Below are 54,813 nucleotides of genomic sequence, written 5' to 3'. Positions count from 1 at the left end.
TGAAACCAAAGAGGTCCGAACCCACACCTCATGGGTTCGGACCTCCGGGATGTCCTGAGACATCACACCGTGGAGCTGGCGGGAATCGAACCCGCGTCCTCGAGCGTCGATCCAGGTCTTCTCCGGGTGCAGTCCGTGCTGGCGCCTTTCTCGGCCCCGGGGCTCGCACGGACACGTCCCCGACAGGCTCAGTCACGGAAGAGTCCCGCTCACCCTCCGCGACACGGAGTGAGCAGCAAGTCTCCTAGATGACGCCAGGGTCCGGGACGGAGACGGATGCCCGGTCTGACGCTTCGATCACCGCTCAGGCGGCGAGAGCGAAGGAACTGCGCTTAGCGTTGGCAGTTATAGGTTTCCAGCGAACGTTTACGAGATGACGCTGGCTTCTCGACCCGCTTCCCCTGGAACTAACGTCCCAAGTCGAAACCGATCAGCCCCTCTTGAGTTGTGCCTCCAGTCTACGGGTGGCAGCCCAACAGGGCATCAGGGATTCCCGAGCCAGGACCGCAGCGCCGCCACGCCCTCCCCCTCGAGCCGGTCCAGGAGGGCGGGGCGGCCACAGGCGGCGGTCGCCACCGCGGCCGGAGGCCCGGTCACCGCCGGTCCCTCTCCCGCGGTCCAGCCGAGCCCGGTCGCCGACCACGTCACCGAGGGCCGACCCCTCGGCACGAACGCCCGCCGGGCGGTGGGCGAGACGAGGAAGTCGAGGACCGGGCGCCACGGCTCGGCCCGGACACCGGCGTCCAGCCCGAGGGGTACGACGATGTCCTGGGTGTGGACGCGGAGGTCGGTGAAGGGCGCCCGCCAGTCCATCCCCGGCGGGGTGAACCGATGCTCGGCGTACTCCCGCAGCCACGCCGACACCTGCGCCGGGTCCGCGCCGGAGCGCCGGTCGACCAGGAGCTCGTTGGCGTGGTCGAAGCTGCCGCGTCCGCGCAGCATCGCGCCGAGGAAGACGGGGATCGAGGTCGACGGGCCGACGGTGAGGTGCACGGCGACCTCCTTGACCGTCCAGGCGCCGCACAGGCTCGGGGCCGCCCACTGCTCGGGCGTGAGTGTGTCGAGGAGGTCGGCGAGGGAGCGTCGCTCGGCTGCCAGCTGCGCCCAGTGGTCCATGGGAGGAGTATGACCGAGGAGTCAGTCCTCGCCGGGGATCGCGGCCAAGGTCAGATCAGTCGCGCATGCCCTTGAGCCGGCGGCCGATCGCCTGCTCGGTCTCGCGGTCGGCCTGCCGCTCGGCGAGGGCGTGGCGCTTGTCCCACGACTTCTTGCCCTTGGCGAGCGCGATCTCGACCTTCGCCCGGCCGTCCTTGAAGTACAGCGACAGGGGTACGACGGTCAGGCCCTTCTCGTTGACGCGGCGCTCGATCTTGTCGATCTCCTCGCGGTTGAGGAGGAGCTTGCGCTTGCGGCGGGCGGCATGGTTGGTCCAGGTGCCCTGGGAGTACTCGGGGATGTGCACGCCGTGCAGCCAGGCCTCGTGGCCCTCGATGTCGACGAACCCGTCGACGAGCGACGCACGACCCTGGCGCAGCGACTTCACCTCGGTGCCCTGGAGGACCAGGCCGGCCTCGTAGGTGTCCTCGATGTGGTAGTCGTGCCGCGCCTTCTTGTTCTGCGCGATCAGCTTGCGCCCCTGCTCCCTGGCCATCTCGCCATTCTCCCAGTTCCCGGCAAGCCGTTAACGCCGAGTCGGCGCAGTCTCAGCTGAGACTGCGCCGTCTCGGCGTACGGGGGTGTGAGACTGCGCCGAGTCGGCGTCAGGACAGCCAGTTCATCGGGTCGACCTCCGTGCCGTCGACCATGACGATGAAGTGGAGGTGGCAGCCGGTGGACCAGCCGGTGTTGCCGACGTAGCCGACGACGTCGCCCTGCTGGACGCGGTCGCCGACGTTCACCCGGTAGCCGGCGGCGTGGTTGTAGACGACGGTGACGTTCTTGCCGTTGATCTGGCCGAGGCTGACGAAGAGCCGGTTGCCGTAGACCGAGGAGTAGTACTTCGCGATCACGGTGCCGGTCCCGGCGGCGCGCAGTCCCTCGCCGCAGGAGACCCCGAAGTCGGTGCCGTTGTGGAGGCCCCAGTACTTGTAGATCGGGTGGATGCGATAGCCGAACGGCGAGGTGACGTACCCGGGCACCGGCGGCGTCAGCAGGCCGTTCGTGGGGCCGCGGTAGCCGCCCTTGGCGCGCTGGGACGCCGCCAGGATCTGCTGCTTGATGCGGTTCTCGCGGGCCTTCGCGGCGGCCAGCTCGCGCTGGTCGTCCTGGCGGGCCTGCACCGCCTTCGCGCGGGCGTCGCGCTTCTGACCGACCGAGGCGCGCACCCGCTCCTTGGCGTCCTCGGTCTCCCGGAGCAGCGCCTGCATGGTGGCCAGGTTCTCGGCCGCGGACCGGCGCTGGGCCGCGACGTCGTCGCGCGCGCTCTGCACCTCGTTCTCGCGGACCTGCAGCAGCACCTCGGCGGCCCGGAGGTCGTCGTAGGCCCGGGCCTCGCGCCCGACGATCACGTCGTTGAGCGCCTGCTGCCGGGTCAGGTCGGTGGTGGTCTCCGACTCGAGCAGGGTGGCGAAGGCGAGGAGGGACGGGTCGCCGCCCTCGTAGATGTCGGTGACCGTGTCGGTGAGGAACTGCCGCTGCGCCTCGAGGTCGGCCTGGCCCTGCGCGAGGTCGTCCTGCGCCCGGGTGAGGCGCTCCTCGGCGGCGTCGAGCTTCGCCTGCATCTGCCGGTCGCGGACCCGCGCCGCCGCGAGCCGGGTGCTGGCCGAGCGGTAGTCGGCGCGCGCGGCGTCGAGCTGCCGCACCGACCGCTCGACGGCGGCCTGCGCGCGGCGTACCCGCGAGCTGGACTCGTCGAGGTCGCGCTGGGCCCGGCGCACCTGCTGCTGCGCCTGCTGCTGACGGTCCTCGAGCTTGTCGTCGCGAGGGTCCGCGTTCGCGAGGGGTACGGCGAGCCCGCCCGCCGCCAGCGCGCAGACCAGAGTGGTCGCCGCAAGGCGAGGGCGTGCGGCACGGGGGAAGAGACGCACCGGTCAGCCTTCGTGTTCGGGGAAGTGAACGCGACGACGGTAACCCGCGCGAGTCAGACTTTGAGGTATTTGCGCGTCAACACGAGTGTCGGCAGCAGCGTGAGGACCGGCGCAAGCACCGCGACCACCACCAGCGAGCTCATGAAGTTGGGCCAGTCGATCCACGGGATGAAGCCCAGCGACTCCCGCAGCCGCTGCTCGACGCCGAAGTACATCGCCGCCGTCAGGGCCCCGCCGGAGAGCACGGCCGCCACCGCCGCGGTCACCAGGGCCTCCATGAGGAACGGCAGCGCGATGTAGAGGGTCGAGGCGCCGACCAGGCGCATGATGCCGATCTCGCGACGGCGGGCGAACGCCGCCAGCCGGATCGTGTTCCCGACCAGCAGCAGCGCCGCGACGATGAGCACGATGGCGACGTAGAAGGAGCCCTTCTGGAGGAAGTCCATGCTCCGCAGGAGCGGCCCGACCACGTCGCGCTGGTCGCGGATGCTGGAGACGCCGTCCAACCCCACGATCGCGCTGGTGATGCCCTGGTACTCGTCGGGGTTCTCGAGCGTGATCCACACCGACTCGGGCATGTCGTCGACGGTCGCGGCTGGGTTCGAGCCCTCGAACTTCTCGGGCCCGAGGAGCTCCTTGACCTTCTCGAACGCCTCCGCCTTGGTCTCGAACCGGTAGCCCGCGACCTCGGGGCTGTCCTCGATGACCGTGGCCAGCGCGTCCTTCTGCGCCTGGGTGACCTCGCCGGTGCAGGCGGGGTTGTCGTCGCGGTCCTTGCAGAGGAAGGCGGTGATCTGGAGCTCGGAGCCCCACTGATCGCTGGCCTTGATCGACTGCTCGCGCAGGAGTACGCCGAAGCCGACCAGCGTCAGGGAGACGAAGAGCGTCAGGACGACCGCGAGGTGCATCGACAGGTTGCGGCGCAGGCCCTGGCCGAGCTCGGAGAAGACGTAGCGAAGCTGCATGGGTGCGTGGGAGTCCTTGTTCTCGGTGGCGGGTCAGTGGCCGTAGATGCCCTGGGCCTGGTCGCGCACGACCCGGCCGTCCTCGAGCTCGATGACGCGCTTGCGCATCTGGTCGACGACCCCGGCGTCGTGGGTGGCCATCACGACGGTGGTGCCGGTGCGGTTGATGCGGTCCAGCAGCTTCATGATCCCGACCGAGGTGGTCGGGTCGAGGTTGCCGGTCGGCTCGTCCGCGATGAGGATCATCGGCCGGTTCACGTACGCCCGGGCGATCCCGACCCGCTGCTGCTCGCCACCGGAGAGCTCGTCGGGCATCCGGTCGCCCTTCCCCTCCAGGCCGACCAGCTCGAGCGTCTCGGGGACCAGCCGGGCGATCTCGCCGCGGGAGCGGCCGATCACCTGGAGCGCGAACCCGACGTTCTCGCCGACGGTCTTGTTCGGCAGCAGCCGGAAGTCCTGGAACACGGTGCCGATCTGGCGCCGCAGCCGCGGGACCTTCCAGCCGGCGAGCCGGTTGACCTCCTTGCCGGCGACGTAGACGCGGCCGGAGCTGGGGCGGTACTCGCGGAGCACCAGCCGCAGGAAGGTGGACTTGCCCGACCCCGACGTACCGACGAGGAAGACGAACTCGCCCTTCTCCACGTCGACGGACACCTGGTCGAGCGCGGCGTGCGCCTGGCCGGGGTACGTCTTGACGACCTTCTCGAACCGGATCACGGGAGTCGAGCCTAGACGCCCTACCTGAGAGGATCGGGGACGTGAGGTCTCCCGGGTCTGGCCCGCGTGGCGGTCGCCCAGGCGGCGACGGCCTGACCTCCGGGCTCAGCCACCGACCTGCTCCCCGTGCCGGACCGGGCAGCCGTGCTGCCCCGGCACCGGCCAGGTGCCGAGCCGCTCGACCTCGTAGCCGTCGGGGTAGCTGCGGATCTGGGGCAGGTCCTCGATCAGCTTCGGGTTCCGGCGCGCCGGGAAGAGCCGCAGCAGCCGGCCGCGCGCCCTCAGCGCCCCGCGCGAGGCCCTCTCGACGAGAGCCGGCGGATCGTCGTACCGGAAGGCACGGCGCAGCGGCGGGTCCATCAGCGACCGGCTGAAGACGCCCATCACCGGCCGGGCGATCCGCGGCTGGAAGCCGACCATGAGCGCGAGCGTGGCGTCGGCGACCCGCCGGCCGCCCTCGTCGTACCCGAAGTGCTCAGCCTCGTAGGAGTCCATCAGCTCCGCGAAGCCTGCGTAGGTCTCCGGGACGTCCCTGATGCCCATGTGGCGGCCGAGGGTGCGGTAGTACTGCACGCTCGCCTCGAGCTCGATGGGCGTCAGCGGGCGCTTGCCGAACTCATCGAGCCAGCGCTTGGGTACGACGACGAACGTGCTCAGCACGTAGCGGAACTCGTGGTCGGGGATGCCGTAGGCCCGGTGCATCTGGTTGATCCGCCGGATCGCGGCCCTGGCCTCGGGGTCCTCGAACCCGAGCCGGTTCGGCGGCTCGAGCAGCAGCGCGGTGTCGTCGTACCGCTTCTGGGGACGCTGGGTGAACTCCCCGGTCTGGTCGAGGAGGCGCCCGATGCCGGGCACGGCGTAGGTGCGGAACAGCGCGAACCCGAGCGCCTGGTTCATGTCCCAGGGGAACTCGTGGCCGACGACCTTCGCGTAGATCTCGACGAAGTCCTTCTGGGGATCGAGCCGGTCGTTGTACCGCCTCCAGTGGTCGCGCCGCATGCCCCGACCCTAGAACACGTTCTGGGTGCCCATCGAGGCGCGACTCGGCGCGTCTTGCCCGCCCACAAGGCGCGACTCGGCGCATCTTGCCCACGCCCTGGGCAACTTACGCCGACTCGACGCCTCCCGGCGGGCAACTTGCGCCGACTCAGCGCCCCTGCGCGGGCAACTTGCGCCGAGTCGGCGTCGCTGATCAGTGGGGGTCGGCGGACTTCTCGGCGCCGCGGCGCCAGCGGATGCCGGCCTCGATGAAGTCGTCGACGTCGCCGTCGAAGACCGCCTGCGGGTTGCCGACCTCGAAGCCGGTCCGCAGGTCCTTGACCATCTGGTACGGGTTCAGCACGTAGTTGCGCATCTGGTCGCCCCAGGCCGCGGCGACGTCGCCCTTGAGGTCCTTCTTCAGCGCGGCCTCCTCGGCCTTCGCCTTCGCGAGCAGCTTGGCCTTGAGGACGACCATCGCCGAGGCCTTGTTCTGCAGCTGCGACTTCTCGTTCTGGCAGCTGACCACGATGCCGGTCGGGAGGTGGGTCAGGCGGACGGCGGAGTCCGTGGTGTTGACCGACTGGCCGCCCGGGCCGCCGGATCGGAAGACGTCGACGCGGACGTCGTTCTCGTCGACCTCGATCTCGTCGGTCTGCTCGAGCACCGGCACGACCTCGACGGCGGCGAACGACGTCTGCCGGCGGCCCTGGTTGTCGAACGGCGAGATGCGGACCAGGCGGTGGGTGCCGGCCTCGACCGACAGTGTGCCGTAGGCGTACGGCGCGTGGATCGCGAACTCGGCCGACTTGATGCCGGCCTCCTCGGCGTAGGAGACGTCGAAGACCTCGACGGAGTACTTGTGCTGCTCGGCCCAGCGCGTGTACATCCGCATCAGCATCTCGGCGAAGTCGGCCGCGTCCACGCCGCCGGCGCCGGAGCGGATGGTCACGATCGCCTCGCGCTCGTCGTACTCACCCGAGAGCAGCGTGCGGACCTCGAGCGCCTCGACCGACTTCTTCAGGCGGGCCAGCTCGGCCTCTGCCTCGGTGAGCGAGTCGGGGTCGCTCTCCTCCTGGGCGAGCTCGACGAGGACGCCGAGGTCCTCGACCCGGCCCTGCAGGTCGGTGAACCGCTCGAGCTCGCCCTGGAGGGCCGAGAGCCGGCCGGTCACGCGGGTGGCGTTGGCCTGGTCGTCCCAGAGGTCGGGCGCGGCGACCTGCTCGCCGAGGTCGGCGATCTCGGCGCGCATCGCGTCCAGGTCGAGCACCTGCTCGATGGTGCGCATCGTCGCCTGGAGCTGCTTGAGCTCTACGTCGTAGTCCGGTCCTGCCACAAGGACCAAGGTTACGGGTCAGCCGGGAGGGGACCTACTCGGCGGCCGCGACGACCGGCAGCGCCAGCTCCGCCCAGACCCGCTTGCCGCCGCTCACGGCGGACTCCATGCCCCACGACACGGCCAGCGCGTCGACCAGGTGCAGCCCGCGGCCGTGCTCGCCGTCGTCGGTCAGCGGCTGCGGCTCGGGGGTGCCGGCACCGGCGTCGTCGACCTCGATCCGCAGCACCCGCGAGGTCGCCGAGAGCCGGATGGAGTACGACGAGTGCGCGTGGGTGAGCGCGTTGGCGGCCAGCTCGCTGACCACCAGCAGCGCGTCGTCGACCGGCTCGCCGATGCCCCACTCGCGCAGTCGCTGCCTCACGAACCGCCGGGCGTCCGCGACGCTGCTGAGGTCGTCCGGCAACTCGATCTCGGCCCGGACGTCGCTGCGGCGACCGACCGACTCCAGCAGGTCGACGAGGCAGCCGAGGTCGGAGTCCTTGAGGACGAAGCCCTCGGAGTGGTCCCTGATCCACGCGCGGTCGGCGGTCTCGAGGCCGGAGAACACCACGACCTTCGACCGCGGTGCGTGCTCGCGCAGGCGGGAGAGCACCTCCCGCCCGGCGAGGTCGGGCAGGCCGAGGTCCAGCACGACGACGTCGGGACGCAACTGCTCGGCCAGCCGAACGGCGTCAGCACCGTCGGCGGCCTCGCCCACGACCTCGAACCCGCCCCGGAAACGGAGCGAGGTGCGGACCAGCCGGCGTACCTCGACGACGTCGTCCACCAGGAGGACGCGGACGGGCACGGTCGCCAGCCTATTGGCTCGCAGCCGTGATCGGCAGCGACACCACGAGGCGACCACTCCCCGGATCCCCGGGCGTGGGCGGGCAGTACGACGCCTCGGCGCCGCTAGCGGCGCCCGAACACCTGGACGGCGTACCAGGTGCCGTCCGCGCTCCGCGCCGCGCCGGTGCCGAGCAGCCGGAAGTCGCGGTTGAGGATGTTGCGGCGGTGCCCGGCGGACCTCATCCAGCCCTGGTTCACCAGCACCCGGCCGCTCGGGTAGCCGTAGGCGACGTTCTCGCCGGCCCTGCTCAGCCCGCACTCGCGCAGGACGCGGCCGAGGTCCTGGTGGAACATCCGCTGCTGCCGCGCCATCCGCTTGGCCTGGCGGACGGCGTACCTCTGCACGCACGCCTGGTGGCGGAACCCCACCCGGTCGCGCTTCTCGCGCTGCTGGTTGGTCGAGGCGAAGATCTGCTGCTGGTACGTCGCCTCGGGGGTCTGGGCCTGCGCGGGCACCAGCCAGAGCGCTGCCGTCGCGACCAGCGTCGCGAGGATCGCCAGGGTCTTCACGTCTCCTCCAAGGTGGGGCGGATTGGGCTAGACCGTCGGACCTTCTCCCACCGTAACGCCCCGCGGCCGCTCCTCCCGGTTCTACGGTCCTGAGCCATGTCCCCCCGACTGTCGATCCTCGCCGCCGTCCTCCTCGCGCTCGCCCTCGGCACCGGCGCCTCCAGCGCCGTCGCGATGGCGCCCGAGCGCCCCGCCGCGGAGCGGAGCGGGAACCCGCCGTCGGTCTTCCTCGAGCAGCTGCCCGAGAGCTCCGTGGTCGGCGACGGCGCGGTCCTCGACGTGGAGCAGGCAGGCGACACCGTCTACGCCTACGGCGCGTTCACCGAGATCGGCCGCTACAGCGGGCCCGGCCGGATCCTCGACGGCGCGACCGGCGCGGACCGCCCGGCGCCGGTGTTCGGCGACGGCCAGGTGTCGGTGGCGCTCGCGGACGGCAGCGGGGGCTGGTACGTCGCCGGCGACGCCCGCGGCGGGGTCGTGCACGTGCTCGCGGACGGCTCGGTCGACCCGGCGTTCGAGGTCGGCGTCGGCGCCGACGGCCTGGTGAGCGCGATCGTCCGCGACGGCGACACCCTCTACATCGGCGGCCTGTTCGACGACGTCAACGGCGCCGCCCGCACGAACCTCGCCGCCGTCTCGGCGACCAGCGGCGCCGTGCTCGCCTTCACCGCCGACGTCCCCCGGCGGGTCGCCGAGCTCGCGGTCGACGCGGACAGCCTGTGGGTCGCCTCGGCGGACACCGTGAGCGCGCTCGACAAGGGCACCGGGGCGGCGCGCATCTCGACCGCGTTCGGCCAGGACGTGCGCGCCCTGGCGCTGGGCGACGGGGTCGTCTACGTCGGCGAGGACGGGCTCAGGGCCATCGACGCGGAGAGCGGCGAGCCGGTCGACGGGTTCGCGGACGCGGTCGTCGACGGCACCGTGCACGCGCTGCTGCTGGCCGGCGGCCGGCTCTACGTCGGCACCGACGGCACCGACGGGTCGAGCAAGCTGATCGCGGTCGACCCCGAGACCGGCGCGAAGGTCGCGTCGTTCGACGCGCGGGTCTCCGGAGGCACCGGGTCCTTCGGCGCGCCGGGTGGCGTGTACGACCTCGCCCTCGACGGCGACCGGCTCTGGGTGGGTGGTGCGTTCGCGTCCGCCGGCGGCGAGCGGGGCAACCTGGCGGTGCTCGACGCCGCGACCGGTGCGGCGCTCGACGTCGACGTACCCTCCTTCCACGAGCAGGTGAACACCGTCGAGGTCTCCGGCGGGGCGGTCTACGTCGGCGGCCACTTCTATCTCCGCGACCCGCAGCGCACCCGCGGCCTCGCGGCGCTCGACGCCGAGACCCTGGAGCCGGTGCGGGGCTTCCGGGCGCAGGCGCAGCGGGCCTACGGGGAGCTGACGGTCGCGCCGAACGCGCTCTACGTCGCCCCGAGGCACTTCCTGGGCTACGACTCCCGGATGCCGTACTACCGGCCCAGCACGGACACCATCCGCGCCTTCGACCCGAAGACCGGGGCGGCGGACCCGAAGCGCACCCTCACGAAGGTCGAGGACCTCACCGGCCTGACGGTGCTGGGCAGCCGGCTGGTCGTCGCGCAGCGGCTCCGGGACGACGTGAGGTTCCCGTCGAACCGGATCACCGTCTACCGGCCGAACGGCGCGAAGGCCTGGTCCTTCAAGGTCCCGCTCCGGGGCTACATCACCAACCTGGACGTCGTGGACGGCGACCTGCTGGTCGCGGGCAGCTTCAAGCGGACCGCGCCGAACGGCGGCCCGCGCAACACCGCCCTGCTCCGGCTCGACCCGCGGACCGGTCAGCGCCGGGCGTACTTCGACCCGCGCATCGACGGCCCGGTCAACGACGTCTCGGTGTGGGGCGACGCGATCTACGCCAGCGGCCTGTTCACGAAGGTCCACCAGGGCCTCGACCAGGACCGCCCCGGCCTGGTGAGGCTGGACGGGCGGTCGACCAAGAGCGAGCGGTTCGACCCGGTGGTCATGGGCGGCACCGACTGGCGGCAGCGCGCCGTCGCGATCGGCCCCGACCTGGTCTGGGCGGACGCCTCCCCGAAGAACTTCCTCGACGCCACCACCGGCGAGCGGGTCGACCTCGACGGCATGATCGCCGACCCCTGGCTCTACGACGTCGACGGCGACGCCGACACCGTCGTCCTCGGCGGCCGCGACTGGAAGAGCCTCGCCGGCCAGGGCTACGCGGACATCGGGTTCGTGATGGGGCTGGGCTACTGACGGCGCTCGGGTCGTCCGCCTCTCGCGGGGCAATGCGCCGCCCTCAGGCGGACGACCCGAGCGGTCAGCGCTCTGCGACCACGACCGCCGACCCGGTCGCACCGATGGTGGCGACGCCGGGCGACCCCGGCACGGTGAGCGGCAGGTCGAGGGGCGCCTCGACGCGCACGGTCACGGTGTCGGCGGCGGGGTCGACGTCGACGGCGAAGGTGAGGCCGGGGTACGCCGCATAGGCGCCGGTCGCGACCAGGTGCTCCCGCACCGCCCGCCGGACCGTGTCGACGGTCAGGTCGAGCCGGTCCTCGGGCACGCCGCCGGTGTAGACCTCGCGGCCGCTCGCGCCGAGGTCGGCCCCGCGCAGGGCGGCCCCGTCGGCGACGGTGGCGAGTCCCTGCCGCTGGAGGTACGCCGCGGACGCGTCGACCACCAGCGCGATCGCCATCAGCAGCACGAACGCGAAGCCGACGATGAGGATCGTCGCCTGACCGTCCTCACTCCTCTGCGGTCGCACCGGACACCTCCTGGAACTGGTCGATCTCCTGGAACTGGCCGATCGGCACCGTGTGGGTCGCGTCGAGCGCGAAGCTCGGGGCGCCGCCGCCGAGGAAGTCCGGCAGCAGCGGGAGGTCGACCCGCGAGGCGACACGGACCGTGACCACCGACGTACCGCTGTGGCAGTCGCGGGGGTACGGCGAGCAGGTGATCCGCACGTCGACCGGCTCGTCGACGCCCTGGTCGGCGAGCGCCTGCCGCGCCGCGGCCTCGGCCCGGGCCCGGCCCTCGGCGTCGCTCGGGGCCAGCGCGTAGGCGCGGCCGGCGGCCCGGGCGGCGCCACTGACCGCAAATGCGCCGTTTTGGACCTGGAAGACCGAGACCACGATCCACAGCAGCGGGACGAGCAGCAGGATGCCGAGCCAGGTGAGCTCGATCAGCGCGCTGCCGGCCTCGTCGCGCCGCCTCGTCCGGCGCCGACTCATGGCCGCTGCTCCGCCACCGCACGGCCGGTGACGGTGAGCTCGATACCGGGCCCGCCGAGGCCGAGCGCCGGCACGCTCGCGCGCACGACGACCTCGACCCCGGGCGCGCCGCCGACGGTCGCCGGACGCGCCTCGATGTCCCGGGCGAACCGCCCCGAGACGGCGCCGTCGATCTGGCTCCGGGTCCGCGCGACGCCGTCGGCCGGGCCGCGACCGAGCGTGGCGGCGTACCGCGCGCCCTCGGCGGCCGCGGACGCGAGGGTGTTGCGCACGTGCAGCACGAGCGCGACCTGGAGGATGCCGAGGACGAGCGGGATCAGCACCACGAGGACGAGCACGAAGTCGACGACCGCCGACCCACGCTCGTCGCGGGCACTCATCTCACCGAGGAGAGCGCGGAGTCCAGCATCTCCTTGAGCTGGGGCCGGGCGACCGCGGTGATGACGACGACCAGGCCGGCCGTCATCACCGTGATCATCACCCAGCCGGGCACGTCGCCGCGCTCGTCGCGGACCCGCGGCGCGGTCAGCGCCAGCCAGATGCGGGCCATCGTCAGGGTCAGGTGTTCCATCGTCTCCTCCTCAGGGAGCGGTCAGGCTCAGGCCGACGACGCCCGGCCAGAACGCGAAGAGCACGGTCACCGGCAGCACCAGGAACACCACCGGGACCATCATGAAGACCTCCTTGCGGGCGGCCGTCTCGATCAGCTCGCGCCGGCCCGCCTCGCGGACGTCGGCAGCCTGCGCGTGGAGTACGTCGGCCAGCGGGGTGCCGCGCTCGACGGCGACCGCGACGCCCTGGGCGAACCGCGCCACGATCGGCAGCCCGGTCGCCGCGGCCATCCGGTCGAACACCGCGCCGACCGGCTCGCCGGTGCGGATGTCGGCCAGCACGCGGGCGAGGTCGCGGGAGAGGTCGCCGGCGCTGCGGCGTACGACCCGGTCGAGCGCGGCCACCGGCCCCTCCCCGGCCGCCACCGACAGCGCGAGCAACTCGGCGACGGTCGGGAACTCCGCCAGGATGCGGCGCTCCCGCGCGCGGACCTGGCTGGTCAGCCAGGTGTCGCGGGCCAGCACGCCGGAGGCGAACGCGATCGCGCAGACCAGCAGCCAGGTGAGGGCCGACGACGCCGGCGCGGTCAGCATCCGCAGCACCCCGAGCGCGGCGGCGCCCGCGAAGCCGAGCACGCCCCAGACCACCTGCCGCACCCGGAACTCGTGGACGGTCAGGTCGAGGTCGGCGCGCTCCAGCCGGCGCCGGACCGAGGCGGCACCGCCGAGCACCCTCTCGACCACGTCGGCGGCGACGCGCAGCGGCGACCCGCTGCCCGGCACCGACGCGCTCCGCGCCTGGGGCAGGTCGCGCACGTAGGGCAGCACGCGTACGGCGAGCTGCGGCCGCCGGATCACGCGGACCCGGGCGGCGACCAGCAGGAGGCCGCCGGCGCCCGTCGCGCCGAGCAGCGCGCCCCACCAGCCCGCGGTCACGAGAGGATCCGCCGCTCGACGGGGAGGCGGCCGATCCGCATCATCAGCCGGTACGCCGCCACACAGGCCACCGCGCCGACCGTCAGCACGACGACACCGCCGGGCGAGGAGTAGCGGCGGACCGCGTCGGACTGGACCGACATCAGCAGCAGCACGACCCACGGAGCCGCGACCGCGAGCCGGGCGCCGTTGACGGTCCAGGCCTGCCGGGACTCGAGCTCGGAGCGGGTGCGCAGGTCGTCGCGGAGGTACGCCGACAGGTCGCGCAGCAGCCGGCCGAGCTCACCCCCGCCGACCTCGCGCGCGATCCGCAGGCCCTCGATCACGCGGTCGCCGACCGGATCGGCGAGCAGGTCCTTGAGCCGGTCCAGGCACTCCCCGAACCGGCCGGTGACCTGGTAGTCGAGCGCGAACCGGTCGAAGGCCGCGCGCAGCGGCTCCGGCCCGCGGCTGCCGAGGGCGGCGAGCGCGTCCGGCAGCGACATGCCCGCCCGCACCGCGGAGACCAGGTTGTCGACCGCCTCGGGCCAGACCTCGGCGAGCTCGCGCTGCCGCCGCCGGGCCCGGCCGGTGACGACCGCGACCGGCAGCCACGCGGCCAGCACGCCGAACACCACCGCCACCGGCGGCGTACCGGAGACGGCCTGGAGCGCCGCGGCCGCCAGGACGCCGCACGTCAGGCACGTCACGACGAAGCCGGCCACCGACACCTGGCCGAGGCCGGCGCGCGCGAGCAGGTCGGCGGCGCCGCCGGCCCGGGCCGCCGGGCGGGTCGAGCGGGGCAGGAGGAACGCGCTCCAGACGAGCAGCAGGCCGATGCCGACGCCGAGCCCGACGAGCGCGCCCATCAGCGCTCTCCGGCCAGGATCCGGTGCACGTCGGCGCCGGCGCGCTCGTAGCGCTCCGGATGCGGCGGCCGCCCGCCCGTGGACCGCAGCTCGCCGCCGCGGCGCTCGAAGATCGTCTCGGTCTCGATGACGTCGCTCTCGACCCGGCCCGGGACCCCGGCCACCTCGTTCACGCGGCGTACGCCGTGCTCGTCGATGCCGAGGTGGACCACGAGGTCGACGCTCGAGGCGACCGTCGGGACCACGAAGCGGGCGGAGATGTTCTCGCCCGCCAACACTGCAATGGGAGTGTGCAGGTTCGGCACCACCACGAGCCGCCCGGACCTCTTCGGTGGCGGGTACGTCTTCCTGCGTGCAAGCGACCTAGAGCCGTCGGGGGTGTCCAGGCAAGGAGTCAACCCAAGACGCAAGGTTCGAGTGATCAGCTGCCCGGATCGCCGAACACGTCCACGATTCTGGCCTCAAGTGCGCGCTCTGCGAGCCGCCCGGCCATCGCCTCGTTGGCCACGGTCTCGGTCTTGAGCAGAACTTGGGATCCAAACATGACCTCGCCATGCCAGCTCTCGGGGTCAATGGAGTCGCAGACTGCCCAGAAGGTGAAGGCAACTCTCTCGAGGTTGGAGTGGTGCCGGTCGCGGGCGCCGGGCCTTACCTCGACGCCGGTCCCGGTGAACCGCTTGCTTTCGAGATACATGTCATCGACCGTAGCTCCGTCCACCGACTTCGTCTGATCACGACTCAAAATTCTCGCAGCAAGACGGGGAACTCGAGCGGGCCCCTCGATCGTCGTTAGGCTCAACAAAGCCTCAGCGCCGATTGGTGGAATGAACTAGTGACGTCTTCGGCACACGACCGCCGCCTGCGATGACCAAACGGTGGTGGCCTGCCCCACCTACGACAACGCGGGCCGCCTCTTGCCACCACCGACCCGGGTGGCAACGCCACTTGGACGTTGCACCTGGGTCACGCCAGCCTCGCCCTCGTCGTGACCCTCGACGATCCCGGCGAGCCGGCCCGGTCGCCACCCGCGTCACGTCGAGCGCTGGACCCGCCAGACGGTCGGCGCGCTGTCGTCACCCGTGTGGCCTAGCGTGCCGCTGGGCGCGAGCAACGGCGAGAGGCGTGTTCGCGCCTGAATCGCCCCGGGTCTGATGGAGGCTCTCAATCCATGGAGGATGAGAGTCATGGCAGCACCCAGGAAGTACCCCGACGAGCTGCGTGAGCGGGCCACGAGGATGGCCGTCGAGCTCCGGGCCGATCCGGCAACGAAGCAGGGCGCGATCGCCCGGGTGGCCGAGCAGCTCGGCATGCACCCCGAGACGTTGCGCAACTGGGTCCGGCAGGCGGAGATCGATGGTGGCGTCCGCCCCGGCACCACGACGAGCGACGCCGAGCGCCTCGCCCATCTCGAGCGAGAGAACCGCGAGCTGCGACGGGCCAACGAGATCTTGAAGACGAGCGCGGCTCTTTTCGCCGCCGCGGAGCTCGACCGCAAGATCAAGTAGCAGTCCCTACAGCGGTGCTGGTCGACTACATCGACCAGCACCGCGACAGATTCGGGGTCGAGCCGATCTGCACCGTCTTGAAGGACGCCGGTGTGCAGGTCGCCCCGAGCACCTACTACACCGCGAGACAGCGCCCGCCCTCGGCGCGGTCGGTGCGTGATGCTGCGCTGGTCGAGGACATCAAGGTCGCTCACAAGGCGAACCTGGGTGTCTACGGAGCGAGGAAGATCCACGCCGAGCTCAACCGTGAGGGCATCCCGGTCGCTCGCTGCACCGTGGAGCGGTTGATGCGCGCCGAGGGCCTGCGTGGGATCCCGCGGGAGAAGACCCGCAAGACGACCATCGGCGACGGCGCTGAGACCGAGCGGCCCGAGGACCTGGTCGATCGGAAGTTTGTCGCCACGGCGCCGAACGAACTGTGGGTAGCGGACATCAAATGCCGACATCGGCATTTGATGTCGGTGACCCACAGCTGGTTCGGGCCGTTGCGGTTGAAGTCGCGCTCGACGAGATCGGTGGCGATGGTGTCGGGCCTGATCCGCCGCCACTTCTTCCGCCCGCTGATGCCCTGCAGCCCAGCGCGTTGCATCAGCAGCTCGACCTGGCCGTGGCCGACCAGGATGCCGCGGCCGATGGTGAGCTCGGCGTGGACCCTGCGAGCGCCGTAGATCCCGTGACACTCGGTGTGGATCTGGGCAATGAGATCGGTCAGCATCGAATGCCGGATCGAGCGCTCGGATGGCGGGCGCTTCCGGCTCTCGTAGAAGCCGGCCTCCGACACGCCCAGCACCCGGCAGGCAACCTGGACGGGCAGGCCTTCCGCGGCGATCACCTCGACCGCCGCGTGCCTCCTTTTGGGCTGGTCTGCTCCTTCAGCACGTCGACCGCGCGGCGCGCGACCTTCAACTCGGTCTCGAGCTCAGCGATGCGCTTCTTCGCTGCCGACAGCTCGTCCTTCTCGGCCATCGTCAGACCAGGCTGGACGCCGCGGTCGATTCGGTCCTGTCGCCGCCAGTTATAGAGCGTCTGCTCGCTCACATCGAGATCGTGCGCGACGCTGGCGACAGATCTCCCCTCGGCGAGCAGGTCGAGAACCTTCCGCCGAAACTCTCCCGAGTAGCCTGGTCGTCCCATCTGAACCTCCTGGTGTGAGGCACCAGAATCCAGAAACTCAGACGCCGTAGAACCCGGGACACACCAGAGCCTCCACGAAACCCGGGGCGATTCAGATCTCGGTGGCGGCGTCGAGGGCGTCGCGATGCGCCCGCACCCTTTCGCGGACACCGTCCATGGTCAGGCGACCGCTGGAGTCGGTGACATAGACGCAGTGGGCGCCGTACGACTCCATCAGCCGGGCCTGGGCCGCCAACTCGGTGGGCGATGCCAGATGGCTCATCATCAGGAAGCCCGAGACGTCCATCCCGAGCTCGCGCGCGGTCGCGATGTGCTGCGCCAAGACGCCCTCACCGTTGCGACAGCGTCGCGCACCTATGCGGCGTCGAGCGAGCCCTCGACGAGATCTGCGCCCAGGACGAAGGCGATCTCGGCCTCCACCTTGGGCTGGAGGAGCCGGCCCAGCGGCAGTGTCGCGCCGTCGGCGTATGCCATGTCGTCGAACAGCATCCCGAAGTCGGGCTGGTCGACTCCGAGCTGCGCCTGGACGGCGGTCGAGGTGAGCCCGATCTTGAGGCCGACCACCCGTGCCCCGTCGGCGACGCGCTGCCGGGTCACGTGCTGCTGGACCGCGTACGCCGCCTCGACGTCGCGGGTGACGAGCAGGTCGCGAGCCGGTGCGCACGGGATGGCCGTGGCACCGCCACCAGCAGCCGTTGAGCGGCCTCGGCGACCGTCGCCTACGGGCCGGCCGTCACCGCGGCCCCGTCAGGAACGAGACAACGAGCCCGTTGAAGTGCTCGGCCTGCTCCCACTGCGGCCAGTGCCCGGCGTTCTCGATGAGCTCAAACCGCGCGTCGGCGATCTTCTTGGCCATCTCGACGCCGGCGGCTGCAGGGCCGGACGGGTCATCGCTGGTCCAGACGACGAGCGTCGGGGCCGCGACAGCAGCCAGCTCGTCGTCGGTGACCAAGTTGCGACGCCTGGTCTCCTCCTCCTGGAGGCACAGGATGTGTCGCATCGACTCGGAGAAGCCGGGCTGGGAGTAGATCCGCCGCCGGATGTCGACCAGCTCGTCGGTGACACTGGCGGGGTCGGCCATCAGCCACTCCAGCCGGGCGCGGATCCGCTCGGGGCTCGGATCGTCGGCAGCGGCCTGGCTCAGGTCACGGATCCGGGCCATCACCTCGGGGCGGGACATGGTGCCGCCCGGTGTGTTGAGCACGACCTTCAGGACACGCCCGGGGTGCATGGCCGCGAACTTGACCGCGATCCAGCCGCCGAGCGACTCGCCGTTGAGGTGGACCTTCTCGAGACCGAGTGTGTCCAGGAGGCCCAGCAGGTGCCCGAGGTAGTCCGGGAGCTCGAGATCGTGCCCGGTCAGGGTGGAGTACCCGTGGCCGGGGTAGTCGTAGGCCACGACGTGGAAGTGCTCTGCCAGCGCCGCGATGTTGCGGGTGTATGCCTCGAGGTGCCCGCCGGTCCCGGGCATGAGCACGAGAGGCTCCCCCGTGCCCGCCTCCAGCACGCGGGTGCGCCAGGGGCCGACGGTCACGTAGGAGACCTTGTGCTCCAGGTGGCCGAGCTCGGTCCAGACAGTTCCCAGGCCGCTCATCGTGGTGTTCTCCTCATTCGTCTGCTCGGTCATCGGATCACCAGCGGGTTGACCGGGGAGGCGACCGCCCCGGTGATGGGCAGCGGCGGCGCCACGAGCAGGAACTCGTAGCGCCCGTCGGCGGCGCACCGCTCGGCTAGCTGCTCGAGGTCGAACATCTCGCCGATGAGCATGCCCATGTGGACGAGCATGATGATGTGGAGCGGCTGGAAGACGTCGCTCGTCTCGTTGGGGAGCACCTCGGTGCCCCAGGTGTCCGTGGCGTAGCCCGCGACCTCGCGCTCGGCGAACCAGCTCGCCGTCGTCATGCTCAGGCCGGGGGCCGAGCCACCGGCGTAGTCGCCCCAGGAGCCGCGGTCGCGGACCTGTGCGAGCTGGCCGGTGCGGATCAGGACGAAGTCCCCGGTGCCGATCGATACGCCGGCCATCGCGGCAGCGGCGTCGAGCGTCTCGGGAAGGATGGCGTCGCCCGGCTCCAGCCACGGGCGGCCGGAGGCCCTGGGCAGGTCGAGGAGCACTCCCCGACCGACGACCTTGTCGCGCATGTTCTGTACGCCGTTGCGTGCGGCGCCGTCGCTACTGACGAGCGCTGCCGAGTGCCCGTTGTACATCATCCCCTCGTAGAAGATGTGGGACAGGCCGTCCCACTGGGTCCCGCAGGAGAGCGGCATGGTGATGCCGTCGTCCGCGTGCCGCGTGGTGGGCATGTGGTCCTGAGCTCCGGCCAGCGCATCCGTGCCCGTCGCCATCATGTAGTGGACCGGGTTGTTGCGTCCGAAGGCACCGGTCTGCGGGCCGTTCGCGTCGAAGGGCAGTGCGAGGCTGATGACCTCGCCGGTACGCACCGTGGCGACCGCGGCCAGCCGGTGCTGGTCGGTGAGGTGGTTCAGGGTCCCGATCTGGTCCTCGGACCCCCATCGACCCCAGTTGGAGTGTCGTTTGGCGAGCTCGTCGACGTCGGAGAGGTCGAAGACCCGGGTGGAGTCCTGGGGGGTGGTGCTGGTCATGAGTTCTCCTTGGTGTCCGAGAAGGCCTTCGCCTTCATGCCGAGATGCAGGCCGGAGTCGACGATGAGCGTCTGGGCTGTGACGGTGCGGGCGTGTTCCGCGAACCACAGGACCGCGTCGGCGATGTCCTCCGGTTCGCCCACACGTTGGAGCGGCATGACTGCCGCCATGTCGTCGGCAAGCGCGTCGGCCTGCTCCGGGGTGCTCTCGCCGCCCTTCTCCCACCAGCGGGTGCGCACGAATCCGGCGGCCACGGCGTTGACGCGGATGTTCGGGGCCAGGGCCCGTGCGAGCGCCACGGTGAGGGTGTTGATCGCAGCCTTGCTCACGACGTAGGCGATGCTGCTGCCGTCGGCGCGGATGCCGCCGACGGACGAGATGTTGACGATCGCTCCTCCCGCCCGCCGCATGCCCGGCGCCACGGCCTTGCTGCAGTGCCAGGTGCCCATGAGGTTGACGTCGAGGGTGCGGCGCCAGATCTCGTCGGTCATGGCCTCCAGGTCGCTGAACTCGACGAAGCTCGTGTAGCCCGCGTTGTTCACCAGCACGTCGACCGGACCCCAGGCCCGCTCGATGTCGCCGACCATCGTCCGGACAGCTCCCTCGTCCGAGACGTCGGCCTGCAACGCCATCGCGTCCACGCCGAGGGCCGTGATGGCCTCGACGGTCGCGTGCGCGGCGTCGGCCGAACGGGAGTAGTTCACGACCACGCGGGCGCCGCGCTGGGCGGCGCGGATCGCGCACTCGGCGCCGATTCCCGTACCGCCGCCGGTCACCAGGACGACCTTGTCCTTCATCGGTCCTCCCCCGCGGTCTCGCGAGTGGCGCCGGCCACGGCCAGGAGCGACCCCATCCCGGTGATCCACCGAGGGACCGGCTCGTAGGACCGGTCGAACGTGGCCTCGGACAGCTCGTTGCCGGCGCCGACATAGGCACCCGCCGCCGCCATCCAGGTACGGATCTCCTGCCCACCGTTGCCGCCGTCGCGGTCGATCTGCTGCTCGGTGAGGTCGAGCAGCGGCCTCAGCTCGCCAGACTGGAGGCAGTCCAGCACCCACTCGTCCCAGGCCGCGTTGACCTTGCCGTTGGCATCGCCCATGGCAGCGACCCGCTGCTGCCGGCCCTCCTCCCGCTCGGCCAGCTGGTCGCGGTCGCCGAGCAGGAAGTCACGGCCGCGCTCACCGAGTGCGGGGTCCTCCGGCTCGAGCCGAGGTGGCCAGTGCGAGAGTCCGCCGGAGCCGACCACGGCGACCCGCTCGTCGCCAGGGTGGGCGGCCAGGGCACGCCCGACCGCGAGACCGAACTCGTAGGCGCGTTCGACCGTGCACAGCGGCGGAGCACTGGTGTTGACCATGATCGGAACCAGGGGGACGCTCAGATCAGGGAACAGGGCTCCGTAGGACTGGGCGATCCCGTGGTCAACGCTCATCCGGAGTGACAGGGCCGGGTCGAACCCGGCGTCGCAGACGGAGTCGTGGACGAACCGGGCCAGGTCGGCGGCGACCGGGAGCTGACCGCCGGGGCTGTTGTAGTCGCCGGCTCCCGAGACCTCCTGGACGCCGATGCAGAACCGTGGCATCAGGTCGTAGAAGGCGAACCGGAAGTGGTCCGGCCCGAAGACGACGGCGGCCGAGATGTTCAGGTCGGCGAGAGCACGTGCTGCGCGTTGCGTGCCCTCGACGAAGGTCGACCCCGACTCACCGGGTGTCGTGGGTGGAGTCACCCCCCACAGCGGGGAGTGCGAGTGGCCCATCAGGGAAACCACAGATGTCATGGACGAGTTCCTTCGGGAGACGTCGACAGGGTGCTGTCGAGGGGAAGGTCGCGGACGTCGTTGTCCGGGACGGAGGACGGGGCCTTCGGGGCCGCGTCCGTGAGGGCCGGGTGCGGTGCGGACGGGCCGGGAGGGCTCGAGGATCGGAAACGGTCCAGCAGGCGCCGGATGCTGAGCCGGTCACCGGCCACGGCGACGATGAGGATCACTCCGGTGACGATGTTCTGCCAGTCGCTGGCGACACCGGCGATGCTGAGGCCGTTCTGGAGGATGGCGATGAAGAGCACTCCGAGCGCGGTGCCTCCGACGCCACCGCGTCCGCCTGTCAGCGCAGTGCCACCGAGCAGCACCGCGGCGATCGCCTGCAGGGCCAGCGTGCCGTCGACGGTCGGCACCGCGGCGCCGACCCTGCCGACCCCGATGGTGCCAGCCAGCGCCGCACAGGCGCCCGCGACGGCGTACACCAGAATGAGAGTCCGGGGGACGTGGATGCCCGAGAGCCGGGCGGCGGTGGGACTTCCGCCGATTGCGTAGATGTCGCGGCCGAAGTACGTCCGGTTCTGCACGTAGATCGCCAGGACGAAGACGGCGGCCATGATCCAGATCGGCATGGGCAGGCCGAGGAAGCGCTCCGTCGCCAGCCAGCGCACGATCGGGTCGGTGACCAGGAAGGAGTTGCTGCCCGACCAGAGGCTGACCACGCCGGAGAGGCTGGTCATGGTGGCCAGGGTGACGACGAAGACCGACAGGCCGATCTTTCCGACCGCGACGCCGTTGAGCAGTCCGCCGACCAGGGCTCCGGCCAGCACGCAGAGCGCCACGACGACACCCCCGGGCAGCCCGTGCTCGAGGAGCTTGGCCATGAGGATCCCGATCAGAGTGGCGGTCGCGCCGACCGAGAGATCGAAGCCCCCGGACAGGAGGACGAACGTCATGCCCATCGCGACGATCCAGAGGAGCGAGGAGTTGGCGACCAGGTTCTGCAGGTTCGAGCTGGTGGAGAACGCCGGTTGGGTGACGGAGAATACGGCGAACATGCCGACGACGAGCAGCAGCACCAGCCGGAACTGTGCGGTCGCCGCCCACGCTCGGTCGAAGATGGAACTCATGACAGATGACCTCCGGCCAGTTTCAGGATCTCGGACTCGTGGGTGTCGGCAGTCGCGATGTCGGCGACCACGCGGCCCCGGAACATCACCAGCACGCGGTCGCACAGGGTCAGCAGCTCGTCGATCTCCGACGAGCTCACCAGCAGCGCGCTGCCGGCCGCTGCCGTCGCGCGCAGCTCCTGGTGGATGTCCGCCTTGGCCATCACGTCCACCCCGCGGGTGGGCTCGTCGAGGAGCAGCACCTTCGGTCGGCGTACCAGCCACTTCGCGACGGCGACCTTCTGCTGGTTGCCGCCGCTGAGCCGGGCCGTGGCGATGTCGACGGCTCCCGGCGCAATCCTCAGCGCAGCTGAGAGTCGGGAGATCGCCGCGGCCCCACGCCCTCGGGTGGGTGGCATCAGGCGGGGAGCGTCGTGCGTCTCGACCATCGTCATGTTCGTGGCGCCGCTCATGGCGAGGACGAGTCCGTCGGTCTTCCGGTCGGCGGGCACGAACGCGAGACCACGCTGGATCGCGCGCCGCGGACCGCGCGGGAGATACGGACTCCCGTCCACCGCGAGCGAGCCTCCACTGAGGGCACGAACCCCGAAGATCGCCTCGAGCACCTCGCTGCGTCCGGCACCCACGAGCCCGGCGAGCCCGACGATCTCCCCGCGTCGCAGGTCGAGGTCGAAGTCGTCGACCCGACCGGCGACCGAGAGCGCGATGACGCTCAGGGCGACGTGGTCTTCGGCCGTGCCCGCGGACGCCGACTCAGCCTTGATCGCCTGCTCCGCGGGCAGCGCCTGCCCGAGCATCGCCTCGACGAGCGACTCCGGGGTGAAGGAGTCGACCCCACCCTGCGCGACGGTCGTGCCGTCGCGCAGGACGGTGATGTCGTCGGCGATCTCGAACAGCTCCTGCATCCGATGCGAGACGAAGATGATCGCGACGCCCTGTGCCTTCAGCCTGCGCACCGTGGCGAAGAGGCTCTGGACCTCGTCGTCGGTGAGCGAGCTGGTGGGCTCGTCCAGGATCAGTACCTTGGCGTCCGCCGTGAGCGCGCGTGCGATCTCGACCAGCTGCCGTTGGTCCGGACGCAGCCGGCGGACCTCGAGGTCCGGGTCCACATCGAAGTCGAGCCGCTGGAGCACTTCCTGCGCCTTGGCCCTGCTGGCGGATCGGCTCACGCCCATCCGCCCGCGGACAAGCCCCCGGCCCAGGAGCACGTTCTCCGTCACGCTGAGGTCCGGCGCGACGGCGACCTCTTGCGACACCATCGCGATGCCCTGCCGCAGCGCGGCCACCGGACTGCCGAAGCGCACCGCGTGGCCGTTGATCTCGACAGTTCCCGCATCGTGACGGATCTGCCCCGAGAGGACGCCGAGAAGCGTCGACTTGCCACTGCCGTTCTCGCCGATGAGGACGTGAACGACCCCGGGTGCGGGGATGCTCAGGTGCGCGTCCTGGAGCGCCAGGGTGGGCCCAAAGCTCTTCTGCAGCCCCCGGACCTGCAGCAGCGGTGGCCGGAGGACCCCTTCGATGCGGGTCATCGTCACTCGGTGGGAGTGGCGTCGTCGACGTTGTCAGCGGTGATCGCGGTCCCCAGCAGCGAGACCGTCTCGGGCAACGGCAGGTTCTGATCGGTCACCGAGCTGTACGCGGCGTTGATCAGCGCCTCACCCTGAGCGGCCCACGGCACCTGGTAGGACATCGCGATGTCGCCGGCCTTGATGGCTTCCATGACCGCTTCGCCGGTGCCCGAGTTCGCGATGATCAGCACGTCGTCGAGGCCCGAGGACTTCACGACGGTGGCTGCGGTGAGTGCGACCAGGTCGTTGTAGACCCAGATCTGGTCGATGTCGGGGTTCTTGGCGATCAGCTCGCTCACCGCGGGGCCGTAGCCGGCCGCGGTGTCCTCCTTCGAGTCGACCAGGCCGACGAACTCCAGACCGAACCGCTCGCCCCAGTACTGCTCCCGCTCTGCCATGTACTTCAGGGCAGCGATCGGGGCGGCGTTGCCGATGATGCCGAACGAGCCGCCCGGCTGCTCCTTCGCGCCGTACTCGGCCATCGCGTAGGCCTGACGGTCGATCGGCGCCTCCAGGTCGGCGTCGTAGCCCTCCCCGAGCGGCTTGCTCACGTCGGGGCGTGCGTTGGTGGCGATGACGGGGATGCCGGCTGCCTCGGCCTCGGCCAGGGCGGGCCCGAGCGACTCGGGAACGACGGGGTACACGACGATGGCGTCGACGCCCTCGGCGAGCAGTTCGTCGAACTGCGTGACCTGCTTCTGCGGGTTCAGCTCGGCGTCCTTGACGATCAGCTCGACACCGAGCTCCTCGGCCCGGGCCTCGGCGCCGCGCTGCTGCACGGCGAGCGTCGGCAGGGCGCCGTAGATCTGCAGGTAGCCGATGGTGAGCTGCTCTCCTGTCGCCTCCGGGACGGGAAAGTTCTCGGGCAGGTCCTTGGCGGGGCCGTCGTACGCGACGGGCTTCGGTTCGGCGGACCCGGAGCCTGCCCCGGATTCGGCGTCGGAGTCGCTGCCGCAGGCTGTGAGGGCCAGCGCGCTGGTGAGGGCCATGGTCGCGAGCAGGAAGCGCTTGTTCATGTTCATCCTTGTGGTGTCGATGGGTCGGGTCGTTGCCCCGTGACCCCGAGTTCTGGGCAGGCAGGAGCTCGCCGGAACCGAGTCCGGCGTGTTCGTTGTCAGAGCTGGTGCTGCGTCAGCCGCGCTCGGGGATCTCCCGTTGTCGGGCTGCGGCGGTGCGTACGGCGGCGACGATGGCCTCGTAGCCCGTGCAGCGGCAGAGGTTGCCGCTGATCGCCCAGCGAATGTCCTCGTCGCTGGGGTGGGGATTCTCCGCGAGCAGCTCGGAGGCCGCGAAGATCATTCCCGAGAGACAGAACCCGCACTGGAAGGCCTGCTCGTCCCAGAACGCCTGCTGGACGACGTCGAGCTCACCGTCCTGGGCCAGGCCGTGCGTGGTGACGATCTGGCTGCCCTCGGCCGAAACGGCCAGCCGTAGGCAGGTCTTGGTGATCTGGCCGTCGACGCGGCTGGTGCACGCGCCGCAGTCGCCGGTGGCGCACCCGACCTTCGGGGCGGTGACCCCGAAGTCGTCGCGGAGCGCCTCGACCAGCAGTGATCGCGGGTCGACGTCGGCGGTTCGCTCGGCGCCGTCCAGGTTCAGCGAAAGCCGAGTGCTGGTGCTCTCGGGCTGCTTGTCGGTGCTCATCGGCTCTCCTGGTGCGCGGCCATCTCGATGGCGCGACGGGCAACGGGGCCGGCGACGGCCGCGCGGTAGGTGGCAGGGGCGAGCTCGTCGGCCCATGGTGTGGCGACCGAGTCGGCGGCGAGTCGGACGGCCAGCTCGATCGTCTCCGGGGTCGGCGGCCCGCCACTCAGCACTGACCCCAGGTCGACGTGCACAGGAGTCGGGCTGACAGCACCGAGGACGAGGCGAGGGGTCTCCCCCAGCACGCAGGCGGCGGTGGCGATGGGCCAGCTGCTCGCGGACCTCTTCAACTTGTAGTAGCCCCACCGGGCGGCGGGCAGTACCGGGAACTCGAGCCGGGTGAGGATCTCGCCCTCACGCAGGCACGAGACCGACGCGTCCTGGAACCTCCCAGCCCCGCTGACCCTGCGCTCGCCGTCCGGGCCCGCGATGACGAAAGTGGCGTCTAGGGCGGCGACGGCCGCTGGCGCGTCCGAGGACGGTCGCGCCGCCACGACGGAGCCGCCGACGGTCCCCTGTGACTGGATCTGCCGACCCCCGGTGATGCCGTTCGCCATGGCGGCGAGCAGCGGGAGGTGGCGGGCCACGTCCGGCGACGACATCAGCGCGGAGTACGTGGCGGTGGCCCCGACGTGCACCACGTCGCCGACGACTTCGATCCGATGAAGTCCCGTATGGCGAAGGTCGACAAGGACCTCGGGTCGGGACTCGCCCCGGTTGCATTCCGGCACGACCCAGGTCCCACCGCCGATCACCCGGGAGGTCGTGGGCGCCTCGGCCAGAATCTCGACAGCCTCCGCGACGCTCGTCGGCGCGCGATAGACGAACGGATGGCTGATCATCGCTGCCCACCTCCGATCGCCGCGAGGACGCGGTGGGGCACCGCCGGCAGCTCGTCGATGCTGGCTCCCAGCGGGTCCAGGGCGTCGTTCACGGCGTTGAGAACCGACGCCATCGTGCACGCCACGCCGCCCTCCCCCGCGCCCTTGGTGCCGAGCGGGGTGAACGGGCTGGGCGTCACCTGGTGCTGGATCTCGAACGTCGGAACGTCCGTGGCCCGCGGAAGCAGGTACGACTTGAACCCGTCGCTCGTCTGTCGCGCGTCGCCGTCGTGCAGGACCTCCTCGGTCAGCGCAGCGCCGATACCGTTGACCACCCCGCCGGTGAATTGGCCGGTCACGAAACGCGGGTTGATCATCACGCCGCAGTCGTGGACCATCACGTGCCGCAGGATGTCGACGACGCCGGTGTCGACATCGACCTCGACAACCGACAGGTAGATGCCGTTGGAGAAGGTCGAGAAGGGCATGATCCTCCCCTCCTCGTCGGCCAGGTGCCGGATGTTGCGCATCTGGAAGGTCCTGGTCGACTCGAGGGTCGGCTCGATGCCAGGGGCCACGATGTGACCGACGGTGTAGAGCGCATGGGCGATGGCGGCGATGGGCAGCGCCGTCTCGGGATCACCGTCGACCGAGGCGATTCCACCGCGCAGGACGATTCGCTGCGCGTCGTCGACATGGAGCATCGACGCGCCCACCTGACGCAGCTTCGAGGCGACCTCATCGGCGGCGAGGGCGGCCGAGCCCCCACCCGTGAGGATGCCTCGGCTGCTGACGTTGCCGAAGCCGAACGGGCAGATGTCTGTGTCGCCCTGCACGATCGAGACGGAGTCCAGCGCGACCCCCAGCCGATCCGCGACGATCTGCATGATCGCGGTGTCGTTTCCGTTGCCCGGGCTGGTCACGCCGGTGAGGACGGTGACGTCGCCGGACGGGTCCATCCGGACGGTGGAGATGTCCGAGGCGCCGATCAGGGCTCCCGGAATGTCGGCTCCCTCGGGCAGGACCTCGAAGCCCACCCCCAGGCCCAGGTAGCGGCCCTGCTCCCGTGCGCGGGCCTGGTCCTCGCGGAACTCCGCGTAGTCCAAGACATCGAGCGCCTTGTCGAGCAACCCGTCGTAGTCGCCGCTGTCGAGCTCCAGCCCGGTGGTGGTGACGTAGGGGAACTCGTCGGACTTGACCCAGTTGCGGCGTCGGACCTCGAGGGGGTCGAGACCGGTGCGCCGGGCGACGGCATCCATGACGGTCTCCATCAACAGGACACCGGCCTCCTTGCCGAACGGGCGGAAGGGGCTCCAGGGGCCCTTATTGGTCACCACGACCTTGTAGTCGCAGCGGAAGGCCGGAACCCGGTAGCCGCTCGGCATCGCCAGCGCTCCCGCGAAAGCCATGCCGAAGGCACCGGTGGCGGAGGCGGCGCCGTGGTTGGCGACCATGTCGCACGCCACCGCCGTGACCCGGCCGTCGTCGTCGTACGACGCGGTGTACTCGATCCGCGAGTCCCGGGCGCCGTACCGCAGCGTACTCGCTCGATCCTCGGTCCACTGAACCGGACGCGCCAGCTGACGGGCGAGCACGCACACGAGGTACTCCTCGGGGTGGCCGAAGTTCTTGAACCCGAAGGATCCGCCTACCGGCGGCGCCACCACGCGCACGTCACGCTCACGCAGGCCGAGGAACCCAGCGATCGTGTGGCGCAGCGGGTGGGGTGCCTGAGTGGTGCCGTACCAGGTGAGCCGTCGGGTTCCCGCGTCCCAGTCGGCGCGGTAGGCACGCGGTTCCATGGGGGCGGGCGCACCGCGGCCCGTCCTCAGGTGGCCGTGGATCATCCCAGCCGAGCGAGCCGCAGCCGCTTCCACGTCGCCACTTCCGGCGGTGCCCGACAGCATCACGTTCGAGCCCCAGCTCTCGTAGAGCAGGGGGGCGTCGGCGCCGAGCGCCTCTTCGGGGTCGAGCACGTGTGGCAGCGGCTCGTAGTGGACCTCGACGTCAGCCGCGGCGACGAGTGCCTGCGCCAGCGACTCGGCCACGACAGCCGCGACCGGCTGACCGACGTAGACGACCTTGTCGACCGGCAGCATGCGGATCTCCAGGCTCTGGCCGCCGGTGGGCGCCGGATCCATCGCGTTCGGGATCGGCCCGAAGTCTTCGGCGAGGGAGCGTCCGGTGACGACGGCGAGCACCCCGGGACGCGAGGCCGCGACCGTCGTGTCGACGACGATCCGAGCGTGCGGAAGCTCGCTGCGCACCAGGACCACGTGCGCGCCGCCGGGAAGGTCCAGATCGTCCGTGTAGCGAACCCGGCCGGTGACGTAGGCGTCACCGTCGTGCCGGCGCACAGAGGTGCCAGCCAGCCCCGTGGCCTCACCCTGGTGGTGATCGGTTCCAGGTGACATCGAACTCACTACCCGCCTTCCATCCTGCAGAAGCAACATTCTGTGACTAGAGTAACGGGCGTCACGTCATTGTCAAGAATAAGCATTCTTCAGGGTGGAATCACCTGCTCAACGCCTCGGCACGCGCGACCGCCCCCGCCAGCAGTGCTGCTAGCTCGGCCTCCTTCTCCGGCGTGTAGCGCTGGATCGGGCAGGACAGCGACAAGGCGCAGACACCGGACCCGTCCGGTGCGTGCACCACACGCGCGATCGCCCAGATGTCCGGCTCGTTCTCCCGGTTGCCCACCGCGTATCCCTGTTCGCGGATGCGTTCCAGATCGACCAAGAGCGCCGTGCGTGATCGTAGGGAGAACTCCGTCACTCCGGGGATCTGCTCGTGCGGGTAGCGACGCATGACTTCCTCGTTCGAGAGCTCAGCGAGCAGCGCCTTCCCGCCGGATGTGCAGTTCGCTGGGCGGACCAGCCCGACGCGCGACGTCGTGCGCACCGGCCGATCGCACTCGACGGCGTCCAGGAAGATCGTGTCGACACCCTCGAGGGCCAGCAGGCTGCAGGTCTCGTCAGCCAGCGCCACCAGAGAGCGGATGATCGGGCTCAACTGCGCACGTAGATCGTGGCGCACCACCGACAGCCCCAGCGTCAGCAACGTCGGACCGGGGGAGTAGCTCTTGGCCTGGAGGTTCTTCTGGACCAGACCGTAGTGCTCGAACATGGCAAGGAGCCTGTGCGCCGTGGACTGCGCCACTCCCAGTTCCTCGCTCGCCTCCGACACGCGTATGGCAGGCCGGTCTCGCAGCAGCAGTAGAAGCCTGATTGCGTTGTCGACCGACCCGATCGGATGCTTGGGCTCCGCACTGCCTGCAGACTCAGTCACTATGTCCCCGTCGCGTAGAGCGCTCGTGACCAGATCAGGGTCAGTGATATGCGCGATGTCACAGAATAGGCTAACGATGTCAATCGGCACCGGTGCGATCATCGACGCACTCGGGCTGCTCGGTCGCCAACCTCGCCGACCCCCTCATTCCCCGCCACAGCGCCGAGCTCGATTCCAGCCCGTCATGTAGGTGCTCGACGTGTTCTTGCCCGCGACTGACTTCGGGCGCGGCGTCCAGGTGCTGCACCAGGGTGTCGATGACCGTGTCGGCGCATACCCGGCGGCCCGCCTGCGGTCCCAGCACCTCCTCGAGCCTCGCCGCGAGGGCGGCCAGATCCGCGGGCCGCTCGAGGCCCTCGACCCAGGGCAGCGCGTCCGGGTCGACCAGCGCGCCCCCGAGCACCGGGTCGACCGCGTCGACCAGATCGCGCATGAAGTCCAGGCCGAGCGCGACTCGCTCAGGACCCACCAGCGAGACCGCGTGCCCGACGTGGGCCAGGTACGAGTCGACCGTGGCTGCGTCGGACAGGAACGGCCCGAAGCCGTTGATGGCCACGAAGCCGCCGCTGTCGGCCACCGCGCGGATCTGCTCGTCGGTCAGGTTGCGCGGGTGAGCCTGGAGGGCCTGGCAGGAGGAGTGGCTGGCGACGAAGGCCTTCGTGGCGACCGACGCCAAGTGCCAGAAGCCCGTCTCCGAGAGGTGGCTGACGTCGACCAGCATGCCGAGGCGCTCCATCTCCGCCACCGCCTCGAGCCCCAGCGACGTCAGGCGGCCGCCGGCATCCTGCTCACCGACTCCGTCGGCCATCATCGTGCGGCGGTTCCAGGTCATCGACGCGATGCGTACCCCGAGGCGGTGGAAGGTGTCCAGCAGCTCGAGGGAGTGGCCGATCGGCTCGCATCCCTCCAGGGCGAGGACGAGCGCGATGCGGCCGCCCTGGATCGCGGGACGGATCTGGTCGCCGCGCTCGCAGATCACCACGTCGGCCGCGTGTACGTCGGCGAGCCGGCGGGCCTCCTCGAGCACCTGCAGGCTCCGGCGCAGCGCCCCCTCCCCCACGTGCTGCTCCTCGGTGAAGACCGGAAGCACCTGGAGGACCACGCCGCCGGCCCGCAGCTGCGGCAGCCAGAAGTCCCCGAACGGATCGGACAGGCCGCGCTCGCGCTGGTGCAGGACACCGAGCAGGAGGTCGTTGTGGCAGTCCGCCACCGGCAGCGTCGGAGCCCCCATCAGGAGGCGGTGCCCCCGCTGCGCGCCTCGCGTCGCCGGGCCAGCTGGGCCAGGGAGACTGCGATGACCAGCGCCCCACCGTAGAACAGCTGCTGCACGAAGCTCTCCGCACCGAGAAGCTGGAGCCCGGTGATGCCGGTGGCGAGGAAGTAGACGGCGATGAACGAGCCCCAGGCGTTGAAGCGGCCCGGGATCACGGTGGTCGCGCCGAGGAATACCGCGGCGAACGCGGGCAGCAGGAACGAGGTGCCCGAGCTCGGGTCCGCCGAGCCGGTGGTGCCGGCGTACAGCGTGCCGGCCACTCCGGCCAGGCCGGCAGAGCCCACCAGAGCGCCCATACGGACGCGCCCGACCTTGATGCCGCTCAGCCGGGCGACGTCGCGTCCGCGGCCGACGAAGAGCATCCGCATGCCGAGCGCGGTGTGCTGAAGCAGGTACCAGAGCACGAAACAGAGCACGAGCCCGTAGTAGAACGCCGCCGGCACGCTGAAGAGCTTGTAGCCGATGACGAGGTCGACGAGCGAGGTCGAGATGCCGCTGATCGTGGTGGAGTTGCTGATCCAGAGGACGAGGCCCTGGATCACGGTACCCGTGCCCAGCGTGACGATCAGTGAGTCGACCCCGAAGAACACGATCACGGCACCGTTCACCAACCCCGCCAGCAGGGCCACCACCAGGCCGGCCACGATGGCGGCACCGATCGACCATCCGTGGTTGACGTTCAGGATCCCGATCACCATGGCCGTGAGGGTGGCGACCGACGCGACCGACATGTCGTAGTCACCGCACACCAGCGGCAGCACCAGGCTCAGTGTCAGCACGAGGGGGACCGCCTGCGATCCCAGGATGTTGGAGATACTGGCGGTGCTCAGGAAGGTGTCCGGCAGCAGCACGGTGAACACCACGAAGACGGCGAGCCAGGCCACGGGCAGGGCTCCGGCCTCGATGCGCGAGGTCCAGCGACGAGGGCGAGGCCGGGTCGGCGCGGCGGCTCCCGTACCTTCTCCGGCAGTTGTTCGCACTGACATATCGACTCTCTTCACGGGCAGCGATTGCGGATTGATTCAGGCGCCGGGGGCCACGTGGGGCGACCTGGTGACGGCGTCGGCGAACAGCATGTCGGTGAGGCCGACCTTGGTGACAGCCTGGCCGTGCACCTCGTCGGAGACGACACCGCGCCGCATCAGCAGCACACGGTTGCAGAGCTGGGCCAGCTGGTCGAGGTCGGAGCTCGAGCACACGACCGCGCAGCCCTGCCGGGCCGCCTCGGCGATGAGGTTGAAGATCTGCTCGCGCGCCCCGACGTCGACACCCTGGGTGGGCTCGCTGAGCAGCAGCACCCTGGGCCCGGTCACGAGCCACTTGGCCAACATCGCCTTCTGCTGGTTCCCGCCGCTGAGGGAGGCGTAGGCCAGCGCCGGCTGGGGGGGACGTACGTCGATGTCGCGGAGCAGCTGGCCGGCGTGCCGCTCGAGCTTCCTGCCGGTCAGGGCGAAGGGCCCGCCACCCTGCCGCAGCGAGAGCAGCGCGACGTTCTCGCCGACGGTCAGGGCGGGAGCACTGCCCTCGATCGCACGGTCGCTGGGGAGGTAGGCGATGCCGGCCTTGATCGCCGTTGAGGGCGAGAGACGGCGCGCCTCGAGCTCGAGATCGTCGACCGAGACAGAGCCGCTCGTCGCCCGCAGCGCCCCGAAGAGCAGCTGGGTCACCTCGTCGAACCCGGAGCCGATCACGCCGGTGAGGCCGACGACCTCACCCGGCTGCACGCTCAGGTCCAGGTGCTCCACCGCCCGGCCGCGCAGGCCGGTCACCTGGAGTCGCGGCCGCTCCCCCGCCGCGGGCACGGGGGCGGAGCCGGCGCTCAGCGTCGAGACCGGCCGGCCCACGATCATCCGGACGAGGTCCTCGCGAGCCAGCGACGCGGTGTCCTCGCTGCCGGCCAGCTCGCCGTCGCGCAGGACGCTCACCCGGTCCGTAACCGTCAGGACCTCGTCGAGGTCGTGCGACACGAAGAGCACGCCCGCACCCTGCGCGGCCACCGTGCGCATCAGCGCGATGAGCTCGGCGACCTCGCCCTGCGGGAGGAAGGCCGTCGGCTCGTCGAGCACCAGCAGTCCCCGCACGCCGCTGTCCTCGGCGTCGAGGTGGCTCACGGCGCGGGCGATGGCCAGCTTGGCACGCTCCAGGCGCGAGATGTCCCGCACGAACGTGTCCGCTCGCAGCGAGATGCCGAACCGCTCGAACAGCGTCATGGCGCGAGCCAGCTCGGCGCGCTTGCGCCGGGGACGGATGCCGGAGCCCGTGGCCACCTCGTCGGCCATCAGGTTCTCGAGCACCGTCAACGACGGGAGCAGCGCGAGGTCCTGGTGGACGAACCGGAGCCGGTGGTCGCGCCGGTCGGTGGCGGAGAGGGGCAGCTCGACGGGCGTTCCGTCGAGCTCGACCGTCCCCTCGTCGGGGGTGTGGAACCCGGCGAGGATCTTGATCAGGGTCGACTTGCCCGACCCGTTCTGACCGAGCAGCCCGTGGACCTCACCGCGGCGAACGGTGAGGTCCACATCCCTGAGGACCCGGGTGAGTCCGAACGTCTTCCCGACGCCGGTCATCCGGAGGACAGGCTGGACCGGATCGGTCATCCGAGGCCCCAGACCTCGAGGTACTGGGCCTCCAGGTCGTCCCCATAGCCCTTGTTGACCTCGGGCGGGGTGCCCGCCTCGTCGACGTTCGAGCTGTCGAAGATGCGGACCGGCACGATGTCCATGACCCGCGAGGGCTCCATCCCGGCCATCAGGCGGAACGCGTTGTCCATGGCCGCGAAACCGGCGCCCTCGAGAGACTCACCCACGTCCATCGTCACGATGTCGCCGTCCTGGATCATCTTGAGCACGGCGGGGGTGCCGTTGAAGGTGACGACCTCGACCTGGCCCTGCTTGCCGGCCGCGGTGATACCGGCGACGGCGTAGCTCGCCATGTTGTCGTAGAGCGGCACGACGTACTTGATCTCGGGGTTGCGCACCAGCTCGGACTGCACGGTCGACTGCACCGAGGTCGTCCACTTGCTGATCGGCACGTTGGCGAACGTGGCCTCACAGGCGGGGCAGGCGGTCGCGATCTCGTCCTTGAACGCGGCTTCCTGGCCCGGGCTGGGGCCGGCGTCGTTGGAGGTCACCACGAGGATCTCCGCGGCACCGCCGGAGTCGACGGCGATCCAGTCGGCGTTCAGGCGGGTGGCGGTCTGGTACGGCGCGGCGACGATGGCGTCCACCCCGTCGACGCAGTCCACGCTGAGGCCGGAGCAGTCGGGGGCGAACTGGGCGGAGGTGTCCCAGAACATGCTCACGACGACCTTGATGCCCTGGTCACGCGCCTCCTGGATCTGCGGCTCCAGCGCGCGGGGATCCGTGCCGCCGCTGAGGATGATGACGTCGACGCCCTTCGCGATCGCCTGGTTCATGCCGGCGACCCACTGGTTGGGCTGTCCTTCGTTCGTGTAGACCTCGAAGTCGACGTTCGCGAGCTCGGCCACGCGCTCCATCGCTGCGTTGATCTGGATGTTGTAGTCGTTGGTCGTGAGCAGCGGAATGACGAACACGCTCTTGCCGGCCAGGCTGGCGACGTCCACCGCGGGTCCGGGCGAGACGAAGTCGCTGACCGACTTGAACCGCTCGACCGTGTCGCGCGCAGCCTGGGAGACCTCGCCCTTCTCTGACCCGCCACTCGACGACGTCGACGACGAGTCGCCGGGGCTGGAACAGGCGGCCAGGGCGAGGGGCAGCAGGAGTGCAACGACCGCGAGCCGGCGACGCGGCCGCGCGCCCAGTGCAGACACGATCTGCTTCTTCATCATTCGGTTCCTCCACTGTCATCCCCGCGGCACTGCCGAGGGCCGGCACCCGACTGGTGCTGCGACTACCTCATGGTCCCAACGGCGGATCGCCGGACATATGTGCACATCGCTCGGTGGCGTCGCCAAAGCAATGCCACCTGCACAGCTATCGGGGGAGAGTGAGAGGATTCTGGCATGAGCCCCCCGGTTCCCCGGACCCTGCGCGCGGCCGACCTCGAGGCGCTGGCGGTGGGGCTGTGCCTGCTGGGCTCGGGCGGAGCCGGCGACCCGCACCCCTTCTCATCCGTGCTGCGCTCGCAGCTCGGGGACGGCGAGCTCGTGCTGCACGCTCCCGCCGAGCTGGGGGGCGCGAGCGTCGTCCCGGTGGGGATGGTGGGTGCCACCAGCGTGTTCACGGAGAAGCTCCCGCACGGCGGCGAGTTCGGCACGGCCGTCGCCGCCGCCGGCCGGTGGACCGGCGCGTTGCCCGACGCGGTCATGGCGATCGAGACCGCCGGCCTGAACGGCATCACCGCGCTCGTCGCCGCCCTTCACCTCGGGCTGCCGTACGTCGACGCCGACCTGGCCGGTCGCGCGCTGCCCAGGCTGGACCAGATGACCTGGGTGGCGGCACAGCTGCCGTTGACCCCGTGCGCGCTGGCGTTCCCGGGCGGGCACACGCTGCTCATCGACCACGCCTCCCCCACCGACGTGGAGCGAACGATCCGGGCGGCGCTCGCGGGGACCGGCGGTTGGGCAGCCCTGGCGCTCGCCCCGGGTCCCGCCGGGTTGCTGCAGGAGACCGCCTGCGTGGGGACCCTGGGCCGGGCGCTCGCGCTCGGGCGCGCCCACGGCTCGCTGCGCATGATGGCGGAGGCCGAGGAGGTCGCGGAGGTGCTGGGGGGTGAGATCCTGGGCGAGGGCCGCGTCCTCGACGTGCTGCGGCACAGCTCGGACGGCGGGCTGCACACCGAGTCGTCGGTGACGGTCCTCGACCGCCACGGCCCCGTGCTCCGGATCGAGACGGAGAACGAGTTCCTGATGGTGCTCGTCGACGGCCAGCCCCGCGCCACGGTCCCCGACCTCATCTGCCTGCTCGACCGTCGTACGAACCGGCCGCTGGCGGTCGACGCCCTGCGCCGCGGCGACGAGGTCTTCGTGCTGGTGCTGCCGGCTCCCGCGTGGTGGCTCGCTCCGGAGCACCTCGACCGGGTGTCACCCTCCGCGTTCGCCATCGACTGCCCGCCCCTGCTGCTGGCTGGACGGCCGTGATCGCCGACACGCCCGTGCCGCTGGTCGCCCTGCTCGGTCACCCCGATTGGCACCAGGTGAGCGTTCTGGCGTCGCCCCCCGCACCGACCCTCATGGTCGGCGGGGTCTCGCTGGTTCCCGACATCCGCGGTCGGGCGACCGACCTCGGGGGGCACCTGCTGACCGTGCTGCAACCGCCGTCGCGCAACGACTGGCACATCGACGTACTGATCCAGACCGCCGCCGCCGGTGGCGCCTCGGCCCTCCTGATCGGCGACTCGTCCCCGCTCTCACAGCCGTCGTCGGCTCTGGCCGCGCGCGTGGGGCTGACCGTCCTCGGCGCGGACGACCCCCTGGCCGGCGCTCTGGCCGCGCGGAGGTTCGTCTCGGAGGCGGAGCTGCACGTGGCCGACACCGTCCTGCGGGTGACGTCCATGGCCGTCCGGTCCGGCGAGGGAGTCGAGGACGTGATGAAGGCCGTCGCCTCGGTCCTGCGTCGTCCCCTGGCCCTGGTGGCCACCGGCGGCGACACGCTCCTGGGCACCGATGTCGTGCTGGAGGGGGACCGCGAGACCGTGGCCCAGGCGCTCACCGCCGTGGCGGCTCGCTCCCGCGCCACGCAGCGAGTCGAGCTGTCCGGGTCGGCGCTCGTGATCGCTCACCCGGTCCCGCCGACGACGGCACGTGACGCCACCATGTGGCTGGTCAGCCGGCTCCCCCACGACCTGCCCGCCGAGAGCGCTGCATCCAGCGCCGCCCTCTCGGTCGCCGCGGCCGTGATCGGACAGCGCGCCAGCCTGCGGCGACTGGCCGTCGAGCGGGATGCGCGGGCACGCGCGTCCCTTCTGGGCGAGCTGTTGAACGCCCCCGACGACCTGGCACCCACCACCCGTCGTCGGGCGCTGGAGGCCGGGTGGCGACTCGACGGCTGGCATCTCGGTGTACGCATCGACACCAGCCCCGATATCGATCCCGTGGCCCAGCGCCCCGAGGTGATCAGCGCCCTTCGCGAGGAAGGGCTCGAAGCCGTCGTCGTGGAGCAGGGCGACGGCTGGTCGGCCTGGATCACGTCCGAGGACGAACCGCGGGGTGCCGACGTCGAGGCCCGAGCCGGTCAGATCCGTCGGGCCCAGCGTCGACTCTCGACGACCGCGGCGACCGCCGTGGGCGTCGGGCGCTGCCACTCGGGCCCCCGCGGCGTCGCCCGCACCCTGGGCGAGGCCGGCGAGGCGGCGCGCCTGGCGTCCGGCCGGGTGGCCAGCGGCCGGTTCCTGCACGTGGACCGGCTCGGGCTCGGGCAGACCCTGCTGGCCTGGACCCGGACCGACACCTTCCAGCCCGCCGCGCGCTCCCTCCTGGCTCCGCTGGAGGGCCAGCCCGGTGACCTGCTGCACACGCTCACGACGTACCTCGACGAGGAGTCGTCGGTGTCGGAGACCGCCGCGATCCTGGGGATCCACCGCAACACGGTGTCCCAGCGGCTGGCCCGCATCCGGTCGTTGCTCGCTGTCGACCTCGCCGACCCGTCCGAGCGGCTGGCGCTCCACCTGGCCTGCCGGACGATCTGGATCCCACCCTCAGACGTGGGTTAGGCGCCCGTTCTGCGAGGGGGTGGCGTCGAAGCGGATCGGGTCGAGCTCGTAGCCGAAGTAGCGAGGTCCCACCAGCTCGATGCCGGCCGGCGTGTGCCAGCGCTCGTCCATCGGGGCGGCGACGACCGCGACCCGGTGCCCGAAGCGCAGGGTCTCGGTCGTGATCGGCTCCCCGGTCTCGGCGTCGACCACGACGATCAGGTCCGGCGTCGTCACCAGCACCTCCCCGTCGAGCTCGGCGATGAGGTGCTCGTTCTGGAACTTCAGGACCATCTTGCTCCCGGCCGCGTCGTCCAGCCCGGTCACGACGGCCTCACCGCGAGCGAATCCGGTGACCGTGCGACGGGTGACGTCGACGACCTTCCCGGTGTGGACGAGCTTGCCGCCCAGGGCCCCGACCAGCGCCTGCACCGGGTCCTGGTTGTTCGCCCGGGCGCTCTCGATGGCGGACCCGATCGAGAGGCAGAGGCTGAGGGTGCCGGGCACGAAGCAGTCGCGCACCTCGGCGCCCGACATCGCGTAGAGGGAGACGATCGGGGCGCACCCCATGTCGATCGTCGCGGACCTGGCCAGCCGCTCGGCCCAGTTGTTGTCGATCGTGTCGAAGACGCCCCTGTTGCCCTTGTCGTCGACGATCGACATCGGGGTCGCCGAGACGCCGGACATGGTGGGCAGCACCATCTGCAGCTCGGGGAAGGCGCGGCCCATGGCATCCCCGTCGATCAGCGGAAGCCCCAGGCGGGCGGCGGCGACGAACGGCACCATGGAGTTCACGCCTCCCGCCTCCATGCAGGCGACATGGGTCGGCGTCCGGCCCAGGTAGCGGGCGAGGGTCTCCAGTGCCAGGGAGATCTGGCCGGCCGAGGGGATCTTCTCCACCATCACCGTCGGGGCCCCCATCATCGCGATCGGCAGCACGCACGCGTCCGCGGGAACCGTGTCGGGGGACACGATCTCGACGTCGCCGAACTGGCGCATGGCGCTGTCGGCGAGCAGCCGGCCGATGTGGGGGTCACCGCCACCGCCGCCGCCCAGCACGGCCGCGCCGCGGGCCATGGGGACCAGGTCCTTGGGGGTGACACGCATGCTCATCGCTCCATCCAGAGGTCTCCGACCGCCTTGCAGCGGATACGGGTGGCGTTGCCGGGCAGGTACGGGATCGGCACCTCGTCGAAGTCCGCGATCGAGACCGTCGCCGGGTCGGCACCGGCCGCGACGGCGCGGTCCTGCGCCTCCTGCCGGGCCTCGTCGCAGATCGCCTCGCGCTGCCCGGGCGCGATGGAGTAGATGCGGTCGACCATGCCCCCGACCTGGGCGATGGCCGCTCCGATCGCGTTGGCGACGGAGAAGTGCTCGGGGCGGTGGACGTCGCCACAGCCCTCGAGCCGGTCGGGCAGCAGGATCGAGCCGCCACCGACGGCGACCACGGGCAGGGAGTCCGCCGAGGTGCGCATGCGCTCCACCGCGTCGGCGACGTCCGTGCCGATCCGGGCCAGGGCCGCCTCGATCATCGACTTGTCGAGATGCGCCACGAGCGAGCGGTCGCCGATGTCGGCGCGTCCGGACGCGACGGCGATGTCGGTGGCCGTCAGGGTGCTGCCGCCGAAGACCAGGGCTTCCTGCGTCAGCCGGTAGCCCACGGAGTCGGGGCCCACGGTCACGCCGGCCTCGTTGCCGCGGACCAGGCTGCCGCCCCCGATGCCGATGCTCAACACGTCGGGCATCCGGAAGTTGGTGCGTACGCCCGCCACCGTGACCTCGGTCGTCGCCTCGCGGGGGAAGCCGTTGGTCAGGACGCCGACGTCGCTCGTCGTACCACCGACGTCGACCACCGCGCAGTCCTTGAGCCCCGAGAGGATGGCGGCGCCGCGCATGGAGTTGGTGGGTCCGGAGGCGAACGTCGCGACCGGGTAGCGGCGGGCGAACTCCATGTCCATCAGCGTGCCGTCGTTTTGGCTCAGGTAGAGCGGCGACTCGATGCCCAGGCCCGCCAGCGTGTTCGCGAGCCCGTCCACGATGCCCAGGGCCAGCTCACGCAGGGCGGCGTTGATGATCGTGGCGTTCTCGCGCTCGAGCAGTCCGACGCGGCCGATCTCGTGGGACATGGAGATCGCCATGCCCGCCCCGACCTCTTCGGCGACGATCTCGGCCGCCCGCACCTCGAACTCGGAGTTGATGGGAGAGAACACCGACGAGATCGCCAGCGAGCGGATGCCGTGCGCGGCCATGTCCTGGACGTGGCGGCGCAGCTCGCCCTCGTCGATCTCCGCGATGTGCCGGCCGTCGAACTCATGGCCACCGTGCGCCAGGTAGGCCCGGCCGCTGATGGCCTGCACCAGCCGCTCCGGCCAGTCGACGAGAGGCGGGAGCGAGCTCGTCGCGGGCAGCCCCAGCCGCAGCACGGCTGTGGGCGCCAGCTGCCGAGCCTCGACGAGCGCGTTGATGAAGTGGGTGGTACCGATCATGACGGCCCGGATGTCGCTCGGCGCGAACGGCCTCTGCTCCCCGAGGCTCTCGAGGGTGGCCCTGATGCCCGAGGAGACGTCGGGCTGCGTGGCCGACTTCACCGCACCCATCACCTGATGACCATCCATCAGGACGGCATCGGTGTTCGTGCCTCCCACATCGATCCCGATGCGCATGTGCAACTGCCTTTCCGAGCTGAGGGTGTCGAGTCGAACGTCGGGAGTTCCGCTGCGGGCAGACCTCACATGCGGCGTTCCTTGGGCGGCGGGGGCATGTAGGTGGCACGGCTGGGGCGGACCCCCAGCCGGATCTGCGACTCCAGCCAGAGGATGGCGGCGCCGGTCGGGTCAACGACGGGCACGAAGACACCGTCTGCCTCGAGCCGCTTCTGCACCGCGGCGGCGACACCGATCATGCCGGTGCAGCCGAGGACGATCACGTCCGCCTCGTGGCTGTCCACCACGGAGCGGGCCTCGGCGTAGAGGCGCTCGAGCAGGAGCTCGTGGGCATCCAGGGCCAGCACGGGGAGGTCGACCACGCGCACCGAGCTGCACCGGTCGCCCAGGCCGTAGCGGCGCACGAGGCCGCGGATCATGGGGACCACGTTGTCCAGGACGGTGATGACCCCGACGGACTCGCCGAGCGACAGTGCGTTCAGCATCGCCGGCTCGAAGCCGCCCACGACCGGGATGTCCACGATCTCTCGGGCCGCGTGCACACCCGGGTCACCGAAGCAGGTGACGAAGATGCCCTCGGCGCCCCGCTCGGCGGCCAGCGCGACCTGCTCCAGGATCCCGGGTCCGGCCAGGGCCTCGTCGTACTCCGACTCGATGGACGCCACACCCCGTTCGACCTTGACGACGTCGATCACGGTGTCGGGGCCGGCCCACTGGGCGACCTCCTTCCGGACGCCGGCGGCGAATTCCTCGCCGAGCAACGGGCTGACGACAGTGAGCTTCATGGGCACACCTCCATAGAGTGGTTGCCCCCATCCTGGGCGCCGGCGGCCCCGACGGCGATGTGCAATGTGCCAACTGAGCGCCCCCGGAGACGCCCTGTTGCACATGACGGGCGGACCGTCCATAGCTCGTGGCGTTCAGCTATGGGCGCTCGCTGGGCGTAGGTGATCGACCCTGGGTCCGGAGGTCGGCGCTGGTCGTCGCCAGCGAACAAGGTGAGTTCGACTAGTCCGTACTTGTCACCGCCCAGGCAGCCACTCGAAGTCGCGGGCGCTACCCACGCAGGGTTGGCAACCAGACGGCGGCGGCGCACTGCCTCGTTGAGCGCGGAGCGCAGGACGCGGTGGACAGCGCGGACGGTGCGGGACCACCGGCAAGAGCCCAGATATCACGGCTCGGCTACATCCGGCCCTCCCGGGCCAACCAAGAACTCACGCATCGAGGCTGAGGAAAGGCGAGCAACGCCGGCCCGGGACAGTCAGCTGGAACGCTCGGCGACCAAGTTGAGCGCGATGTCGATGATCATGTCCTCCTGGCCACCGACGAGCCGGCGTTCGCCGCACTCCATCAGGAGATCGCGGACATCGACCTCGTAGCGGGCGGCGGCGTTCTCAGCGTGGCGCAGGAACGACGAGTAGACGCCGGCGTACCCGAGGGTGAGCGTCTCGCGGTCGACCCGGACCGCGCGGTCCTGCAGCGGGCGGACGATGTCGTCGGCGGCGTCCTGCAACTTGAACAGGTCACAACCGTGACTGATGTCAGACAGGTTCGCTACGGCGACGAACGCCTCGATCGGGCAGTTGCCTGCGCCCGCTCCGTGGCCGGCGAGGGAGGCGTCCACCCGAAAGACGCCGTTCTCGACAGCGACGACCGAGTTGGCGACCGAGAGCGAGAGGTTCTCGTGGGCGTGAATCCCGATCTCGGTCTGCGGGTCTAGGACGTCACGGTAGGCGCGGACGCGGGCCGCCACGTCGTTCATCGTGAGGCGGCCGCCCGAGTCAGTGACGTAGACGCAGTGGGCGCCGTACGACTCCATGAGCTTCGCCTGCTTCGCGAGCCCCTCCGGCGGAGCCATGTGGGACAGCATCAGGAAGCCGGAGACGTCCATGCCGATCTCGCGCGCGGTCTGGATGTGCTGGGCGGCGACGTCGGCCTCGGTGCAGTGGGTTGCGACGCGGACCGATCGGACTCCCAGCTCGTAAGCGTGCTTGAGTTCGTGGATGGTGCCGACGCCGGGCAGCAGCAGGGTCGTGAGCCGGGCGTTCTCGATGACGGATGCGGCCGCCTCGATCCACTCCCAGTCGGTGTGCGAGCCCGGCCCGTAGTTGATCGAGCCGCCGGCGAGACCGTCGCCGTGGGCGACCTCGATAGCGTCGACCCCGGCCGCGTCCAGGGCCACGACGATGCGCTTGACGTCCTCGGGCGTGATCCGGTGGCGGACGGCGTGCATGCCGTCGCGCAGCGTGACGTCCTGGACGAAGATCGGAGTGCTCATTTGCTGGCCTCCTTGGCCGCGGCGATCTTCTCGGCCATCTGGACGGCGGCCGAGGTCATGATGTCGAGGTTGCCGGCGTACGCCGGGAGGTACATGCCCGCCCCCTCGACCTCGAGGAAGACCGAGACCTGGTGGGTCGGGACGATCTCCTCGCGTTCCGCGAGCAGGGTGGCGACGGGCTGGTCCGCGGGGATCTCGGTGATCTGGACGTCCTGGACCAGCTGGTAGCCGGGGACGTACGCCGACACCTCGGCCACCATCTTGGCGACCGAGTCCTTGATCTGCCGCGCGGCGGTCGCAGCGTCGGTCTCGGGGAGGACCACCAGCGCGAAGACGGTGTCCCGCATCATCAGCGGCGGATCCGCCGGGTTGAGGATGATGATCGCCTTGCCGCGGCGGGCGCCGCCCACTTTGACGATGGCCTCCGAGGTGGTCTCGGTGAACTCGTCGATGTTGGCGCGGGTGCCGGGACCAGCCGACTTCGATGCGATCGACGCGACGATCTCGCCGTACGCGACCGGGACTACGCGGCTGATCGCCGCGACGATCGGGATGGTGGCCTGGCCGCCGCAGGTGACCATGTTGACGTTGGGCGCGTCGAGGTGCTCCTCGAGGTTGACCGCCGGGATGACGTAGGGGCCGATGGCGGCGGGGGTCAGGTCGACCATCCGAATGCCGAGCGGGCTCAGCCGGTCGTGGTTGTGCCGGTGGGCGCCGGCCGACGTGGCGTCAAAGACGATCCCGATCTCGTCGATCTGCGGAGACCTGAGCAGGCCGTCCACGCCTTCGTGGGTGGTCTCGAAGCCGAGCTTAGCCGCGCGCCTCAGGCCGTCGGAGTTGGGATCGATCCCGACCATGACGGCCATCTCGAGGTGCTGCGCGTTGCGCATGATCTTGATCATCAGGTCGGTGCCGATGTTGCCCGACCCGATGATGGCGACCTTCGTCTTGGTCATCAGGACTCCTTGCCGAGGGTGAACTGGACGGCGCCGAGCGGCTCCACGACCGCGCGCACCTGGTTGCCAGCGGTGATCGGCAGCATCGGACCGAGCGCACCGGAGAGGACCACCTGGCCCGCGCGCAGCGGCTCGCCGAACTCGCGGGCCTGCTCGGCGAGCCAGACCACCGCGTGGATCGGGTCGCCCAGGCAGGCCGCGCCCGTCCCGGTCGATACCTCCCGGCCGTCGATCGACATCGTCATCGTCGCGTCACGGGGTTCGAAGTCGGCCAGCGTCAGCCGCTGCGTGCCCAGCACGTAGGCGCCGGCCGAGGCATTGTCGGCGACGGTGTCACCGAAGCTGATGTCCCACTCCTCCACCCGGCTGCCGCAGATTTCGATGGCGGCCACCGCGTAGGCGACTGCGGCCCGCACCCGGTCGTACGACAGCTCGCCCGCAGCCAGGTCCTCGCCGAGAACGAAGGCGATCTCCGCCTCGGCACGCGGCTGCAGGATCGCGTCGACGGGCACCACCGCGCCGTCGTTGTACGCCATGTCGGAGAACAGCACGCCGAAGTCAGGCTGGCCGACGCGGAGCTGCGCCTGCACCGCCTCGGACGTGAGCCCGATCTTGCGGCCAACGACGGTCGCTCCGCTGGCGAGCCGGGCCCGGGTCAGCACCTCCTGGACGGCGTACGCCGCCCGCACGTCGTCGCTCCCGATCAGGTCACGCACGGGCGGGACGGGCACACCGGTCTCGGCGGCGGACAGCAGTCGGGTGGCGGCGGAGACGATCGCATCGGTGCCCGGGGGGACATGAAGGGCGGCATCGGTCATGCCCTCAGCATCTGCTCGCGGCGTGGCCGCGCGGAACGCCGGCGTTCCACTCACCGATACGCTGGTTCTCGTGACCACCGAACTCGACACGGTTCTCGGCAAGGCGGTCGCCATCCTGCACTCTTTCACGGCAGACGATCGGATGCTGCCGCTCGCGGAGCTGGTCCGTCGCACCGGCCTGGCCAAGGGCACGGTGCACCGGATCGCCGGCCACCTGGTCGAGCACCGCCTGCTGGACCGGACCGACGGGGGTTATCGCCTCTCCGGCGGCCTGTTCGAGCTTGGACTGCGGGCGAGCTCGGAACGGACTCTGCTCGAAATCGCGATGCCGTTCCTGCAGGACCTCTACGAGCGCACCCACGAGACCGTCCACCTCGGCGTGCGCGAGGGAACCGAGGTCGTCTACATTGCGAAGATCGGTGGCCACCGCCAGGCCCGCTCCCCCTCGCGCACCGGCGGCCGGATGCCGATGCACTGCACGGCGATCGGCAAGGCGCTGCTGGCCAGCGCCGACCGCGAGCTGCAGCACGAGGTGCTGACCGGACCGCTCGAGCGGCGTACCCCACGCACGATCGTGGCGCCGGGGGTTCTGCAGAGGCAGCTGCGCAAGGTGCTGGAGGCCGGGGTGGCCCACGAGAACGAGGAGTCCGCGACCGGCCTACTGTGCGTCGCAGCCCCGGTCTTCGACACCGACGGCCGCACCCCGGTCGCCGCGATCTCGGTCAGCGGGCCGGTGGGACGGTTCCGGCCCGAGGTCCACGCGACGGCCGTCCGCGCCGCGGCGACAGCGCTGGGCACCACCCTGGGGCGCCGCCGCTGAGCTGGCACCCGGGCGTCGCCCAGCCGAGCTCACCCGCCCGTCCGCGACGATGTGGACGCGATCCTTCAGGTCCAGATCCATGCAGTCACCTCACGAGGCAGCAGATCAACGTTGGATCTGCATGACAATGGCCTTGGGCTCGGTGAAGAACTCGCGGCTGAAGTTGCCGCCTTCGCGCCCCGACGCCGGAGTCCCCGGCACCGCCGAAGGGCGTGCGTAGGTCCCGGATGAAGAAGCAGTTCACCCACACGGTTCCGGCTCGGAGCCGAGACGCGACCCGGTGTGCCCGCGAGAGGTTCTCGGTGAAGAGCATGGTGTTCAACCCGTAGCGAGTGTCGTTGGCGAGGCCGACGACCTCCTCCTCGGACTCGAATCGATTGACGACACAGACGGGCCCGAAGATCTCGTCACAGTACGCCGACGCGGTGAGCGGCAGGTCGGTCACGATCGTGGGTCGGATCAGCCACCGGCCTTCACCGTCGACTCGGCTCCTCCACGGCTGGCCCGACCTGGTCACGGCTGCGGCGTCGCTGTGGAGCAGCCTGCCCGGGCAGGGATTCGGGGCAGGCGCGCACACCCGCGATGAAGCCATCGCTCGCCTGGTCTCGGTCGGGGACGCGATCGGCAGGAGTTTGCGCAGCAGCAGCTGGCCACCGGCGAGCCGGCCCGATCGGCGCATGACTCAGATGACCAGGACGCTCGGTCACGCCGGCGACCTGGTGCACCGCTACGGCGCCGACATCCCGGTCCAGCGCGCCGAGGGCTTCCGCGACCTCGAGGCCGCTCGCGCCCGGATCATGCACGCCCTGTACGTCAGCGCCCACGCCGTCGGTGTCTCCCTGCACCAGCACGGCCACAGCCGGTACCAGGCCGCGCTCGGCGCTAACCGGCCCATCGAGCTCAACCAGCGTCACTCCCCCTACGCAGTACCGCCGACCACCGAGTGGATCCGCCGCATGGCCGTCTCCGAGGCGGCCGCCGGCAGGTACCTCGACGGACGGTTCACCCAGGCGCTCCGGGGCGAAGCCAACCGACCGATCGAGGACGACACCCGGATCTCCCGGGCCCTCGCGGGGTGGGACATCCAGGCCCACCGCACCCTCGCCTCCGACGCATGGCCGACCAAGTCCGTCCTCATCACCCGCACCCAGGGCCTCATCGCCGGCGCCGCCATGGTGCTTGTCGACGCCGCGCGGCACGCCGGCCACCTCGAGCGCACTGACCGGCTCTCACCGGCGATCGCCGAGGCCGGCCGTGCCTGGAGCAACCTCGCCAGCCGCTGGGGCGACCTCACTGCCCCAGATGATCGTCTTGACCCCGACCTGATACGCACGGCCGCCGAAGTTCGTGCCGCCTACCGCGAGCTGACCCACGCCTCCACCACCATGGCCAGCCTCGATGTCATTGCCGCCAGGCCCGGCCTTCTGCCCGGCATCGACGCGACCCTCCACACACTCGAGTCAAGCTCGGAGTTGGCGTATGTCGTCGCGGAGAAGGCCGAGGCACCCAACCTGACCGGACCAGCTCGAGCGCTGTCCATCCGGGCGCACAACGACATCGAGGCCGGCCTGGCCACTCAGGCTCCTGACGGGGACGTCGTCTGGGTCTCCCCCCCACGACATACTGGCTCGCCGAATCGTTCCCGCACCTAGGCCCGTCGTGGACGGTTTGCGTCAGGCCAGCCTGAGGACCGTCGATGCCTGCCACAGCGCAGCATCGGCCTCCGCTGCTTACTGCCGGACCCTAAAGGCAAGCCTCGGGCAGCACGATGCTGGGGTCCCTGAGCAAAGGGCAGAGGAGTGGCAGCCGCGCGTGCACGTGCTTCCTGAGCGACACAGGGGTCGATGAGGCGATTCGTCGCGCCGGGTTCTCCGGACACCCCCGGTTCGGTGGCTTTCCCACGTGGTGGCCGGTCGTGCTGGCAGGCGCCAGCAGACGGCCATCGAGGACGCGTGACTTCCAATCGCGGGGCCTAGGTTGCCGGGTTCCATGGCGCCGGAGTAGCCGGTCCCGGTCAAGTCCCTAGGCGTGGTGTACGAAACGAATCCTCCGTCGGGCGTGTCGCTAGGCGCTGATGGCGACCTCCTCGGTGATCGATGATTCCTCGACGGGGTTGGCGATGAGGCTCATGCGGGACCGGGCCAGGACGTCGAGTCCGAGGTAGCGGCGGCCTTCGGCCCACTCGTCGTGCTGCTCGGCCAAGACGGCGCCGACGAGTCGGATGATGGCGTTGCGGTCGGGGAAGATCCCCACGACGTCGGTACGCCGACGGATCTCGCGGTTGAGCCGCTCGTTGGGGTTGTTCGACCAGCTCTGTCGCCAGATCTCCTTCGGGAACCCGGTGAAGGCGAGGATCTCGTCACGGACACCGTCGAGGTGCGCGAACACCGCTGGCAGCTGGGCGACGAGGTCGGAGTCCAGGAGCTTGTCGAACTGGGCGTGGACCGCAACGGCGTCGGGTTGGTCGTAGACCGAGTGCAGCATCGCCTTGACCCCGGGCCATGCGGCCTTGGGTGTCACGGCCATGAGGTTCGCGGCGTAGTGGGTGCGGCACCGCTGCCAGCTGGCCCCGGGCAGGGTCGCGGCGATCGCTTCGACCAAGCCGGCGTGGGCATCGCTGGTGACCAGCGCAACCCCGGACAGACCTCTGGCCACGAGGTCGCGGAAGAACCCGAGCCACCCGGCGTGGGTCTCGCCGGTCGCGACCTGGACACCAAGGATCTCTCGGTGCCCATCAGCGTTGACGCCCGTGGCGACCATGACCGAGACGTTGCGGACCCGGCCACCTTCGCGGACCTTCATCGTCAGCGCGTCGGCGGCGACGAAGGTGTACGGCCCGGCCTCGTTGAGCGGTCGGGTCCGGAAGTCGGCGACGTGCTCGTCGAGATCAGCGGCCATCACGCTGACCTGTGACTTCGAGAGCCCGGTGATCCCCAGCGACTGCACGAGCTTGTCCATCCGCCGCGTGCTGACGCCCAGGAGGTAGCAAGTCGCCACCACCGAGGTGAGTGCTGCTTCGGCGCGACGTCGTCGCTCGAGCAACCACTCGGGGAAGTAGGTCCCGGCACGCAGCTTGGGGATCGCGACATCGATCGTGCCCACGCGGGTGTCGAGGTCGCGGTGGCGGTAGCCGTTGCGGGAGTTGACCCGCTCGGGTGCACGGCTGCCGTAGGCGGCACCGCACACGGCGTCGGCCTCGGCGCCCAGCAGCGAGTTGATGAACGTCGCCAGAAGCTCACGCATCAAGTCCGGCGAGGCCTGCGCAAGCTGCTCGTGCAGGAACTCCCCAGGATCCAAAGTCTTGGTCAGGGCAGGGTCGATACTGGTTCCAGCGGTCATCGATGTGTCCTTCTTCGAGTTGGTTGTGAGAGATCACTCGAAGGATTCACCCGGTGGCCGCGCCTACGTTGGAGGCACGCGCTCACTCAGGACGTCGTACACCACTCTGCTGGACTCCACTCACCTCACGGATGCCGTGGGCGCTTGAGGACCACTCTACGATCCACCGCTGCTCACTGTCCGCAAGCAGATCCTGCCCTGGCGCTCCGCGAGCCGATCGCCACGCGGAGGGTGACCACAGCCGGATCGTCACGCGGAGCCTGACCAGTGCGGGATCGTGTTGCGACAGCCGTGAGCGATTCCGTTACGATGCCTGACATGTCGATCGGCTTCGTGTATCTCAGCGGCTCTGATGTGAGCCGCCTGCACGCGCATCCCTGATCGCAGCACTCAGCCCACCCCAGAGCCCCAAGGCGAGGACCGTCCGGTCCTCGCCTTCTGCTTGCTACTGTCGAGCGGGGTGCTGCTGGAGCTGGTCACCGACAGCGGCCAGCCCAACCGCGACCGATACGACCGGCTGCTGCGCTACCTCGACCACGCCGGCGTCGATGTAGCCCACGAGCTCCTGGCCAGCGGGGCCGCACGCCGCTACGAGGCTGCCCAGGAGCTCGCCCGCGAGGAGTCGTACTTCGCGGCCGCGGATGATGCCCAGGACGTCGACGCCGGCCTGTGGGGCACCTGCTGAGGGACGGGCGCGCATGGACGAGCAGCTGACAACGGCCGCGAAGACGCTGGCCCGATGGTGCTACAACAGCGGCGTCGAGGAACGCGTCCACGGCTGCAGGGAGCAGCTGCTCAAAGCGGCGGTCGACCAGGCGCTCGGCCGGCCGGCGCCGACGCACCTCGAGCACACGTTGTGGCAACAGACCACCACGCTGCTGCGCCAGCGGCGCGACTGGGCCGCGACCACCAGGTGACTCCCCCGCCGCCCGCGGCCTGTCTGCCCTGCGCTGTGGCGGTCGACCAGTGCCCCACCCACGCCGGCCGGCGCTGTCGTGCCTGCGGTGGCCAGCTGCACGGCATCGTCGTTGACGAGGGCTTCGACACCCATCCGTGCTGCGACCGCCCGCGCGGGACCGGTTCCCACGCCGTCCTCGAGCACACGGCACAGATGCTGGGGCGCCAGGCTGCTGGCCCAGCCGGCCTGAGCGCCGGCAGGGCCACGCGACTTTCCAGTCCCGTCGGGCCGCGGTGATCGCCCGGGTCCTCGGTCCGCACATAGGTGACCAGGAGGACCGGCGCAGCCGGTGCCGGTCCACGGGAACCAGGGGAGTTCACATGAGTGAAGCCGCTCGCGAGGAAGCCGCGCTCGAGGAAGAGGCGCGACAGCGTGCCGAGGAGATCCGGGCCACCGAGGAAGCCGCCGCCCAGGCCGCGGCCGCCGACACCGGCCACCCCTCCCCCGACGCCGAGATCGCTCAGGTCCACCGGTCCGGCCGCCAGCACGACGACACCGACACCGCCGCCTACCAGCGGCCCCGGCTTGGCCGCCGCCGCGGCCCGCTCCGGTAGGAGGCCGCGATGGCTACCGCGCTCGCGCCGACAACCGGATCCTCGACCGTCCGCTGGGTCGACTGCTCACACAAGCTGGGGTCGCTGCCGTGCATGAACCACAAGCCGCACGAGGGCGGCGGCCGCGGCTGCGTGCACCACTCCACGTCCGGCTTCCAGGACGACGAGTAGCCCGCCGCCGGGCCGCCGCACCGCCGGAGAACAGCCTCAGCCATGCACGAGGTGAAGCCGCGGCCGCTGAGGCTGCTCGACGGCCGTCTCCAGGCGCTGCATCCGTTCGAGCGTCATCGGGTGCCCGTAGCGCCGCAGCAGCCCCGCCAGCACGGGGCCGAGGCCGAGCGAGAGCACGAACTGGTCCGCCTCGACCTCCGTTTGGAGCTCGATCCGCCGGCCGGCCGCCGGCACCAGGTAGGTCAGCGCGATGACCGCGCCCCCGAGCAGACCGGCCCAGGCGCGGTCCTCGACGACCGACTGCATCACGCAGATCACCCCCACGACGCCGCGCAGCGTCCAGGCCAGCCGCATGAACGGAAGCCAGGCGAAGGCCCGGCCGACGCCGCGGAACGTCGCCATCATCAGCCGCCATGGCGTCGTCGCCGCGAGCACGGCCAGCTCCAGCCGCGGCCGGAACGCCCGGCGCCGGCCGACCGCATGAGCCAGCGCGGCAGCCGCCTCCGCGCCGGTCACACCGCCGCGGTACGTCGCCTCGACCAGCCCAGGGCTGACCACCACGGTGCGCCGGCCGATCGCCACCGCCACCGGGGTGTTCGGTCGCTGGATCCTGTGCACGAACACCGCGCCGACGTCGACGCCGCGGCCGCCCAGCTCGACCAGCACCGGCGCCATCACCCGGAACTCGACCTCCGTCGCCGGCCGCGACCTGGTCAACGCCGCGACAGCAGGCCCCTGCAGCTGCCCCAGCGCCAGCGCGACCAGCACGCCGCCCGCAGCCATGAACGCCACCAGGCCCAGCGCCGGCGGGAGCAGGGCGCACACCACCACGGTGAGGACGAAGCTCACCAGCACAGCCGGCGCCAGCGTCACGGCCCTCAGCACGGTCATCGGGAACCTCATCGCGACCCTCCTCCATCTTGCAGCACTAGTGCGGATCTCTTGACTTCGCTCGCGGTGATCGTCCGGCAACCACCGAACGACATAGGCGAACGAGACCAGTTTGTGCCCAGGTGCCGACAGCACCCCGAGTTATCCACAGCCCGCCGCTCGGCGCAGCGGGCCGCGGCCGGGACGTGGGTTCATGAGCCAGACCGACCTCCAACTGAAAGGAACACCCGTGCACACCCTCAACGCTGACGGCACCTGGGACCGCCTCGGCTGGATCGCCCAGCTGCTGCACCAGGCCGCCACCCAGGTGTGGAGCGATGCCGACGAGGCCACCCCCAACTCCCCGCTCCACGACCTCGGGCTAGGTGTCTACCTCGCGCACTCCCAGGCCAGCGCCCTGCTGCCCGACGACTACGAGCTGCCCGACGACGACCCGCTCCCCGACCTCGAGGACCGAACGCCCCTGCAGTTGCTCACCGAGGCCGAGGAGCTGACCCGCCCGCTACCGCTGCACCAGCCGGACCTGGTCCACGGCGCGCAGCTGGTAGTCGACCTGTGCGACCTCATCCGGGAAGCCCGCGGCCTTGGCTACTGACCTGCGCCTGGCGTACGCCGACATCGACGAGGAGCTCTTCGACGTAGACCAGATCCCGACGACCTCGCGCGACATACGCAGCGTCGGCGAGATGCTCTTCGACGTCGACTACCAGGCCCGCCAGCTGCTCATGGACGTCGGAGGCGACGACGCCGGCACGCTCCTGCGGAGCTGGCCGACGATGGTCGCGGCCGCGGAGGACCTCTGGGCCTCGCTACCGGGTCGCCGGCCTGGCGTCGACGAGCGCGATCGGCCCATCACCAGCCTGTCGGCGCAAGCCTCGACCATCGAGGCCAGCCTGACCGGCCGGACGGCCTGGCCAGGCCAGGGACCGACCAACCCCCGCATCGACCAGATAACCCAGACCCTGCTCAACGCCGCGGCTCTCGTGCGCCGCTACGGCGCCGACGTCCCGCACGAGCAGACCGAGGCCCACCGCGACCTCGAGGCAGCCCGGACCAGGATCATGCACGGTCTCTACCTGACCGCCCACGCCGTCAACGTCGCCCTGCACGACAACGGACGCGACCGCGTCAACGACGCCCGTGGCTCGGGCCGCCGCGTCCAGCTCGCCCAGCACCACTCCCCCTACGCGATCGCACCCGCCGGGGTCTGGGTCGATCGGATGTCGGCGTGCGAGAAAACCGCACGCAGCTACCTGACCGACCGGTTCGCCCAAGCCCTCGCCGGCGAGGCGATCCGGCCCGTCGACGACCCCGGCCGTCTGGCGCAGGCCCTGGCCAACTGGGACATCCAGTCCCACCGCGCGCTGGCTCGCGACCTCGCGCCGTCCAACATCCTGCTCATCACCCGCACTCAAGGACTCGTCGCCGGCGCCAGCATGGTGCTCATCGACGCGGCCGCGACCGCCGGCATCCTCGAGCCCTCGGACCGCCTCGTCCCCGCGATCGCCGAAGCAGGCCGCTCCTGGAGCAACCTGGCCAGCCGCTGGGGCGACCTCGCTCCCCCGGGCGCTCGCCTCGAGGAGCCGTTGGCGCGCGCGGCCGCGGAGGTCCGCGCCGCGTACCGCCAGATCACCCATGACACGACCACGCTGGCGACACCAGAGGTCATCGCCACCCGGCCAGGACTCCCACAGGCCACGGTGGCGACCCTCCGCGCGATCGAGGCCGGCTCCGAGCTCGCGCACGTCATCGCCGAGAAGGCCGAGATCCCCAACCTCACCGGCCCAGCCCGAGCCCTGTCCCGCCGCGCGCACAACGACGTCGAGTCCGGCCTCGCCACGGCGCCGACCGAGGGTGACGTCGTCTGGGTCTCCCCCGCCGACATCCTCGCCCGACGCGCGGTCACGGTGCCGCAGCCCGTAAGGGAAACCTTGCGTTCGGCGAGTACGACAACCGCGTCCGCGGCATCCACCGCGGCAGCCTCTGCCATGCTCGCGCACTCCAACGGCACCAGCCATCGCCCCGCTTGGCTCTCGGCAGCGGACAACGCGCCACATGGCGGCCACTGCGCCCCAGCATCTTCGCCGGACCACGGCATGCCATGCGGAAAGTCCACGGGCGGCGTTGATCGCTCAGCACCTGTCGGACCACTTAGGTGACCATCAGGCACCAGGTGGGCTGCGACCACCGAGATCCACCACAGCAGGTCGGAGGAGACACGAGATGGAAACGGTGAAGGAGACCCTCAGCGTCGGCGGTCACCGACCGCTGGCTGCCCAGGAGAGCGAACGCATCCTTGAGGATGCCGTCACAGATATGAACGAACACGCCACGCCGCCTTCCGACGAGCGCCGCCCGACAGAACGCGGCCGGCTCGCACTCACCCCTGCCACAATGAACATTGCCCAGGCGTCTGCCTACATCGGGATCGCGAAGTCGACGCTCTATACCTGGCGCACCCGACGCCCGGGGTTCGGACCACGGGCGGTGAAGGCGGGCGGCGCACTGCGGTACCGCCGTTCGGATCTTGACGCATGGATCGAGGCCCACGCCGAGACACTGGATCTCGAAGCGGACATGGACATCGCCGACGACGGTCGGGGCTCGAGGGGTGACCGCCTAGCAACGTCCAGCACGCTAGGTTCCATGTCCCGACGGTCCCGTCCACGGCATCGGTAGCTCTCAGACGTCAAGAAGGAACGCCCATGGCTCGTCCCCCGCTGCCCATCGGAACGTTCGGGACCATCACGACGAAGGAGGTGCGTCCCGGCGTGTACCGCGCGCGAACGCGCTTCCGCGACTTCGACGGTGTCACGCGCGAAATCAAGGGGACCGGTCGAAGCGCCGCCGCCGCAGTGCGAGAACTCAAAGCCAAGATCGCCGACCGAAGCGCCCCATCCGGTGACCTCATCGGCCCCGACATGCGAATCAGCCAAGTGGCCGACATCTGGCTCTCGCTGTATCGCGCCGAACAGCGCTCCGAAGCAACTACCGCGAACGAGTACCAACGCATCATCGAGAACGTCATCAATCCAGCCATCGGCAACATTCGTCTGCGCGAGGCAACAGCTGGGCGCCTGGAACGGCTAATCAGGTCGCAGGACTCCCACAGCCGCCGCAAGAAGACCAAGACGGTCCTAAAGATGATGTTCGACGCCGCGGTGATCGACGACGCGCTCCCGGCCAACCCGGTCACCTCCACATCAAGGCTTCGAGGCCAGAAGAAGGACGTCCAAGCGCTCTCAGCGGAGGATCTCAATGCCGTCCGCTCTGCTGTAGACGCCTGGATGACCAAGAAGCGACCCGGTCCAAAGCCGAACCAGGACATGCCCGACATCGTTGACCTGCTGCTCGCTACGGGCTGCCGGATCGGAGAAGTGCTCGCGATCCGATGGACAGACATCGACTTGAGTGCGACCCCGCCGACGGTGTCAATCAGTGGCACGATCAAGACGGAGACGGCAAAGGGCACCTACCGGAAGCCCAAGCCGAAGTCGGACGCTTCAAAACGCACCATCGCGCTGCCGCCGTTTGCCGTCGACGTTCTGATGAGGCGGCGTATCGAGCAACGACCAAATCACTACAACGCGGTCTTCGCCACCCGTAACGGCACCTGGCACCAGGTCGGCAACATCGAGCGGCGGTGGCGCACGATCCGAGCAGACACAGGGTTCGACTGGGTGACGCCACACACCTTCCGCAAGACCGTCGCGACCTTGATCGACCGCCTGGTCGACTCGGACACCGCAGCCCGCGTCCTCGGCCACTCGTCAGATGCGATCACCAAAGAGTTCTATATCGAGAAGGACAGGACCACACCCGACGTGACGCACATCCTTCAGTCCTTCGCCGGCAAGGCCACGACGACCTCATCGGACGACTGACGTCCTCGGGGTTCGAGCACCAGCCCTGCATCGGCTTGGCCCCATGCCGGCCCCAACTCGGTACAAGAGTGGGTCACCAGCGCGAAGGTTTCTGGGACATAAACGCGACATAAGGCGATGTGACTCAAGAAGCCAAGTGGCCCCTGATCTGCGTTTGCGCAGGTCAGGGGCCACTTTTTTGGCTCTTGTGACGCATCCGTGGGTGGTTGAGCGCGCCTTGGAGTGAGAACACGCCGTTCCTG

At 70.4% G+C, this 54,813-nt stretch carries 59 protein-coding genes, 1 other RNA gene, 1 pseudogene and 1 other annotated feature; of the genes and pseudogenes, 15 read left to right on the top strand and 46 right to left on the bottom strand.

Translation table 11 applies throughout. The features are described from left to right. Positions 1-67: 67 nt before the first annotated feature. The 10 genes from ssrA to ACYVKX_RS12110 all read right to left on the bottom strand — a co-directional run bounded on the left by ssrA (position 68) and on the right by ACYVKX_RS12110 (position 8,363). Positions 68-438, bottom strand: a transfer-messenger RNA (tmRNA) gene (gene ssrA / locus ACYVKX_RS12155). Positions 439-483: 45 nt separating this feature from the next. Continuing rightward, entirely contained in the window at positions 484-1,116 is a 633-nt protein-coding gene (locus ACYVKX_RS12150) for a maleylpyruvate isomerase family mycothiol-dependent enzyme (RefSeq protein ID WP_460832532.1), read from the bottom strand. A 55-nt stretch (positions 1,117-1,171) separates the two neighbouring features. Beyond that, positions 1,172-1,651: an SsrA-binding protein SmpB gene (gene smpB, locus ACYVKX_RS12145; RefSeq protein ID WP_460832529.1), complete on the bottom strand. Its 480-nt coding sequence runs from the start codon at positions 1,649-1,651 to the stop codon at positions 1,172-1,174. A 109-nt stretch (positions 1,652-1,760) separates the two neighbouring features. Further along, a complete protein-coding gene (locus ACYVKX_RS12140; RefSeq protein WP_460832527.1) occupies positions 1,761-3,026 on the bottom strand; it encodes a M23 family metallopeptidase in 1,266 nt (421 codons plus the stop codon). Between the two features lie 53 nt (positions 3,027-3,079). Further along, positions 3,080-3,991 (bottom strand): permease-like cell division protein FtsX, encoded by a 912-nt coding sequence (gene ftsX / locus ACYVKX_RS12135; protein WP_460832525.1) that lies wholly within the window; start codon positions 3,989-3,991, stop codon positions 3,080-3,082. Positions 3,992-4,024: 33 nt separating this feature from the next. Further along, on the bottom strand, positions 4,025-4,708 hold the full coding sequence (gene ftsE / locus ACYVKX_RS12130) for a cell division ATP-binding protein FtsE (protein ID WP_460832523.1): 684 nt from the start codon (positions 4,706-4,708) through the stop codon (positions 4,025-4,027). A 105-nt stretch (positions 4,709-4,813) separates the two neighbouring features. Further along, positions 4,814-5,707, bottom strand: coding sequence for an oxygenase MpaB family protein (locus ACYVKX_RS12125; RefSeq protein WP_460832520.1), 894 nt, complete (start codon positions 5,705-5,707; stop codon positions 4,814-4,816). A 193-nt stretch (positions 5,708-5,900) separates the two neighbouring features. Next, positions 5,901-7,022 carry a peptide chain release factor 2 gene (gene prfB, locus ACYVKX_RS12120; protein WP_460832517.1) on the bottom strand — a complete coding sequence of 374 codons (1,122 nt, stop codon included), beginning with the start codon at positions 7,020-7,022 and terminating at the stop codon, positions 5,901-5,903. 34 nt (positions 7,023-7,056) lie between these two features. Further along, complete coding sequence (locus tag ACYVKX_RS12115) at positions 7,057-7,812, bottom strand: response regulator (protein ID WP_460832513.1); 756 nt, start codon at positions 7,810-7,812, stop codon at positions 7,057-7,059. Positions 7,813-7,916: 104 nt separating this feature from the next. Continuing rightward, positions 7,917-8,363, bottom strand: a complete 447-nt coding sequence (locus tag ACYVKX_RS12110) for a CAP domain-containing protein (protein ID WP_460832510.1) — start codon at positions 8,361-8,363, stop codon at positions 7,917-7,919. A 96-nt stretch (positions 8,364-8,459) separates the two neighbouring features. On the opposite strand from ACYVKX_RS12110, the gene ACYVKX_RS12105 reads away from it, so the two are divergent. Then, entirely contained in the window at positions 8,460-10,601 is a 2,142-nt protein-coding gene (locus tag ACYVKX_RS12105; RefSeq protein WP_460832508.1) for a PQQ-binding-like beta-propeller repeat protein, read from the top strand. A gap of 64 nt (positions 10,602-10,665) precedes the next feature. On the opposite strand, the gene ACYVKX_RS12100 is transcribed toward ACYVKX_RS12105, so the two are convergent. From ACYVKX_RS12100 to ACYVKX_RS12065, 8 genes are all read right to left on the bottom strand, one after another. Next, a complete protein-coding gene (locus ACYVKX_RS12100; protein ID WP_460832506.1) occupies positions 10,666-11,112 on the bottom strand; it encodes a pilus assembly protein TadG-related protein in 447 nt (148 codons plus the stop codon). Continuing rightward, a complete protein-coding gene (locus ACYVKX_RS12095; RefSeq protein ID WP_460832504.1) occupies positions 11,093-11,578 on the bottom strand; it encodes a hypothetical protein in 486 nt (161 codons plus the stop codon). The genes ACYVKX_RS12100 and ACYVKX_RS12095 overlap by 20 nt, the downstream gene beginning before the upstream one ends. Next, on the bottom strand, positions 11,575-11,958 hold the full coding sequence (locus tag ACYVKX_RS12090; protein WP_460832502.1) for a TadE/TadG family type IV pilus assembly protein: 384 nt from the start codon (positions 11,956-11,958) through the stop codon (positions 11,575-11,577). The genes ACYVKX_RS12095 and ACYVKX_RS12090 overlap by 4 nt, the downstream gene beginning before the upstream one ends. Beyond that, positions 11,955-12,149, bottom strand: a complete 195-nt coding sequence (locus tag ACYVKX_RS12085) for a hypothetical protein (RefSeq protein WP_460832500.1) — start codon at positions 12,147-12,149, stop codon at positions 11,955-11,957. Before ACYVKX_RS12085 ends, ACYVKX_RS12090 begins: the two co-directional genes overlap by 4 nt. A gap of 10 nt (positions 12,150-12,159) precedes the next feature. Beyond that, positions 12,160-13,065, bottom strand: a complete 906-nt coding sequence (locus tag ACYVKX_RS12080) for a type II secretion system F family protein (protein ID WP_460832497.1) — start codon at positions 13,063-13,065, stop codon at positions 12,160-12,162. Beyond that, positions 13,062-13,913: a type II secretion system F family protein gene (locus ACYVKX_RS12075; RefSeq protein ID WP_460832495.1), complete on the bottom strand. Its 852-nt coding sequence runs from the start codon at positions 13,911-13,913 to the stop codon at positions 13,062-13,064. The genes ACYVKX_RS12080 and ACYVKX_RS12075 overlap by 4 nt, the downstream gene beginning before the upstream one ends. Continuing rightward, positions 13,913-14,191 (bottom strand): hypothetical protein, encoded by a 279-nt coding sequence (locus ACYVKX_RS12070; RefSeq protein WP_460832493.1) that lies wholly within the window; start codon positions 14,189-14,191, stop codon positions 13,913-13,915. The genes ACYVKX_RS12075 and ACYVKX_RS12070 overlap by 1 nt, the downstream gene beginning before the upstream one ends. 143 nt (positions 14,192-14,334) lie before the next feature. Then, complete coding sequence (locus ACYVKX_RS12065) at positions 14,335-14,607, bottom strand: hypothetical protein (RefSeq protein WP_460832490.1); 273 nt, start codon at positions 14,605-14,607, stop codon at positions 14,335-14,337. Between the two features lie 490 nt (positions 14,608-15,097). On the opposite strand from ACYVKX_RS12065, the gene ACYVKX_RS12060 reads away from it, so the two are divergent. Both ACYVKX_RS12060 and ACYVKX_RS12055 read left to right on the top strand, forming a co-directional pair. Next, positions 15,098-15,418 carry a transposase gene (locus tag ACYVKX_RS12060; protein ID WP_460832486.1) on the top strand — a complete coding sequence of 107 codons (321 nt, stop codon included), beginning with the start codon at positions 15,098-15,100 and terminating at the stop codon, positions 15,416-15,418. Further along, positions 15,376-15,525 (top strand) — a sequence feature (AL1L pseudoknot). (Overlaps the previous gene by 43 nt.) Further along, positions 15,433-15,684 (top strand): annotated as a pseudogene (locus tag ACYVKX_RS12055) (IS3 family transposase); the annotation flags it as partial. (Overlaps the previous feature by 93 nt.) Here the strand turns inward: ACYVKX_RS12055 and ACYVKX_RS12050 are convergent. From ACYVKX_RS12050 to ACYVKX_RS11960, 19 genes are all read right to left on the bottom strand, one after another. Next, on the bottom strand, positions 15,630-16,133 hold the full coding sequence (locus ACYVKX_RS12050; RefSeq protein ID WP_460832537.1) for an IS3 family transposase: 504 nt from the start codon (positions 16,131-16,133) through the stop codon (positions 15,630-15,632). The pseudogene ACYVKX_RS12055 and the gene ACYVKX_RS12050 sit on opposite strands and share 55 nt — an antisense overlap. A 113-nt stretch (positions 16,134-16,246) precedes the next feature. Further along, complete coding sequence (locus ACYVKX_RS12045) at positions 16,247-16,552, bottom strand: transposase (RefSeq protein WP_460832482.1); 306 nt, start codon at positions 16,550-16,552, stop codon at positions 16,247-16,249. A 91-nt stretch (positions 16,553-16,643) separates the two neighbouring features. Then, on the bottom strand, positions 16,644-16,874 hold the full coding sequence (locus ACYVKX_RS12040) for a hypothetical protein (protein WP_460832479.1): 231 nt from the start codon (positions 16,872-16,874) through the stop codon (positions 16,644-16,646). Positions 16,875-16,906: 32 nt separating this feature from the next. Next, positions 16,907-17,149, bottom strand: coding sequence for a hypothetical protein (locus ACYVKX_RS12035; RefSeq protein ID WP_460832477.1), 243 nt, complete (start codon positions 17,147-17,149; stop codon positions 16,907-16,909). Between the two features lie 136 nt (positions 17,150-17,285). Further along, complete coding sequence (locus ACYVKX_RS12030) at positions 17,286-18,179, bottom strand: alpha/beta fold hydrolase (protein WP_460832473.1); 894 nt, start codon at positions 18,177-18,179, stop codon at positions 17,286-17,288. Further along, complete coding sequence (locus tag ACYVKX_RS12025) at positions 18,176-19,153, bottom strand: cyclase family protein (protein ID WP_460832470.1); 978 nt, start codon at positions 19,151-19,153, stop codon at positions 18,176-18,178. Before ACYVKX_RS12025 ends, ACYVKX_RS12030 begins: the two co-directional genes overlap by 4 nt. Further along, the gene (locus ACYVKX_RS12020) at positions 19,150-19,950 is read right to left on the bottom strand and encodes an SDR family NAD(P)-dependent oxidoreductase (protein WP_460832466.1); all 801 of its coding nucleotides are present in this window, start codon (positions 19,948-19,950) and stop codon (positions 19,150-19,152) included. The genes ACYVKX_RS12025 and ACYVKX_RS12020 overlap by 4 nt, the downstream gene beginning before the upstream one ends. Then, positions 19,947-20,927: a DODA-type extradiol aromatic ring-opening family dioxygenase gene (locus ACYVKX_RS12015; RefSeq protein WP_460832461.1), complete on the bottom strand. Its 981-nt coding sequence runs from the start codon at positions 20,925-20,927 to the stop codon at positions 19,947-19,949. Before ACYVKX_RS12015 ends, ACYVKX_RS12020 begins: the two co-directional genes overlap by 4 nt. Then, positions 20,924-22,036: an ABC transporter permease gene (locus ACYVKX_RS12010; RefSeq protein WP_460832458.1), complete on the bottom strand. Its 1,113-nt coding sequence runs from the start codon at positions 22,034-22,036 to the stop codon at positions 20,924-20,926. Before ACYVKX_RS12010 ends, ACYVKX_RS12015 begins: the two co-directional genes overlap by 4 nt. Beyond that, a complete protein-coding gene (locus ACYVKX_RS12005) occupies positions 22,033-23,568 on the bottom strand; it encodes a sugar ABC transporter ATP-binding protein (RefSeq protein ID WP_460832453.1) in 1,536 nt (511 codons plus the stop codon). The genes ACYVKX_RS12010 and ACYVKX_RS12005 overlap by 4 nt, the downstream gene beginning before the upstream one ends. Before the next feature lie 2 nt (positions 23,569-23,570). Beyond that, entirely contained in the window at positions 23,571-24,623 is a 1,053-nt protein-coding gene (locus tag ACYVKX_RS12000; protein ID WP_460832451.1) for a sugar ABC transporter substrate-binding protein, read from the bottom strand. A gap of 115 nt (positions 24,624-24,738) precedes the next feature. Then, positions 24,739-25,251, bottom strand: a complete 513-nt coding sequence (locus ACYVKX_RS11995; protein WP_460832449.1) for a (2Fe-2S)-binding protein — start codon at positions 25,249-25,251, stop codon at positions 24,739-24,741. After that, positions 25,248-26,093 carry an FAD binding domain-containing protein gene (locus tag ACYVKX_RS11990; RefSeq protein WP_460832447.1) on the bottom strand — a complete coding sequence of 282 codons (846 nt, stop codon included), beginning with the start codon at positions 26,091-26,093 and terminating at the stop codon, positions 25,248-25,250. The genes ACYVKX_RS11995 and ACYVKX_RS11990 overlap by 4 nt, the downstream gene beginning before the upstream one ends. Further along, positions 26,090-28,429: a xanthine dehydrogenase family protein molybdopterin-binding subunit gene (locus tag ACYVKX_RS11985; RefSeq protein ID WP_460832443.1), complete on the bottom strand. Its 2,340-nt coding sequence runs from the start codon at positions 28,427-28,429 to the stop codon at positions 26,090-26,092. Before ACYVKX_RS11985 ends, ACYVKX_RS11990 begins: the two co-directional genes overlap by 4 nt. A gap of 157 nt (positions 28,430-28,586) precedes the next feature. Beyond that, positions 28,587-29,462, bottom strand: coding sequence for an IclR family transcriptional regulator (locus ACYVKX_RS11980; protein ID WP_460832440.1), 876 nt, complete (start codon positions 29,460-29,462; stop codon positions 28,587-28,589). After that, entirely contained in the window at positions 29,440-30,591 is a 1,152-nt protein-coding gene (locus ACYVKX_RS11975; protein ID WP_460832437.1) for a dipeptidase, read from the bottom strand. Before ACYVKX_RS11975 ends, ACYVKX_RS11980 begins: the two co-directional genes overlap by 23 nt. Next, positions 30,591-31,517: an ABC transporter permease gene (locus ACYVKX_RS11970; protein WP_460832433.1), complete on the bottom strand. Its 927-nt coding sequence runs from the start codon at positions 31,515-31,517 to the stop codon at positions 30,591-30,593. Before ACYVKX_RS11970 ends, ACYVKX_RS11975 begins: the two co-directional genes overlap by 1 nt. A gap of 138 nt (positions 31,518-31,655) precedes the next feature. Beyond that, positions 31,656-33,227 (bottom strand): sugar ABC transporter ATP-binding protein, encoded by a 1,572-nt coding sequence (locus tag ACYVKX_RS11965; protein WP_460832430.1) that lies wholly within the window; start codon positions 33,225-33,227, stop codon positions 31,656-31,658. Further along, complete coding sequence (locus tag ACYVKX_RS11960; RefSeq protein WP_460832427.1) at positions 33,224-34,435, bottom strand: sugar ABC transporter substrate-binding protein; 1,212 nt, start codon at positions 34,433-34,435, stop codon at positions 33,224-33,226. The genes ACYVKX_RS11965 and ACYVKX_RS11960 overlap by 4 nt, the downstream gene beginning before the upstream one ends. A gap of 177 nt (positions 34,436-34,612) precedes the next feature. On the opposite strand from ACYVKX_RS11960, the gene ACYVKX_RS11955 reads away from it, so the two are divergent. Together ACYVKX_RS11955 and ACYVKX_RS11950 are read left to right on the top strand one after the other, a co-directional pair. Continuing rightward, complete coding sequence (locus ACYVKX_RS11955; RefSeq protein ID WP_460832423.1) at positions 34,613-35,689, top strand: DUF917 domain-containing protein; 1,077 nt, start codon at positions 34,613-34,615, stop codon at positions 35,687-35,689. Beyond that, complete coding sequence (locus ACYVKX_RS11950) at positions 35,686-37,260, top strand: helix-turn-helix domain-containing protein (RefSeq protein ID WP_460832420.1); 1,575 nt, start codon at positions 35,686-35,688, stop codon at positions 37,258-37,260. The genes ACYVKX_RS11955 and ACYVKX_RS11950 overlap by 4 nt, the downstream gene beginning before the upstream one ends. Here the strand turns inward: ACYVKX_RS11950 and ACYVKX_RS11945 are convergent. From ACYVKX_RS11945 to ACYVKX_RS11920, 6 genes are all read right to left on the bottom strand, one after another. Next, positions 37,246-38,352 carry a DUF917 domain-containing protein gene (locus ACYVKX_RS11945; protein ID WP_460832417.1) on the bottom strand — a complete coding sequence of 369 codons (1,107 nt, stop codon included), beginning with the start codon at positions 38,350-38,352 and terminating at the stop codon, positions 37,246-37,248. The genes ACYVKX_RS11950 and ACYVKX_RS11945 overlap by 15 nt on opposite strands. Continuing rightward, positions 38,349-39,902 carry a hydantoinase/oxoprolinase N-terminal domain-containing protein gene (locus ACYVKX_RS11940; protein ID WP_460832415.1) on the bottom strand — a complete coding sequence of 518 codons (1,554 nt, stop codon included), beginning with the start codon at positions 39,900-39,902 and terminating at the stop codon, positions 38,349-38,351. Before ACYVKX_RS11940 ends, ACYVKX_RS11945 begins: the two co-directional genes overlap by 4 nt. 65 nt (positions 39,903-39,967) lie before the next feature. After that, positions 39,968-40,687, bottom strand: a complete 720-nt coding sequence (locus tag ACYVKX_RS11935) for an aspartate/glutamate racemase family protein (RefSeq protein WP_460832413.1) — start codon at positions 40,685-40,687, stop codon at positions 39,968-39,970. Positions 40,688-41,163: 476 nt separating this feature from the next. Beyond that, positions 41,164-42,180, bottom strand: a complete 1,017-nt coding sequence (gene dmpG / locus ACYVKX_RS11930) for a 4-hydroxy-2-oxovalerate aldolase (RefSeq protein ID WP_460832411.1) — start codon at positions 42,178-42,180, stop codon at positions 41,164-41,166. Next, entirely contained in the window at positions 42,177-43,136 is a 960-nt protein-coding gene (locus ACYVKX_RS11925) for an acetaldehyde dehydrogenase (acetylating) (RefSeq protein ID WP_460832409.1), read from the bottom strand. Before ACYVKX_RS11925 ends, dmpG begins: the two co-directional genes overlap by 4 nt. Then, positions 43,136-43,954 carry a 2-keto-4-pentenoate hydratase gene (locus tag ACYVKX_RS11920; RefSeq protein ID WP_460832407.1) on the bottom strand — a complete coding sequence of 273 codons (819 nt, stop codon included), beginning with the start codon at positions 43,952-43,954 and terminating at the stop codon, positions 43,136-43,138. The genes ACYVKX_RS11925 and ACYVKX_RS11920 overlap by 1 nt, the downstream gene beginning before the upstream one ends. Before the next feature lie 70 nt (positions 43,955-44,024). Here ACYVKX_RS11920 and ACYVKX_RS11915 point away from each other — a divergent pair, with 70 nt between their 5' ends. Beyond that, positions 44,025-44,774, top strand: coding sequence for an IclR family transcriptional regulator (locus ACYVKX_RS11915; protein ID WP_460832405.1), 750 nt, complete (start codon positions 44,025-44,027; stop codon positions 44,772-44,774). Between the two features lie 85 nt (positions 44,775-44,859). Here the strand turns inward: ACYVKX_RS11915 and ACYVKX_RS11910 are convergent, their stop codons facing one another. Then, complete coding sequence (locus ACYVKX_RS11910; RefSeq protein ID WP_460832534.1) at positions 44,860-45,366, bottom strand: aldehyde dehydrogenase family protein; 507 nt, start codon at positions 45,364-45,366, stop codon at positions 44,860-44,862. 85 nt (positions 45,367-45,451) lie between these two features. On the opposite strand from ACYVKX_RS11910, the gene ACYVKX_RS11905 reads away from it, so the two are divergent. After that, entirely contained in the window at positions 45,452-46,426 is a 975-nt protein-coding gene (locus tag ACYVKX_RS11905; protein WP_460832403.1) for a hypothetical protein, read from the top strand. Positions 46,427-46,838: 412 nt separating this feature from the next. Here ACYVKX_RS11905 and ACYVKX_RS11900 read toward each other — a convergent pair whose 3' ends face one another. Then, positions 46,839-48,113, bottom strand: coding sequence for an IS256 family transposase (locus ACYVKX_RS11900; RefSeq protein WP_460832401.1), 1,275 nt, complete (start codon positions 48,111-48,113; stop codon positions 46,839-46,841). 460 nt (positions 48,114-48,573) lie between these two features. Between ACYVKX_RS11900 and ACYVKX_RS11895 the strand changes: the two genes are divergently transcribed. From ACYVKX_RS11895 to ACYVKX_RS11880, 4 genes are all read left to right on the top strand, one after another. After that, positions 48,574-48,798, top strand: coding sequence for a thermonuclease family protein (locus ACYVKX_RS11895; protein ID WP_460832399.1), 225 nt, complete (start codon positions 48,574-48,576; stop codon positions 48,796-48,798). Positions 48,799-48,811: 13 nt separating this feature from the next. After that, positions 48,812-49,030, top strand: coding sequence for a hypothetical protein (locus ACYVKX_RS11890; RefSeq protein ID WP_460832397.1), 219 nt, complete (start codon positions 48,812-48,814; stop codon positions 49,028-49,030). A 361-nt stretch (positions 49,031-49,391) separates the two neighbouring features. Further along, a complete protein-coding gene (locus tag ACYVKX_RS11885) occupies positions 49,392-49,625 on the top strand; it encodes a hypothetical protein (RefSeq protein ID WP_460832394.1) in 234 nt (77 codons plus the stop codon). A gap of 9 nt (positions 49,626-49,634) precedes the next feature. Further along, entirely contained in the window at positions 49,635-49,796 is a 162-nt protein-coding gene (locus tag ACYVKX_RS11880; RefSeq protein WP_460832391.1) for a hypothetical protein, read from the top strand. A gap of 36 nt (positions 49,797-49,832) precedes the next feature. On the opposite strand, the gene ACYVKX_RS11875 is transcribed toward ACYVKX_RS11880, so the two are convergent. Continuing rightward, positions 49,833-50,699 carry a hypothetical protein gene (locus ACYVKX_RS11875; RefSeq protein WP_460832388.1) on the bottom strand — a complete coding sequence of 289 codons (867 nt, stop codon included), beginning with the start codon at positions 50,697-50,699 and terminating at the stop codon, positions 49,833-49,835. A gap of 181 nt (positions 50,700-50,880) precedes the next feature. Between ACYVKX_RS11875 and ACYVKX_RS11870 the strand changes: the two genes are divergently transcribed. The 4 genes from ACYVKX_RS11870 (at position 50,881) to ACYVKX_RS11855 (ending at position 54,571) form a co-directional block, all read left to right on the top strand. After that, positions 50,881-51,282: a hypothetical protein gene (locus ACYVKX_RS11870; protein WP_460832386.1), complete on the top strand. Its 402-nt coding sequence runs from the start codon at positions 50,881-50,883 to the stop codon at positions 51,280-51,282. Beyond that, complete coding sequence (locus tag ACYVKX_RS11865; RefSeq protein WP_460832384.1) at positions 51,272-52,846, top strand: hypothetical protein; 1,575 nt, start codon at positions 51,272-51,274, stop codon at positions 52,844-52,846. Before ACYVKX_RS11870 ends, ACYVKX_RS11865 begins: the two co-directional genes overlap by 11 nt. A 64-nt stretch (positions 52,847-52,910) precedes the next feature. Beyond that, entirely contained in the window at positions 52,911-53,366 is a 456-nt protein-coding gene (locus tag ACYVKX_RS11860; RefSeq protein WP_460832382.1) for a helix-turn-helix transcriptional regulator, read from the top strand. A 26-nt stretch (positions 53,367-53,392) separates the two neighbouring features. Next, positions 53,393-54,571: a tyrosine-type recombinase/integrase gene (locus ACYVKX_RS11855; protein WP_460832377.1), complete on the top strand. Its 1,179-nt coding sequence runs from the start codon at positions 53,393-53,395 to the stop codon at positions 54,569-54,571. Positions 54,572-54,813: the final 242 nt, after the last annotated feature.

The organism is Nocardioides hungaricus (assembly GCF_054782915.1).
Note: the sequence above shows the minus strand (reverse complement) of the source record. Positions and strands in the feature narration are given on the sequence as shown.

Coding starts and splice junctions, on each gene's coding strand:
- ACYVKX_RS12065 (WP_460832490.1), bottom strand. CDS start 14,607: ATGTATCTCGAAAGCAAGCGGTTCACCGGGACCGGCGTCGAGGTAAGG.
- ACYVKX_RS12030 (WP_460832473.1), bottom strand. CDS start 18,179: ATGACCGAGCAGACGAATGAGGAGAACACCACGATGAGCGGCCTGGGA.
- ACYVKX_RS12005 (WP_460832453.1), bottom strand. CDS start 23,568: ATGACCCGCATCGAAGGGGTCCTCCGGCCACCGCTGCTGCAGGTCCGG.
- ACYVKX_RS11860 (WP_460832382.1), top strand. CDS start 52,911: ATGGAAACGGTGAAGGAGACCCTCAGCGTCGGCGGTCACCGACCGCTG.
- ACYVKX_RS11910 (WP_460832534.1), bottom strand. CDS start 45,366: ATGGCTTCATCGCGGGTGTGCGCGCCTGCCCCGAATCCCTGCCCGGGC.
- ACYVKX_RS12015 (WP_460832461.1), bottom strand. CDS start 20,927: ATGACATCTGTGGTTTCCCTGATGGGCCACTCGCACTCCCCGCTGTGG.
- ACYVKX_RS12090 (WP_460832502.1), bottom strand. CDS start 11,958: ATGAGTGCCCGCGACGAGCGTGGGTCGGCGGTCGTCGACTTCGTGCTC.
- ACYVKX_RS12010 (WP_460832458.1), bottom strand. CDS start 22,036: ATGAGTTCCATCTTCGACCGAGCGTGGGCGGCGACCGCACAGTTCCGG.
- ACYVKX_RS11935 (WP_460832413.1), bottom strand. CDS start 40,687: ATGAAGCTCACTGTCGTCAGCCCGTTGCTCGGCGAGGAATTCGCCGCC.
- dmpG (WP_460832411.1), bottom strand. CDS start 42,180: ATGAGCACTCCGATCTTCGTCCAGGACGTCACGCTGCGCGACGGCATG.
- ACYVKX_RS12050 (WP_460832537.1), bottom strand. CDS start 16,133: ATGCTGACCGATCTCATTGCCCAGATCCACACCGAGTGTCACGGGATC.
- ACYVKX_RS11890 (WP_460832397.1), top strand. CDS start 48,812: ATGGACGAGCAGCTGACAACGGCCGCGAAGACGCTGGCCCGATGGTGC.
- ACYVKX_RS12125 (WP_460832520.1), bottom strand. CDS start 5,707: ATGCGGCGCGACCACTGGAGGCGGTACAACGACCGGCTCGATCCCCAG.
- ACYVKX_RS11855 (WP_460832377.1), top strand. CDS start 53,393: ATGGCTCGTCCCCCGCTGCCCATCGGAACGTTCGGGACCATCACGACG.
- ACYVKX_RS11995 (WP_460832449.1), bottom strand. CDS start 25,251: ATGAGCACCGACAAGCAGCCCGAGAGCACCAGCACTCGGCTTTCGCTG.
- ACYVKX_RS11870 (WP_460832386.1), top strand. CDS start 50,881: ATGAGCCAGACCGACCTCCAACTGAAAGGAACACCCGTGCACACCCTC.
- smpB (WP_460832529.1), bottom strand. CDS start 1,651: ATGGCCAGGGAGCAGGGGCGCAAGCTGATCGCGCAGAACAAGAAGGCG.
- ACYVKX_RS11945 (WP_460832417.1), bottom strand. CDS start 38,352: ATGAGCATGCGTGTCACCCCCAAGGACCTGGTCCCCATGGCCCGCGGC.
- ACYVKX_RS11925 (WP_460832409.1), bottom strand. CDS start 43,136: ATGACCAAGACGAAGGTCGCCATCATCGGGTCGGGCAACATCGGCACC.
- ACYVKX_RS11880 (WP_460832391.1), top strand. CDS start 49,635: ATGGCTACCGCGCTCGCGCCGACAACCGGATCCTCGACCGTCCGCTGG.
- ACYVKX_RS12075 (WP_460832495.1), bottom strand. CDS start 13,913: ATGGGCGCGCTCGTCGGGCTCGGCGTCGGCATCGGCCTGCTGCTCGTC.
- ACYVKX_RS11920 (WP_460832407.1), bottom strand. CDS start 43,954: ATGACCGATGCCGCCCTTCATGTCCCCCCGGGCACCGATGCGATCGTC.
- ACYVKX_RS11960 (WP_460832427.1), bottom strand. CDS start 34,435: ATGAAGAAGCAGATCGTGTCTGCACTGGGCGCGCGGCCGCGTCGCCGG.
- ACYVKX_RS11965 (WP_460832430.1), bottom strand. CDS start 33,227: ATGACCGATCCGGTCCAGCCTGTCCTCCGGATGACCGGCGTCGGGAAG.
- ACYVKX_RS11900 (WP_460832401.1), bottom strand. CDS start 48,113: ATGACCGCTGGAACCAGTATCGACCCTGCCCTGACCAAGACTTTGGAT.
- ACYVKX_RS12150 (WP_460832532.1), bottom strand. CDS start 1,116: ATGGACCACTGGGCGCAGCTGGCAGCCGAGCGACGCTCCCTCGCCGAC.
- ACYVKX_RS11980 (WP_460832440.1), bottom strand. CDS start 29,462: ATGATCGCACCGGTGCCGATTGACATCGTTAGCCTATTCTGTGACATC.
- ACYVKX_RS12020 (WP_460832466.1), bottom strand. CDS start 19,950: ATGAAGGACAAGGTCGTCCTGGTGACCGGCGGCGGTACGGGAATCGGC.
- ACYVKX_RS12045 (WP_460832482.1), bottom strand. CDS start 16,552: ATGGGACGACCAGGCTACTCGGGAGAGTTTCGGCGGAAGGTTCTCGAC.
- ACYVKX_RS11875 (WP_460832388.1), bottom strand. CDS start 50,699: ATGAGGTTCCCGATGACCGTGCTGAGGGCCGTGACGCTGGCGCCGGCT.
- ACYVKX_RS12060 (WP_460832486.1), top strand. CDS start 15,098: ATGGCAGCACCCAGGAAGTACCCCGACGAGCTGCGTGAGCGGGCCACG.
- ftsX (WP_460832525.1), bottom strand. CDS start 3,991: ATGCAGCTTCGCTACGTCTTCTCCGAGCTCGGCCAGGGCCTGCGCCGC.
- ACYVKX_RS12000 (WP_460832451.1), bottom strand. CDS start 24,623: ATGAACAAGCGCTTCCTGCTCGCGACCATGGCCCTCACCAGCGCGCTG.
- ACYVKX_RS11885 (WP_460832394.1), top strand. CDS start 49,392: ATGAGTGAAGCCGCTCGCGAGGAAGCCGCGCTCGAGGAAGAGGCGCGA.
- ACYVKX_RS11905 (WP_460832403.1), top strand. CDS start 45,452: ATGACTCAGATGACCAGGACGCTCGGTCACGCCGGCGACCTGGTGCAC.
- ACYVKX_RS12025 (WP_460832470.1), bottom strand. CDS start 19,153: ATGACCAGCACCACCCCCCAGGACTCCACCCGGGTCTTCGACCTCTCC.
- ACYVKX_RS12095 (WP_460832504.1), bottom strand. CDS start 11,578: ATGAGTCGGCGCCGGACGAGGCGGCGCGACGAGGCCGGCAGCGCGCTG.
- ACYVKX_RS11975 (WP_460832437.1), bottom strand. CDS start 30,591: ATGGGGGCTCCGACGCTGCCGGTGGCGGACTGCCACAACGACCTCCTG.
- ACYVKX_RS11990 (WP_460832447.1), bottom strand. CDS start 26,093: ATGATCAGCCATCCGTTCGTCTATCGCGCGCCGACGAGCGTCGCGGAG.
- ACYVKX_RS12105 (WP_460832508.1), top strand. CDS start 8,460: ATGTCCCCCCGACTGTCGATCCTCGCCGCCGTCCTCCTCGCGCTCGCC.
- ACYVKX_RS11940 (WP_460832415.1), bottom strand. CDS start 39,902: ATGCGCATCGGGATCGATGTGGGAGGCACGAACACCGATGCCGTCCTG.
- ACYVKX_RS11955 (WP_460832423.1), top strand. CDS start 34,613: ATGAGCCCCCCGGTTCCCCGGACCCTGCGCGCGGCCGACCTCGAGGCG.
- ACYVKX_RS12085 (WP_460832500.1), bottom strand. CDS start 12,149: ATGGAACACCTGACCCTGACGATGGCCCGCATCTGGCTGGCGCTGACC.